Source organism: Nonomuraea diastatica (assembly GCF_004349015.1).
Classification (GTDB): domain Bacteria; phylum Actinomycetota; class Actinomycetes; order Streptosporangiales; family Streptosporangiaceae; genus Nonomuraea; species Nonomuraea diastatica.
On the sequence record NZ_SMKP01000083.1, the window covers coordinates 1 to 42,367 of the forward strand.

Genomic DNA, 42,367 nt, shown 5'->3' on the forward strand with positions numbered 1-42,367 from the left:
GGGCCGGGGCGGGCTGTGCGGCTACCGGCCGGCGGCGGGCGTGCGGCCGCTGGGCAGGGTGCACACGGTGTCGAGCCCGAGGACGTGGTTGAGGCGGCCGAACGCCAGCCAGGAGCCCAGGCACATGGTCAGCTCGACGATCTCCAGCTGGCTGTAGTGCGCGGTCATCCGCGTCCAGAACGCGTCGTCGAGGCCGTGGTGGTCGAGGGCGTAGCGTTCGGCGTACTCGGCGGCCAGGCGGGTGCGGTCGTCGAAGGCGCCGGTGGTGCGCCACTCGCTGACCGCGTCGGCGAACTCCTCCTCCACCCGCTCGCCGTCCCGGACCGTCCGCCAGTCGAGGCAGAAGGCGCACCCGTTGATCTGCGCGATCCGCAGCCGTGCCGCCTCGAACTCGCGCAGCCCTAGCGTCGTGTGGGCGTAGACCGCCAGCGAGAACTTCGTGGCGGCCATCCCGATGCCGGGCACCATCTCGCCCCACACGTACTCGATCGCGTCCTTGCCCTCCGGAATGTCGATCTTCAAGGCCGTCTCCTTCCCAGCTTGCCGGCGGGGGCGGGCCGCAGCGGCACGTCGAGCGCGTCGTAGAGCCCGGGTTCGGCGGTCACGAGCCAGTCGATGGCGCCCACCAGCCGGCCGGCCGCGGTGGCGTTGCCGCCCGCGGAGCGGTTGCCGTCCTCGTCGGTAACCTCGATCGTGACCTCGATGCGCGGGCGCCCCTCGATGATCACGCGGTGCGCCCCGACGCCGTCGGGCGCGACCGGCCAGTCCGGCGCGCAGGAGGGGTGGATGCGGGTGACGTGCTCGACGACGATGCGGGGCACGCCACCGACGACGCCCTGCACCTCGAAGCGGACCGCGCCCTGGGTGCCCGCCTCGAAGTCGCCCATGGTCCTCGTGGTCACCGTGGTGTCGAGGGGGCGGCGGTCCAGGGTCTCGCGGATCTCGTCGAGCTCGACGCCGAGCGCCCTGGCCATGAGCCGTACCTGGCCGCCCCACACCATGGCCGGCACGGTGGGCGCGATCATCGGCGGCTCGTAGTCCAGGGGATGGCCCATGCCGACCAGGTGGCGGACGGCGTCGGGCTGGTCGTAGGTGGAGTAGTCGAAGATCTCCTGGCAGCGGACCACGTCGACGGTGGTGGCGAGCCCGCTGAGGAGCAGCGGCAGCACGTCGTTGCCCCAGCCGGGGTCGACGCCGGAGACGAACAGCGAGCCTCCTCCGCCGGCGATGGCGGCCAGCACGGGCTCGCGCAACTCCGGCGGGGCGTTGCGCTGGTCGTAGAGCGCGTACAGGGACGGAGTGACGACCACGGCGCCGACCCGGACGGCCTTGACGATGTCGGCCAGGGCGTCGCCGGGACGGAGGTCGCCGGAGGCCGCGTACACCACGGCCCTGGGGCGGGCCGCCAGCACGGCGTCGATGTCGCCGGTCGCCGTGACGCCCAGATCGTGACCGAGCCCGGCGAGGTCGCCCGCGTCACGGCCGATCTTGGCGGGGTCGTGGACGAGCACGGCCACGAGCTTGAGCGTCGGGTGGGCCGCGACGGCCCGGATGGCAGCGCGGCCGATGTTGCCGGTGCCCCAGACGATCGTGGACGTCATGGGCGGAGCGTAGCAAGCGCTTGGTTAGGTGTATAGGGCTCACTTCACCCTGCGGCAGAGGTGCTCCGCGTGGGTGGGGCTGGCGGGCCGGAGCATCGTCCCGCACGCCAGGTCTTATGGAGACAGCTGGACGATCCGATGACAACAACGCCTGTTCACGGGCTGGGGGTCACGGGCGGGGTCGCGTCGCCGGGCGTGTGGCGGGCGGGAAGCCGTCGCCATTGTTCGCCGACGACGGGGCGAACGGTATTCTTCACGTCTTTTCTCCCGATTCGCGTAGCGACGGCAATCTTGTCTTCCGTGTCATAGATGGTGCGGATGGTGGAGATCGACATTCCGGCCGCCTCGGCGAGCGCCCGCAGCCGGTACGGCTCTGGCCGTACGAATTCGCGTGCATATGCTGTGATAAGTCGTATTTGTCGTTGTATCTCGCGCTTCTGTGCGGCGAGTTCCCCGAGTCGCGCCAGCACCGGATCCTCGGCCGGCGATGCTCCAGCCGCCATCATGAGCTCCCCGACCAGGGCGTTCCTCGCCTCGCTCGCGCTCTTCGCGCGTGCCGCGTGGTCGTCGGGCTCCTCGTGCTCGTCCTTGACCGGCTCGGGGATCAGCACCTTCGCCAGTTCTTCGGTGATTTCCTTCATGCGTGGCATCCTGCGGCAGGTCGTGCGAAAAATGCAAAAGCGTGGGGAACCTGCGGTATCGCTTGAGTGCCTTGACGTGCTACGTCCCCACATCCACGTAGAAGAATTCTCTACCTGCGACCCGCGCGTATGCCAATTTGAGGAGAAAAAGCGCCACACCTCAGGCGAATCTTGTGTCACTCTCGTGAATGCAAACGAGCGGCCTCTCTGTGCTCCCAGAAAGGCCGCTCTCGCGGTGTCAGTCCACACGTGTCATGAAAGGAAACCGCTGTCCATGAGATTATCCAGAAGGCGCCCTCAGCCGGAAGACCCCGCTCCGGCCCGCGAGCCGGAGCGCATCCCGCAACGCTGGGTGCTGATCCTGATCACCGCCTTCCTGGGCGGGCTGACCGTCGGCGGCCTGTCCGGGTGGGCCGGGGCGGGTGTCGCCACGGCCTTCGGCCTCGTCGGGCTGCTGCACCGGATCATGAACTAGCCGCGTACGCCGCACAGCAGCCGGTTGTTGCCGCGCTGCCAGAGCGTGCCGATCTCCGTGAAGCCCGCCTCTTCGAGGGCCTTGACATGATCTGACAGGAGGCGGGACTCCGAGCCGTGGTGGTCGGCCCCGGCGGTGGTGCGGGCCTCGTTGAGCTCGGCGAGGGCGGGGTCGGCCTCGATCGCGTCCCACCAGGCCCGCCAGCCCTCCGGCCGGTTCCTGCCGAAGGCCCGTTCGGTCTCGCGCTCGTGCACGGCGCGCTCCAGGCGGGACAGCGCCGGCGTGGCGTCGTCGGTGTCCATGTGGTCGCCGTTGAGCAGCAGCCCGCCGGAGCGCAGCACGGTCGCCAGCTCCGTGTAGACGTTCTTCAGCTCGGGGCCGGAGATCCAGTGCAGCGCCGTCGTGCTGACCGCGGCGTCGGCGGGCCGGTCGAGGTCGAGCAACTCCGTCCAGCCGCCCCTGCGCAAGTCCGCGGACACGAACCGCAACCCCGGGTACGCGGCCCGCCCCAGCCCGATCAGCAGCGGATCGGCGTCGACGCAGACGATCCGGGCCTCGGGCAGCCGTTCCAGCAACCGTGCCGACAACGAGCCGGGGCCGCAGCCGAGGTCGATGACCACCGGGTCGGGCCGCCCCAACGCCTCCACGGCGTCGATCAGCACCGTGAACCGCTCCTCCCGGTCGGGAAGGTAGCCCTCCTGCTGGCGGTCCCAGCGCACCATCCACTCCATCGCGGCATCGTGGGTGAGCATGAACATCTCCTTGTAACCGTCGTCTAAGCTTTGAGTAGTCACACGTTAACTCGCGAAGGTGTAACCGGTCAATTGGATTACAACAGTCACACGGATGCGGTGGTCCGGGTCACGGTGGCGCTCGTCAACGCCCTGACCCCCGGCGAGCGACGGGGACGTCCCTGCCCCGCGCCGGCCGACCCCGCGGCCGCCGCGGTCGAGGCCCTGCGTACGGTCTATCCGGCGGCCCATCCGGCCCACCGCGAGGTCACCGCCGCTGACGGCGCCGCGCTGGCCGAGGTCGCGGCCCGCCTGCGCGCGGTCTTCGCCGCCGTCGCTGCGGACGACATCGACAGCGCGGCCACGCGGGTCAACGCGCTGCTGGCGGAGACCGGCGCCCGACCGGTCCTGGACAAGCACGACGGGGAGCCGTGGCACCTGCACTTCCACGGCCACCGTGACACCCTGGCCGACAACTGGGCGGCGAGCTGCGCCACGGGCCTCGCGATCGTGCTGGGCGGTGAGTTCGCCGACCGCCTCGGCGTCTGCACCGCGCCCCACTGTGACCGCGTCTACGTGGACGTGTCGCGCAACGGCACCCGCAGGTTCTGCTCCACGGCCTGCCAGAACCGCGTCAAGACGGCGGCCTTCAGAGCCAGGGGCAGGACGGGTTGAGGCGCCGGCGCTGACCGGCGTACGGGAAAGGTCGTGCAGGAAAGGTGGGGGCGGCCCCCTGCTCCAGCTCCCCGGGGCGGCCGGGGAGCTGGAGCCCGTTCATCCGGAGGCCGGCCGTTCCGCCTCTTCGTGCAGCGCCACGATGCGCCGCGAGACCGCCGAGGACGCGCATGGCGGGCCTCCCTGTTGATGAGACGCCCGGCGCGTCACGATGGTTCACCCCGTTATGTCTCGCTCCTGAAACGTTCCCACGCCGACTGGCGGGTCATGCCGAGCGACGTGCCGATGCGCTCCCAGCTGACGTCCCTGGTGCGCAGGTGGGCCACCCAGTCGCGCAGGTTGTCGTCGACCTGTGCCTGCACGGCGGCGATCTTGGGGAGATGGCCGAGGATCTGCTCGTCGGTCATGGACTCCCACAGGGGGAGCCGCGGCTCGGATGACGGCTCGCGGCGGTCCTGCTCGATGATGTCGTTGCACAGGCTGACGCACTCGTCGCAGATGTGCACGCCAGGGCCGGCGATGACCTTGCGCACGTCCGCGCTCTTCTTGTGGCAGAACGAGCAGCGGACCTTGTCCTTCCAGTCAGGCATGGCCTGACGATAGCTCGTCAGGCAACCCCTGACAAGCCTGACCGGCGATCCAGTTCGACCTGTGCCCGGATGATGGCCTGCCGCTCCTCGGTGATCTTGCCGCAGATCGTCACGTACGCGTCCAGCACCTTGGAGTACGACCGGCGCGCCTGGTCGAGCTGCTCGCGCAGGGCGCGAACGCGGTCGGCGTGGCCGTGCTGCTCGGCCTCGGCGAGCAGTGTGCGGGCCTCGTCCACGATTTCCGCCGCCCGCATCCTCGTGCGGCGGAGCAGGGCCGAGCATTCGTGCAGCTCTCCCAGCCGAGCCGAGGAGACGATGAACTCTGCGGCGTGCACGGCCGAACCGTGGCCCGTGCGCCTGCGGAGATCTGATGCCATGTCACGCCACCTCCCGGTCAAGGATGCCTAACTGTAGACGCGCAACCCCGCTGAGAGGATCACTCGCGCCGGCGGGGGGTGTCTCAATGCTCCCCGCGGAGAGGTTTCTTCCCCTCGGAGGGAAAACCTCGTCCCTGAATGGGATTCGGTGCGGGGTGAATGAGGTATTTGGCGGCCTTTACTGGCACTTATTGGAGAAATGCCGCAAACCTCCGGTGTAAGCAAAAGACGGCGTTGAAGACCTCCGATCGCCCCACGCGGGCATGGCCGTTCGTCACATACTGAAATCGAACGGCGGCGCAACGTGAGGTAGTGGTGATGTCGGTTTCGGAGAACGGCGGCGACGCGGTTGACGTCAGCGTCGTCATCCCGGTGCACAACTGCCGGGCCTACCTCGACCGGTGCCTCACCGCGGCGCTCGTCCAGCGGGTGAAGAAGGAGGTGATCGTCGTCGACGACGGCTCCACCGACGGCAGCGGCGAGCTCCTCGACCTCTACGCCGCCTACCACCCGTCCAGCGTCAAGGTGGTCCACATCGGCGGCAGCGGCGGCGCGGGCCGGCCGCGCAACGTCGGGCTTGAGCACGCCACCGGCCGGTACGTCTTCTTCTGCGACGCCGACGACCACCTCGGCCCCGAGGCGCTGGAACGCATGGTCGCCATGGCCGACAGGAACGACTCCGACGTCGTGCTCGGCAAGATCGTGGGGCACGGCCGGAGGGCGCCCGTGTCGATGTTCCAGCAGAGCGCCGACCGGGTGGAGCTGGGCGACGGGTGCGTCTACAACAGCCTGTGCTGCTTCAAGCTCTTCAGAAGGGACATGCTCGAACGCCACCGGATCAGGTTCGGGGAGGGCATGCGCGTCGGCGAGGACATCCTCTTCACCGTCCACGCCTACTGCCACGCCGAGGTGATCTCCGTGGTGGCCGACTATGACTGCTACCACCTGATGGCCAGGCCCGACGGCACCAGCATCATGCAGCAGGCGGGCAGCAGAGATCCGCTCGCCTGGCTGGCCATGATCAGGGAGCCGATCCGGCTCATGACCGAGCACGTCGAGCCGGGCCCGCTCCGTGACCACCTGCTCCGCAGGCACTTCAGGCTCGACGTGTTCACCCAGCTCGGAGCCGTGTTCCTGGAGAGCGACGACGTGCGGCGCAAGGACATCGCGCGCGAGGTGGCGGCGCTCTGTGACGAGTGGTACACGCCGGGCGTGCACGAGCGGCTCAACAGCATCGACCGGCAGCGGGCGACCGCGCTCGACGACATCGACCGCCTCGTGCGCCTGGCCCGCATCGAGAGCGCCACCGTGCGACGCCGGCTGACCGGGGTGTGCTGGGACGGCGACCATCTGGTGGTGACGGGCTCCGCCGGGCTGCACGGCATCGCGAGGGACCACGGTCTGGCCGTGGTGCTGCGCTCGCGGCACGACCCGGCCGCCGAGGTGGTCATCCCCGCCGAGCGCAAGGGCGGCGAGTTCACCGTGCGGGTGGACGTGTCCGCGCTCGCCTCCGGGATCTGGGACCTGCGGGTGGCGGTCGAGGTCGAGGGCGCGCTGCGGTTCGGCCGGCTGGGCGCCGACCGCGAGACCGGCGTCAACCGGCCGATGCCCCGGATGATCGGCGGCGTCGTGGTCCTGCCCTACTTCACCAGGGACAACGGCAACCTCAGCATCGACGTCGGCGGCCACGTGGTCGCCGTGCCGGGCGGCGCGAGGCTCATCAGGACGCGGTGGGGCCTGCGGCAGCGGCTGCTCATCGACGGTGAGATCAGCGTCGTCGACACCGCGCCCGAGGCCGCGGCGATCCGGCGGATCGTCTGGCGGGAGCGGCGCAGCGGGCGCGAGCGGGCGGAGCCGGTTATAGCGCTGCCCGGGGGCGGGTTCGCGGCCGGGCTGGCGGTGGGCCGGCTTCCGCCGGGCACCTGGGACGCGTACCTGGAGCTCGACCTGGGCGGGCCGGCCGCGCGGTTCAAGATCGAGGCGGGCGCGGGCACGGTCGCGGGGCCGCGCCGATGGTGGTGGGCGGCCCTGCTCAGGAGCGTGCGGCCGTACGCGACGCGGGGGCGGTTGAGCACGGTGGTGCGGCGGCTGACGGCCCGGGCGGTCATCAGAAGGGTCCTTCGCTAATTGCCATCTATGTGCAGGTGCAAGGCAATGTCCTAAAGTGGGAACGTTCGTCGGTCCCACCCGTTAAGGGAGGCAGCGCTGTGCACGTACCCGATGGCTTCTTCAACGCGGTGACATCGATCTCGGCCGGAGTCGTGGCGGCCGCGGGGGTCGCGGTCTGCCTGCGGGGGGCACGGCGCGAGCTCGACGACAGGACCGCGCCCATGGCCGGGCTCGTCGCCGCATTCGTCTTCGCCGTCCAGATGCTCAACTTCCCCGTCGCCGCGGGCATCAGCGGCCACCTGCTGGGCGGTGCGCTGGCAGCGATCCTCGTCGGGCCCTATACGGGCGTGTTGTGCATGACCGTGGTCCTGCTCGTGCAGGGGGTGTTCTTCGCCGACGGAGGACTGACCGCGCTCGGCGCCAACGTCACTCTCATGGGCATCGTCACCGTGCTGGTCGGCTGGGGCGTCTTCAGGCTCGTCACGGGGCTGGCCAGGGGCCAGGTGGTGGTGGCCGCGTTCCTGGCCGCGCTGGTTTCCGTGCCGGTCTCCGCGCTGGCGTTCACGCTGCTGTTCTGGATCGGCGGGACCGCGCCGATCGACGTGGGCACGGTGGCCGTCGCGATGGGCGGCGTGCACCTGCTGATCGGCATCGGCGAGGGCCTGATCACCGCCGCGACCGTCGGCGCTGTGCTCGCCGTGCGGCCCGACCTCGTGTACGGCGCCGGCGGCCTGGCCAAGCCGCTGATCCTGCGCGGAGCCGACGGCGCAGGCACCACCGTGGGCGAGCCCGAGCCGGCCCCTGCGGCCCCTGGCGCGCTCAGGCCGTTCCTGCTCGGCGGCGCCGGCGTGACGCTCGTGCTGGCCGGGCTCGTGTCGTTCTTCGCCTCCTCCTCGCCTGACGGGCTGGAGGCGGTCGCCGAGGACAAGGGCTTCATCGACCAGGCGGCCGACCACCCGTTCGGCTCGTGGGCGCTGGCCGACTACGGTGAGGTGGGCGGCATCCCCGTCGGCGTCGCCGGCATCATCGGCGTCGGCCTGGTGCTGGTTCTCACCGGGGCGGTGGCCTACGCCGCGCGGAGCCGTAACGAGACCAAGGCGTGACACATGGGGGCCGGGCATCATCACCAGCTCTACCTGCCAGGTGGCTCGATGGTGCACCGGCTGCCGCCGCAGTGCAAGCTGCTGGCGCTCCTCGCCTTCGCCCTCGTCGTGGTGGCCACGCCGCGCGAGCGGTTCTGGGCCTTCGCGGCCTACGCGGCGCTGCTCGGCGGTGTCGCGCTGGCCGCGCGGGTGCCGGTGGCGCACATGGCGCGGCGGATGGTGATCGAGGTGCCCTTCGTGCTGTTCGCCCTCCTCATTCCGGTCATCGGGCTGGGCGAGCGGATCACGGTGCTGGGGCTCTCGCTGAGCGTGCCCGGGCTCTGGGCGGCCTGGAACATCCTGGCCAAGGCGACGCTCGGGGTGGCCACCTCGGTCCTGCTGGCGGCCACCACCGAGCCGCGGGAGGTGCTGATCGGGGCGCAGCGGCTCAGGTTGCCGACCCTGATGGTGCAGATCGCCATGTTCATGCTGAGGTACCTGGACGTGATCATGGATGAGATGCGGCGGATGCGGGTGGCGCGGGAGTCTCGCGGGTTCGAGGCGCGAAATCTCCGGCAGATCCCGGTGGTTGCCCGATCTGCCGGGGCGCTGTTCATCCGGTCGTATGAACGGGGGGAGCGGGTGCATCTCGCGATGCTCAGCCGGGGATACTCGGGGCGGATGCCGATGATTCGTGATATTTCGGCATCTGTAGGCCAGTGGGGCACGGCACTCGCCCTGCCCGCCGCGGCCCTCGCAGTGTTGGGACTGACCTGGTGAACTCTCTGGAAGTCAGGCAACTCGCCTATGCCTACCCCGACGGCACGCAGGCGTTGTTCGGCGTCGACCTGTCGATCGCCCGTGGCGAGCGGGTGGCCCTGCTCGGTCCCAACGGCGCCGGCAAGACCACGCTCGTCATGCACCTCAACGGCATTCTCACCGCCGGCCACGGCAGCGTCACCGTGGCGGGCACCCCCGTACGCAAAGACACCCTCTCCGAGGTCAGGCAGCGCGTCGGCCTGGTGTTCCAGGACCCGGACGACCAGCTCTTCATGCCCACGGTCAGGGACGACGTGGCGTTCGGCCCGGCGAACGCGGGCCTGCGGGGCGAAGACCTCGACCGCGTGGTCAAGGACGCGCTGGAACGGGTCGGCATGCTGGACGCCGCCGACCGGCCGCCGCACCACCTGTCGTTCGGGCAGCGGCGCCGGGTGGCGGTCGCGACGGTGCTCGCCATGGAGCCGGAGATCCTCGTTCTCGACGAGCCCTCGTCCAACCTCGACCCGGCCGCCCGCAGGGAGCTGGCGGAGATCCTGCGCTCCCTGGACGTGACGGTGTTCATGGTCACGCACGACCTGCCGTACGCGCTGGAGTTGTGCGAGCGCGCGCTCATCCTCTCCGACGGGGTGATCGCCGCCGACGGCCCCACGCGTACGCTGCTCTCCGACGCCGAACTGCTGGCCAGGCACCGCCTGGAGCTTCCGTACGGCTTCGCCATCCCGGTCTTGTGAGCCGGTTTGACGGACGAAGCCCGCCTGCATCCGGCTCTTCGTAGTTTGTGCATGCCCGCTCTCCGGGGATGTCGAAGTACAGTGGCTCATCGAGGAGGGGCCAAATGAAGCTGCGGCTTGCACGACACGCCCTGGGTGATGCCGTGGTGGTGGCCGTTGAGGGTGAGCTCGACTTGTTCACCGCGCCGTTTCTGCGCGATGAGGTGCGTGACGCCATCAAACAGGACGGCGCCAGGCTCGTGCTCGACCTGCAGCAGCTGTCGTTCATGGATTCGAGCGGCCTGTCGGTGCTGATCGAGGCATGGCGGCTGGCGACGGGGGAGGGCGGCGGCGTGTCCCTTGCGGCGCCGCAGGCGCCGGTGGCGCGCATCCTCCGCACGACCGGCCTAGACCGGCGGATCAAGGTGTACGCCGACGTCGACAGCGCTGTGGGCGAGATTTAGCCGCCCCGAGTAGAACTTCATTCGGTCGGCGCGTTAGGGTCCGGGATATGGACGTGAACGGATCTGCAGCAATCATCTCCGGCGGCGCCAGCGGCCTCGGCGAGGCCACCGCCCGCGAGCTGGCCCGGGCCGGCGCGACCGTGGTCGTCGCCGACCTCAACGAGGAGCGCGGCAAGGCGGTCGCCGACGAGATCGGCGGCGTCTTCGCCAGGACCGACGTGTCGGACGACGCCCAGGTGCAGGCGGCCGTGGACGCCGCCGTGGCGACCGGCAAGCCGCTGCGCGTCATCGTCAACAGCGCCGGCATCGGCTGGGCGGAGCGCACGGTCAACCGCGACGGCAACCCGCACAACCCGGCCTCCTACCGCAAGGTCATCGAGGTCAACCTGATCGGCACGTTCAACCTCATGCGCATCGGCGCCGCCGCCGTCGCCAAGACCGAGCCGGCCGACGCCGACGGGCAGCGCGGCGTGGTGATCAACACGGCCTCCGTGGCGGCGCTCGAGGGGCAGACCGGGCAGCTGGCATACTCGGCCTCCAAGGGCGGCATCGTGGGCATGACGGTGCCCGCCGCACGTGACCTGGCGGCGATCGGCGTCCGCGTCAACACGATCTGCCCCGGCATCATCGACACGCCCATCTACGGCTTCAACGACAACGCCGAGGAGTTCAAGGCCAAGCTGGTGGCGCCGGTGGTGTTCCCCAAGCGTATGGGCCGGGCCGACGAGTTCGCGCACCTCGTGCGGTCGTTGATCGCGAACGACTACATGAACGCCGAGGTCATCCGCTTCGACGGCGGCATCCGCTTCCAGCCCAAGTAACCCGTCGGAAGGGTTGTCATGTCTGACGAAGTGCTCGTCGAGGAGTTCGGGAACGTCGCGATCCTCACGATCAACCGGCCGAAGGCGCGCAACGCCGTCAACGGGACGGTGGCGCGGGGGATCGCGGCCGCCCTGGACGAGCTGGACGCTCGTCCTGAAATTTCGGCGTACGTGTTGACCGGTGCCGGCGGCACCTTCTGCGCGGGGATGGACCTGAAAGGGTTCCTCACCGGCGACCTCCCCGTGGTGGAGGGGCGCGGGTTCGGCGGGCTGACCGAGTCGCCGCCGAAGAAGCCGCTGGTGGCCGCGGTCGAGGGCTACGCGCTCGCGGGCGGGTTCGAGATGGCGCTGGCGTGCGACCTCATCGTGGCGTCCTCGGCGGCCACGTTCGGGCTGCCCGAGCCCAAGCGCGGGCTGGTCGCCGGCGCGGGCGGCATCATGCGCCTGCCTCGCAGGATCCCCTACCACGTGGCCATGGAGATCGCCCTGACCGGCGACCACTACCCGGCCTCCCGCCTGTACGAGCTCGGCCTGGTCAACCGCATCACCGAGCCCGGCGCGGCGCTGGAGGGCGCGCTCGAACTCGCCGGCAAGGTCGCCGGCAACGCCCCGCTGGCACTCGCCGCGACCAAGCAGGTGATCATCGAGTCGCAGGACTGGCCGCGCGAGGAGATGTTCAAGAAGCAGGGCGCGATCATCAACCCGGTGTTCGGCTCGAAGGACGCCATGGAGGGCGCCGCCGCCTTCGCGGAGAAGCGCGCGCCCCAGTGGAAGGGCGAATAGCCGCGCCCCTCCCGCTGCCCAGGGGACGGGAGGGGCATCTTTAACGCGCGCGTAGCTCTTCCTGGTTACGGTAAAGAAAGAGGGCAACGACTCCGGGAGAGGCGCATGAGCGACTATTCGGGTTCACGATTCGATTCGGCCAGACGCGGTGCCGGCGCTCTCCTGTCCGGGGCGCTGAGCATGCTGATCATCATGGTCGCCCTGCTCGCCGCGATGTGGATCCTTGAGGGCGTCGACGTCGTCCTCAACGGCTCGCTCGACCAGTACGGCATCGTCGGCTGGGACCCTGACGGCCTGGTCGGCATCCTGCTCGCGCCGTTCCTGCACGGCGGCTTCGGCCACCTCATGGCCAACTCGCTGCCCTTGCTGATCCTCGGCTTCCTGGCCGGGCTGCGCGACGTCCGCAAGTTTCTCTGGGCCAGCCTGCTGATCATTCTGATCGGCGGCCTGGGCACCTGGGTGACCAGCCCCGGCGTGGTCACGATCGGGGCCAGCGGCCTGGTGTTCGGTTATTTCGGCTTCATCCTGGCGCGCGGTGTGATCGACCGCAGGCTGGTCGATCTCGCCATCGCGATCGGCGTGGGTGTCGCCTACTGGGGCATCCTGGCCGGCCTGCTGCCCAACCAGCCGGGCATCTCCTGGCAGGGCCACCTGTTCGGCCTGGTCGGCGGTGTGGTGGCCGCCTGGGTGCTGCGCCGCAAGCGCGAGATCGCCGCGAGCCCCTACTGACGACGCCTCGGCCCTCCTGGGCGAGCAGGCCAGGAGGGCGGGCGCGGCGGTGTGGGCGCGGCGCGGGCTAGAGGCGCTCGACGACGTGGTCGACGCAGGCCGTCAGCGCCTCGATGTCGGCCGGGTCGATGGCCGGGAACATCGCGATGCGCAGCTGGTTGCGGCCGAGCTTGCGGTAGGGCTCGGTGTCGACGATGCCGTTGGCGCGCAGCACCTTGGCCACGGCGGCGGCGTCGACGTCGTCGGAGAAGTCGATCGTGCCGACCACCTGCGAGCGGAACTCGGGGGCGGCGAACGGCGTGGCGTAGGACGACTTCTCCGCCCACGTGTAAAGACGCGAGCTGGAGTCGGCCGTGCGGGCGGTGGTCCAGGCCAGGCCGCCGTTGCCGTTCATCCAGTCGAGCTGCTCGGCCAGCAGGAACAGCGTGGCCACGGCCGGGGTGTTGTAGGTCTGGTCTTTCGCGGAGTTGTCGATCGCGACCGGCAGGCTGAAGAACTCCGGCACGTAGCGGCCGGAAGCGGCGATCTCCTCGACCCTGGCCAGAGCGCGCGGCGACATGATCGCGATCCACAGGCCGCCGTCGGAGGCGAAGCTCTTCTGCGGCGCGAAGTAGTAGACGTCGGTCTCGGCCAGGTCGACGGGCAGGCCGCCGGCGCCGGAGGTGGCGTCGACGAGCACCAGCGCGTCGCCGGAGTCCACGCGCTTTGTCGACCCCGAGAGCGACATCGCGACGCCGGTCGAGGTCTCGTTGTGGGTGAGCGCGTAGGCGTCGACGCCGTCCTCGGCGACCGCGGCGGGGTGGGTGCCGACCTCGGAGGTGATGACGCTCGCCTCGCTCAGCCAGGGCGCCTTCTTCGTGACGGCGGCGAACTTCGAGGAGAACTCACCGAACGACAGGTGTTGCGACCGGTCGCGGATCAGCCCGAAGGCGGCGATGTCCCAGAACGCGGTGGTGCCGCCGTTGCCGAGCACGACCTGGTAGCCCTCGGGCAGCGAGAACAGGTCGGCGAGCCCGGAGCGTACGCGGCCGACGAGGCCCTTGACCGGCTTCTGGCGGTGTGAGGTGCCCATGAGGCTCGCGCCGGAGGCGGCGAGCGCGGCCAGCTGCTCGGTGCGAACCTTCGAAGGGCCGCAGCCGAAGCGGCCGTCGGCGGGCTTGATGTCAGCGGGAATCACGATGTCAGCCACGTAGTGGAGCCTACCGAGCGCCGGAGAATGCCTGGACCGGGGCCCGGATAGTGAGACATGATGAACCCCTTTCATTGATCATTCGTTAGCTGAGCACGAAGACGGCACCGGCTGGAGGAGCGCCCAGATGGCCGATCTGCGCAGTGTCATCGAAAGGTTGATCCGCCGGCATGCGCTCCTGCGCGCCGATCCGCCCCTGCCGACCGTGCTGGTGGTCGGCGAGCAGGCGCTCGCGGCGGTCGACCGGCTCGCCAAGCCGTTCGAGACCGCCGTGCCCTACGCCCGCGTCACGGACGGCGCGCACGAGTCGGTCCTCGACCTGGTGAGCTCGCTGGCGGGCGACGACGACCACACCGGAAAGACCCACGCGGACCGTGGCCGGCTGGGCAAGCCGGTGGGCGGGTCGCTGCTGCCGCCGCCGCGTTTCCCGCTCGTCCAGTTCGTGTTGTGGACACGGGAGAGGCCGGACGGCCGCGTCCCCGACCCGCAGTCGCACACCGACTACCAGGCCTACAAGAAGCGGCTGAAGGACTGGCGGCGCGGCATGGCCGGTGGTGGCGGCGACGACGTCAAGACGTCGGCCGACTTCCTGGCGCGCGCCGCCACGACCTGGGTGCCGGTGGGCACTCTGGCCGTCTGGTGGGCCGGTGGCGCCGCCGACCTGGTCGGGGTCGTCCCCTGGCTGCTCGGCCTCCTGGTGGCCCTGGGCGGCACCGCGGCACAGGGCGTGTTGTCGATCAGGGGCTCGCTCTTCACCGGCTGGTTCAGCAGCGAGCCCAGCCTGAAGAGGCGGCGGTTCGAGCGGCTGCCCCAATACGCGCTGCGCCTGGCGGCCGCGCCGGACGACGACATCGAGGAGCTGCTGGTCCACGCCCTGATGCAGGACCTGCACGAGGCGTACAAGAAGTGGATCATTCCGTGGCCGAGCTGGGGCAGGGGCCAATACTGCCTCCTGGTCCTCCAGATCACCGATCCCGACGGCACCAACGCGCGGTTCCTGCGGCTGATGGAGGAGATCACCAAGAAGACCGGCCTGTTCGTGCCGATGCTCGTGCTGGCGGCCGTGCCTGGCGGCGTGCCCCCGGCGCAGGCGGCGCCGAAGCCGCTGCGCGACCTGGAAGAGGCGGTCGCGCAGTGGCGCAAGGTGGCCAGGCTGGGCGTTCCCGAGCTGCGGCTGACCGTCGAGGCGGCGGCCCTGCCCGCGGAGCCGCAGGACGATCCGTCGCCGCCGCGCCGCAGGCGGGCCATGGCCTACTGGACGGTGATGGCGCTGCTGGTGATCGTCCCGCTCTCGCTCGTCTACGTGATCCAGCGCGACAGGGCCGGGCATTGCGGCGGCCTGCTGTGGGTCGAGCGGATCGAGGACGAGTGCGTCGGCATCGTCAACGCGAAGAGGGACACGCCCGAGACCCTGTTCGAGGGCGACGTGAAGAAGCTGGTCAAGAAGATCGACGAGAACAACCGCTACGCGATCGAGTCCCGCCGGTACATCAGCGTGGTCCTGTTCGGAGAGTTCACCATCAAGAAGACCGCGCAGGACGACACCCGGCTCGCCGCCGCGGTCTCCGAGCTCGCCGCGGTCGAGGAATATCAGCGTACGGTCACCAGCACCCCCCGGTTACGCGTACTGATCGCGAACGCGGGCGACAACTTCGACCACGGGCGCAGGACGGCCCAGCTCATCATCGACATGGCGGAGCAGAACCGGGACGTGATGGGGGTGGTGGGCCTGCCGCGCAGCGTGGCGGGCATCAGCGAGGCGATCAGGGAGCTGCACCTGGCGAAGATCCCGATGGTGTCGAGCACGGCGACGGCGGACCGGTTCGGCTACATCAGCAACCCCGGGCTGCCCGACCAGCCGGGCGAGCCCTCCCCTTACTACTTCCAGGTGGGGCCGACCAACGTCCGCCAGGCGACGTTGGGGGCCCGGTTCGCCCGGCGGACCCTTGTGCCGGACGTGGGCGAACCGATCGCGGTCATCGTCGAGGACCGATCGCAGGGCGACGTGTACACGCTGAACCTGGCGGACGACTTCGCGAAGGCCCTGACGGACGAGGGCGCCGACGTGGAGCGGATCTCGTACACGGTCCAGCAGGGCGGCATCTCCTCGGCCGCGGGGAAGGCGTGCGGCCTCGATCCCGACGTCCTCGTCTACGCGGGGCGCGCGGCCGAGTTCCGCGCCTTCCTGACGGCCGTCGAGGGCAACGCCTGCGGCGAGGTGAAGGTGATCGCGGGCGACGACGTCGTCAAGGTGGTGTCCGACCACGGTGACGAGATCGCGAACACGAAGCAGGCCGAGGTCTACTACCTGGCGCTGGCGCACCGGGCGTTGTGGCCGCGCTCGTCGGCCACCGCGTTCGTCAGCAAGCTGCAGATGAAGCGCTGCGGCCGGCTGGACACGAACGAACCGCCCACGAAGGATCCCTTGTGCGCGGGCCTGCCCGACAAGTGATCCGACGTACGGCTGCCGCGATCGGTGCGGCAGCCGTACGGACCATGGTCAGTAGTTGCCGACCACCTCGTCGCTGCCCGGGACGTCGCCGAGTGGGCGCGACGAGGGCCCCGTGTAGGTGGCGCTCGGGCGGACGAGCCGGCCCGTCTTCTTCTGCTCCAGGATGTGCGCGGCCCAGCCGGCCGTGCGGGCGCAGGTGAACATCGAGGTGAACATGTGGGAGGGCACCTCGGCGAAGTCCAGCACCACGGCCGCCCAATATTCCACGTTGGTGGCGAGCACCCGGTCGGGTTTGCGCGCGTGCAGCTCGTCGAGCGCGGCCTGCTCCAGCGCCACGGCGACCTCGTAGCGGGGGGCGTCCAGCTCCTGGGCGGTGCGGCGCAGCACGCGGGCGCGCGGGTCCTCGGCGCGGTAGACGCGGTGGCCGAAGCCCATGAGCCGGTTGCCCTTGTCGAGCTCGCTCTGGACGTACTTCTTGGCGTCGCCGAGCTGCTCGACGCCCTCGATCATGTGCAGCACGCGGGCCGGAGCGCCGCCGTGCAGCGGGCCCGACATGGCGCCGACCGCGCCGGAGAGCGCGGCGGCCACGTCCGCGCCGGTGGAGGCGATGACGCGGGCGGTGAACGTGGAAGCGTTCATGCCGTGCTCGGCCGCCGAGGTCCAGTAAGCGTCGATGGCCTTGACGTGCTTGGGATCAGGCTCACCGCGCCAGCGGATCATGAAACGCTCGACGATGGTCTTGGCCTCGTCGACCCGGCTCTGCGGCACCATCGGCAGGCCCAGGCCGCGCGCGGACTGCGCGACGAAGGAGAGTGCCATCACGGAGGCGCGGGCGAGCTGGTCGCGTGCCTCCTGGTCGCTGACGTCGAGCAGAGGCTTGAAGCCGTAGGCGGGAGCCAGCATGGCCAGCGCGCTCTGGACGTCCACGCGGATGTCACCCGAGTGGACGGGAATGGGATAGGGCTCCGCCGGCGGCAGACCCGGCTGGAACTTGTTGTCGACCAGCAGGCCCCAAACGTGCCCGAACGGGACACGGCCAACCAGGTCCTCGATGTCGACGCCCCTGTAACGAAGGGCGCCCCCTTCTTTGTCCGGTTCCGCGATCTCGGTTTCGAAAGCCACGACGCCTTCGAGGCCGGGTTTGAAGTCGGACATGCTCGGCCGCCTCCCTTTCTTGCCATGTCACGGCAATGCTCTGCTTACGGTCGCGGCCGCTTCGGGGCTCGTTGGCTTCGTGGCCTCGCTCTGTCGCCCCGAGCTCTTCCGCTCTGTTGATGTCGAGATACCGGCGGGTCAATTTAACCCCCTCCCAGCTCACAGTCGGTCTCGGGACCCGCCATAAGGCCAAACCCGCTGGTGGGAGGGTCGTGTGGGATCCTCCACACGAGCGCGCAAGAATGTCGTCTTGTGGATGCCACCCCGCGCCCGCCCGTGCTGGCTGGGCTACGCCGCACGTACGAAGGCGAGCCGCTGCTCGAGTCCGATGTCGCGCCCGACCCGATCGCGCAGTTCACCGTCTGGTTCCAGGACGCGCTCGACGCCGGGCTGCCCGAGCCCAACGCGATGATCCTGGCCACCGCCTCCGCGGGCGGCCGCCCGAGCGCCAGGACGGTCCTGCTGAAGGGCTACGACGAACGCGGATTCGTCTTCTACACCAACTACGAGTCCCGCAAGGGCCGCGACCTGGCCGAGAACGCCCGCGCGTCCCTGCTGTTCCCCTGGCATCCCATCCGCCGCCAGGTGCGGGTCGAGGGCGCCGTGACCCGGATCCCGCACGAGGAGTCGGCCGAATACTTCCGATCCCGCCCTTACGGATCGCGCATCGGCGCCTGGGCCTCGCGGCAGTCGGCGGTCGTGCGCACCAGGGAGGACCTGGACGCCCGCTACGAGGAACTGGCGGCACGCTGGCCGGAGGATCCGCCGGTGCCCGACTTCTGGGGAGGTTTCCGGGTGGCCCCGGTGGAGGTGGAGTTCTGGCAGGGGCAGCTCGACCGGATGCACGACCGGCTCCGCTACCGGCGCACGCGACCCGGATGGGTTCTGGAGAGACTGGCCCCTTAAAGTTCCCTGAGTGGCATTCGGGGAGCTGGTCAAACGTCATGTGGTGGACACCCGGCCGCTGGGTGTGCCGGCCTACCGGCGGATCTGGCTCGGCCAGACCGTCTCGCACATCGGCGTCGGCGCGACCGTCGTGGCCGTCGGCCAGCAGGTGTGGGAGCTGACCCACTCCTCGTTCTGGGTGGGGCTGCTCGGCATGGCCAACCTCGTGCCGCTGATCGTCTTCGGCCTGTGGGGCGGGGCGGTGGCCGACGCCGTCGACCGGCGCAAGGTGCTCATCGTCGGCTCGGTCATCGCCTGGGCGGCGACCCTGCTCATCCTCCTGCAGGCGCTGCTCGGCCTGCGCGACATCTGGCTCATCTTCGCCGCGGTCGCGGTCAACGCCACCGGGGTCGCGATCACCGGGCCGACCAGGGGAGCGATCATCCCCCGGATCCTCGACCGCGAGCTGGTGCCGGCGGCCAACGCGCTCAACTCGCTGGTGTACAGCATCGGCGCGGTGGTGGGCCCGATGGTCGGCGCGGTGATGCTGGCGGCGGGAGGGTTCGCCGCGGCGTACGCGGTCGACGCCCTGCTGTTCACAGCTGGCCTCTACGCGGCGCTCAGGCTGCCCTCACTGCCTCCTCTGGGCGAAGTGACCCGTCCAGGTGCCAGGGCCGTCCTGGAGGGCCTCAGCTTCATCGCCAGGAGCCCGGTGCTGCTGATGTCGTTCGTCGTCGACATCATCGCGATGGTGTTCGCCATGCCGCGGGCTCTCTTCCCCGAGCTGACCGCCGACCGGTTCGGCGGCTCCATGATCGCGCTCGGCTGGATGACCTCGGCCATGGCCATCGGGTCCGTCGCAGGCGCGCTGTTCTCCGGCTGGGTGGGCAGGGTCTCGCGGCAGGGGGTGGCCCTCGTCGTCGTCATCGCCGTATGGGGGCTGGCCGTCGCGGCCGCCGGGCTCGTGCACGAGCTCTGGCTCCTGGTCACGTTCATGGCCATCGGAGGGGTGGCCGACGTGATCTCGTCGGTGTGGCGGCAGTCCATCCTGCAGCTGTACGCGCCCGACGAGATGCGGGGGCGGCTGCAGGGCGCGTTCATGGTGGTGGTGGCCGGCGGGCCGCGGCTGGGCGACCTGCGGGCCGGGGCCACCGCGACGGCGTTCGGGCTGGGCGGCGCCTGGGTGGGCGGCGGCATAGCCTGCATGGTGACCGTGCTGGTCGTCGGGCTGTCGGTGGCGGGCTTCAGGAACTTCCGCGCCCATCAGACGGCCCAGGACACCGGTTAGGCGGCGCCGGCCGCGGCCCGCAGGTCCGCCAGGAAACCCTCGTACGCGTCATCCCTGTCGGGCGCGCGCAGCACCGACGACGGATGCACGGTGGCCACCGCGAGCGCGTCGCCGAGCGGCACCGGCTCGCCCCGGTGCCTGGTCACCCGGAACTCCCGCCCCAGCAGCGCCCTGGCCGCCGTCGCGCCGAGCACCACGACCACCCTGGGCCGCACCACGGCCAGCTCGGCGTCGAGCCACGGCCGGCACGCGTCGATCTCGGCGGCCGTCGGCTTCTGGTGGATCCGCCGCTTGCCCCTCGGCGTGAAAGAGAAGTGTTTGACGGCGTTGGTGAGGTATACGGAGTCCCGCGCGATCCCGGCCTCTTGCAGGCCTCTGTCCAGGACGCGGCCCGCCGGGCCCACGAACGGGTGCCCCTGCCGGTCCTCCTGGTCGCCCGGCTGCTCGCCGACCAGCATGAAGGCCGCCTGCCTCGGCCCCTCGCCGAACACGGTCTGGGTGGCGGCGCGGTGGAGGTCGCAGCCCTCGCAGCGGGCCGCGGCCCTACTCAGAGCGTCGAGTTCGAGCCGCTCGGGAAGGAACCGGGCCGCTCCAGTGTTGCCGTCCATAACCATCGTCGGTCGTTCTCCCAATAGGCTTCTCGTGACTCCTGTGCCCGCTGCGGACGGGCCCAGTCCCCGCCACGACCGGCGTAGCATTCAGTTGGGAGGACTGCCTTGACCGCACACGGCCTGATCGACACCACGGAGATGTATCTCCGCACGATTTACGAGCTCGAGGAGGAGGGCATCGTCCCGCTCCGCGCTCGCATCGCGGAGCGCCTCCAGCAGAGCGGCCCCACCGTGAGCCAGACCGTCGCGCGCATGGAGCGTGACGGCCTCGTCCGCGTCGAGGGCGACCGGCACCTGTCCATGACCGAGCTGGGGCGCACGCTGGCCACCCGGGTGATGCGCAAGCACCGCCTCGCGGAGTGCCTGCTCACCCAGGTGATCGGGCTCCCGTGGGAAGAGGTGCACATCGAGGCGTGCCGCTGGGAGCACGTCATGTCGGAGTCCGTGGAGTCGCGTCTGGTGACGTTGCTCGACAATCCCACCGTCTGCCCGCACGGCAACCCCATCCCCGGGCTCGCCGAGCTGGGCGCCAGAGAGGCGGCCGAGTCCGGTGACAGCGCGCTGACCACGATGTGCGATGTGGCGGGGGCCAGGGAGACGCCCGTCGTCATCCGCCGAATTAGCGAACAAGTGCAAAGCGATCCCGCTGTGATGCTTAAACTCAAGCAAGTTGGGATACAACCCGGACGCGAGGTGACGCTCGCGGCGAGCGACGATGGTGTGCGGGTGACAGGTGACGGTGACAGTGACGACACTCCCGCGGAGCTTCCGCGTGATGTCGCCGCGCACGTTTTTGTCTCCAAGCGCTGACGCGCGCGCGGCTGCTTGGTTGAATCCCATCTGGGAGGCCCTCCACTCTCCCCTGGCCAAGACTGTTGCAGGAGCGCCCGTGGTCCGCTTTGCAGACACGCCACCCCGAGGAGTGGTCGCCGGATGAAGCGATGGGGGGATCTGTCACAGGAAACGGCTGATCACCTTGGCGCCGGGTCCGTGCTCGACCATGCTGAGATGGCGGTGGTCGTCACCGACCGTTTCAGCAACTTGCTCTACTGGAACCCGTTCGCCGAAAGACTCTTCGGCCACACGGTCGCGACGTCGGCGCGTGACATCTCCGTCCTGTCCCTCGGGATCATGGAGAAGGACCACCCGCTCGCCATCGAGCTGGCCAAGCACGTGCTCAAGGGCGGCGTGTGGGAGGGCACGTTCGACGTCCGGCGCGGCGACGGCACCATCGTCTACGTCCGCGCCCAGGCCGTGCCGCTGCGCCACGACTCGGGCTCGGTGACGGGCATCGTCATCCTCGCCCGCGAGGCGCTGCGCAGCAACGAGCGCGAGAAGGACCGGTTCGGGCTGCTGGAGCGCATCGGCGAGCGGCTGGCCGGCTCCCTCTACGTCGAAGAGACGCTCAAGCGCGTGGCCGAGATGCTGGTCCCGCAGTTCGCCGACCACTGCTTCATCGAGTTGACAGAGGGCGATCGGCTCGTCCGCCGGGTCTCGCAGCACGTGCAGGGGTGGGCGCCCCCGTTGGGCACATGGAAGCCGGTGGGCGCGGAGATCCGCTACCCCTCCGGCCACTACGCCGACACCGCACTGCGCCGCCAGGAGACCATCCTGGTCGAAGACTTCTCCAACAGCAGTTTCCCCGCCCCCACCGAGAGCAGCGCGCGGCTGTGCGGCGAGATCGGCATGACCTCGGCCATCGTCGCCCCTCTGCTGGTGCGCGGCGAGACGCTGGGGCTGATGTACCTCGGCCTGTCCAACCTGACCGACCGGCGCAGCCCTCACTACGACGCCTTCGACCGTGACTTCGTGGGCGCCATCGCCACCAGGGTCGCGCTCGCGATCGACAACGCGCTGCTGTTCGAGGAGGAGCGCCACACCGCGGAGTCGTTCCAGAAACACCTGCTGCCCAGGGCGCTGCCGCAGCTCGACGGCCTGCAGATCGCGGTGCGCTACTACCCCGCCGCCCCGCTGGCCTCCCACGGGCAGGGCATCCAGACCCAGGTGGGCGGTGACTGGTACGACGTGATCCCGCTGTCGGCCGGCCGCGTCGGCATCGTGATCGGCGACGTCGAGGGCAGGGGCGCCAAGGCGGCGGCCGTCATGGGGCAGCTCAGGGCCGCCCTGCGGGCGTTCGCGCAAGACGACAAGTCGCCCGCCGACATCCTGGCCAGGCTCGACGAGTGGACCCGCATCATCGCCACGCCCGAGCAGGACGACAACGGCGCCGACATCAGCATCCCGCCCATCGTGACCTGCCAATACCTCGTCTACGACGCCTGGTCGCGCCAGCTGTCCTTCGCCAACGCCGGCCACGCGCCGCCGCTGCTGCTCGTGGACGGCCAGTGCGTGGAGCTCGACATCGAGGAGGTCGGCCAGCCGCTCGGGGTGCGCGCCAAGGGCCTGCACGCCGACCTGGTCTACAAGGAGGAGACCCGCACGCTCCCGCCGGGCGCGGCGCTGCTCCTCTACACCGACGGCCTCGTCGACCGCCGGCCCGGCCGCGACGGGCGTCCGCCGAGCGAGGAAGAGACGCTCGGGGTGCTCTGCGAGGCGCTGACCAAGATGTCCGGAGCCGAGGCCGAGCGCATCGCCGACGTCGCCACGGTCGCGGTGCCCGGCGAGATCGACGACGACATGGCGATCCTCGTGGTCCGCTCCAGCGACGTCGATCTCGATGTCGAGGAGCGCACGTTCCCCGCCCAGCCCATCATGGTGGGCGAGGCGCGGCGCATGGCGTCGGAGGCGTTCGCGGGCTGGAACGTACCGGAGGAGCGCGCTGAGCTGGCCTGTCTGCTCGTCTCCGAGGTCGTGACCAACGTCGTGCTGCACGCCGCCACCTCCAGTGTGCCCCGCAGGGAGCTGGTCGTGGAGGGCCCGCCGCTGCCGTTCGAGGAGTCGTGGGACGTGCCGGGCCTCGATGACGAGGTGGTCGGCGACAAGGAGTTCACGCTGCGGCTGCGCAGGGGCGAGGAGTCGGTCTGGGTCGAGGTGTTCGACCAGGACCTCCGCCTGCCCCGCATCCGCAGCGCGGGCGAGAACGACGAGGGCGGGCGCGGCCTTTACCTGGTCGATCAGCTGGCCAGACGCTGGGGGTCGCGACCTACCAGGGAAGGCAAAGCCGTCTGGTTCGAGATTCCCACACGCAGCAGGTGAGTGATTCACTGGGCGGATGGAGCTGGCCTTCGAACGACGGGGCGCCGGCGCGCCGCTGATCCTCATCCACGGCATCGGTCACCACTGGCAGGCGTGGACGCCGGTGATCGACGGGCTGGCCGCCGCCCGCACGGTGATCGCGCTCGACCTGCCGGGCTTCGGCGCCTCGCCGGGGCTGCCCGAGGGCATCCCCTACACCGCCGAGTCGCTGGCCGACGCGGTCGAGTCGTTCTGCGCGCTGCTCGGCGTGCGCGAGCCGCACGTGGCGGGCAATTCGCTCGGCGGCTACATCGCGCTCGAGCTGGCCGCGCGAGGCGTCGTACGCACGGCCACCGCGCTGTCGCCGGCGGGTTTCTGGTCGCGCTCTGAGCTGGTCTACTGCCAGTCGGTGCTGCGTGCGCTGCGAGCCTCGGCCAGGGCGATGCCGCAGGGGCAGGTCGTCAGGACGGCGGAGAACCCGATGTTGCGGGCCGTGTCGGCCGGAGTGCTGGTCGCCCACCCGTCCAGGCTGTCGCCGACGGCGCTGATCGCGGCCACGCAGGCGCTGGGCCGGGCGAGCGGCTTCGACGAGACGCTGGAGTCGTTCTCCGGGCTGATGCCGCCCGCGCCGCCGAAGTCGCCCATCTCGATCGCGTGGGGCGAGCACGACCGGCTCCTGCTGCGCCGCCAGGCGGTGCGCGCGGCACGCTGGTCGGGGCAGCGGGTCAAGCTGCTGAAGGGGTGCGGCCACGTGCCGATGAGCGACGACCCCGACCTCGTAACCCGCGTCATCCTGGAGGGTTAGCGAACTACACCTTGGTCTGGCCCCAGACGAGCAGCATGGCGATGATGAACACGATCATCACACCGGCATAGCCCACCGGCCCCAGACGGAACGCCCGGCGCACGCGGTTGAGGCCCCACGCGACCAGCAGCGCCAGAAAGACCAGGAGGATCAGGCCGCCGTCCATGCGGTCCAGTATGCGGCGTGGACGGGCTTCCCGCGCGGTGACAGGTCAGAATCCGAAGGAGCGGCCGATGATCTCCTTCATGATCTCGGTGGTGCCGCCGTAGATGGTCTGGACCCGGCTGTCCATCCAGGCCTTGGCGACGGGATATTCCGTCATGTAGCCGTAGCCGCCGTGAAGCTGGAGACACCGGTCGATGACCTTGGTCTGCACCTCGGTGGTCCACCACTTGGCCTTGGCGGCGTCGACTGCGGTGAGCTGCCCGGCGTTGAGCGCACGGATGCACTGGTCGACGTAATGGCGGGCGATCTCCGTCTCGGTGGCCAGCTCGGCGAGGACGAACCTGGTGTTCTGGAACGACCCGATGCTCCGCCCGAACGCCTGGCGGGTCCTGCAGTATTCGATGGTCTGCTCCAGTACGCCCTCCGCCGCGGCCACCGCCGCCACGGCGATCGACAGGCGCTCCTGCGGCAGGTTGTTCATGAGCTGGACGAAGCCCTCGCCGTCGTTCGGCCCGAGGCGGTTGGCGACGGGAACGCGTACGTTGTCGAAGAAGAGCTCGGCGGTGTCCTGGGCCTTCATGCCGATCTTGTCGAGGTTGCGGCCGCGCTCGAACCCCTCCATCCCCCGTTCCACGACGACCAGAGTGGTGCCCCTGGCCCCGGCCTCGGGGTCGCTCGTGGCCACCACGACCACGAGGTCGGCGTTGATGCCGTTGGTGATGAACGTCTTCTGCCCGTTGACGACGTAGTGGTCACCCTCGCGGATGGCCGTGGTCCTGATGCCCTGCAGGTCGCTGCCCGCGCCGGGCTCGCTCATCGCGATGGCGGTGATCAGCTCGCCGCTCACGAAGCCGGGCAGCCACCGCCGCCGCTGCTCGTCGTCGGTCAGATCCACCAGGTACGGCGCCACGACGTCGTTGTGCAGCGAGAAGCCGAGCCCGGTGGCGTTGTTCCTCATGAGCTCCTCGACGATCACCGCATTGTAGCGGAAGTCCCTGATCCCGGAGCCGCCGTGCTCCTCCGGCACCGAGAAGCCGAACATGCCGAGCTCGCCGGCCTTCTTCCAGACCTCGCGGGGGACCACGCCGTCCTTCTCCCATTGAGCGTGGTGCGGCACGACCTCGCGAGCCATGAACGCGCGCACGGTCTCACGGAAGAGGAGGTGCTCCTCGTCGAAGAGGTCTCGCTGCATCGGTCGCCTCCGGAATAGGGTTCTGTTACTGGGAGGTATACTCCCTTTCCTGGCGCGGCGGGAGCCGTGGACACGGGTTCATCACAAGTGGTCGGAGAAGGTGGGTTCGGTATGTAGAGCGGGTGTTTTCGACTCTAAGATCTACCGTCGGCGTATTTGTGGCTGATCGGAGAGTCTCCCGTGAGTCGATGGCGCAAGGCGTTGATCGCCGCATCGGTGGGCGCGGCCGCTTCCACCGTGTTCGTCGTGACCTCCTCCATCCCCGGTCAGGCCGAGACCTCGCTGGTGGCCACCTACACGTGCATCGGCGGGATCGCCGGCGCCGGAGTCGACATCGAGGCCACGATCACGCCGCAGATCGAGGCCGGCGGGCTGATGAACGTGCGCTGGGGCATCTCGTACGAGGGCCCGCAGAGGTTCGGCTCGCCCGGGTTCTTCCCTGCGGGCTCCTCCCTCGACCTGGAGGGCGTCGTGGACATCAGCGGTGCCTGGGTCGGCCAGTTACGGCCGAGGGGCGGCCAGGAGCAGGGCGAGCTGGTGCCGGGCGAGTTCCTCGAACTGCCTGAAGGGCTGTCCGACCAGGGATCCATCGGGCGTTCCGGGACCGTCCGCTTCAAGCCCGGCGCCCTGACCGTCAGGTTCACGCCCGCCGAGGGCGAGGTGATGGTCAACAACAACGACACGTCGAACATCACGTACGAGGGCGGCTGGAGGCGGATCACCACCGCGGAGGAGTTCGGCGACCACCTCTACGACCTGCACAGGACTAGAGCGCAAGACGCCAAAGCCAGGCTCGAGTTCACCGGCACGAACGTCGCCTACATCGGCAGGCGCGAGCGCGACCTCGGCAAGATCAGGGTGCTCCTCGACGGCAAGCCCGTCACCGACTCGCTGGTCGAGCCGGGCAAGGACGGCAGCGGGACCCCGATGACGGGCACCGCGTCCAAGGAGGTCCTCTGGGAGTCGCCGCAGCTCGCCTACGGGCCGCACACTCTGGAGATCGTCAACACCGAGGCGAAGGTCGCCTACGTCGACGCGTTCAGGGTGACGGTCAGCGACGTCACCGAGCCGCCGGCCCACGACCAGGCCACGTGCGAGATCCAGGGTGACCCCGGGGCCATCGACGTCACCGTGCCCGGCCCGACGGAGGACCCATCGGACCCGCCCACGGAGGACCCGACGGACGACCCGAGCGACGAGCCGACCGACGAGGACAGCACGCCTCCAGGGGGCGACTCCATCGGCGGGGATCACGTGGCCGTGGTTCCCACGGGTTCCAGTTCGAGCTCGTCCACGCCGAAGAGCAGCTCCAGCCCGACCGCGACCCGGTACTACCGGGCGCAGGTGCCCAAGACGCCCAAGGGTGGTGTGGACAGCGGCGAGGCGCCGGTGACCGGCGAAGGTCCGCCGCTCGGGCTCATGACCAGCGGAGCCGTGCTGATGGCGGGAAGCGTCGGTGGCGGCGTGCTGCTGCGCAGGCGCAGGGCCGTGCACGCGGGAGGGGCGCGCCGATGACCGAGGAGCGGACGCCGATGCAGCGCGCGCTGCCCGGCCTGCTGATCGCCGGCTCACTCGGCGGGGTCGGCATCGTCATGGTGACGCTGCTCTCGCTGGCGCCGCCCGTGGACGACGGATCGGGGCCGCTCGCGGCGCCGGTCGCCGCGCAGGAGACGCCGACGAAGGTCCCGACGAAGGCGCCGATGGGGAACGCGGGCGCGTTCGTGCTGCCTGCCACCGTGGGGCCCGGGGGCAAGGACGTGCCCCTGACGCCGGCCCGCCTGGACGCGCCGCCCCCGCTGGCCGCCGCACCGGTGGTGCCCGCCATCCCGAAGGCCGAGAAGAAGACCACCACCACCAAGGTACGGCCGACCCGCATCAAGATCCCCAAGATCAAGGTCAACGCCTCGATCCGGTCCGTCACCCTGGACAAGAAGGGCAAACTCGGCACGCCGCCGCTGAGCAAGGCGGGCCTGACCGGCTGGTACCGCCACTCACCCCTGCCCGGCGAGCTCGGACCCTCGATCATCAACGGCCACGTGAGCACCCGCAGGGGCCCCGCCGTCTTCGACCGCCTGCGCGAACTGGTCAAGGGCGACCGGATCTACGTGTACCGCTCGGACGGCAAGGTCACCCGTTTCACGGTCAGCGGGATCGAGCAGGCCAGCAAGATCACGTTTCCGACCAAGCGGGTGTACGGGAACACCACCAACTCCCAGATCCGGCTCATCACGTGTGGCGGGGTCTACAACAAGACGACCCACCACTACACGGACAACATCATCGTGTACGCGACGTTGTCGAAGAAGAAGGGATGACCCGGGTGGTTGGAGGACCCGATTTTTCGGTTTACGGGGAAGTTGACAGGGACAGTTCGTAAGATCTCAACCTAACCGTGACCAACGGCTGGAATTCTGGCACAACTGTTGATACTGCGCTGAAATGGAGCTGGAAGTGCTGACGTCCAAGGCGCGGCGCCGCCTCGCCCTCAAGACATCCGCTATGGCCGTTCTAGGCGCAGGGATCTTCGGAGCGATACCCATGGTGGCCGCGATGGCGGCTCCGGTGGAGGTGACCTACACCTGCGGCCCGTCGGGCGCGCCGAACACGAGTGTCCCCTTCCAAATGGAGCTGAAGACCCCGGCCGGCACCATTACCCCCAATGCCACGGTGACGGTCACCTGGGATGTGAAGCAGCCGGCGGCGACGGAGCGTCAGCTGCGGGCAACCGCGACGATCACGCCGAACAGCACGGTTGGTGCTGTGGGTGCCGTCAGTCCCAGCGGATCGCCGCTTCCTTCCACTTCGATCACCGCCTCCGGCGCCATCACGCAGCAGGCGCAGACGACCGTGACGCCCAGCGCCACCATGCCGCTGCCGACCATGACCATGGTGGTCAGACCGACCGCGACAGGAACCGTCGCCCTTCGGGGCGGGGCCTTCAATGTCCAGGTCAACGGCACTACCTGGTATGAATGCCGGCCGCCGACCTCCGGCGGTCCTTCGGTGAACCTGGTCGTCGGCACCGCCACCGGCACTCCGACCAACAGCCCCACGACTACCCCAACGAAATCGCCGACCCCGACTCCTTCCAGCCCCAGGCCCACGAGGACCAGCACCCACACGGTTACCGTCACGCCGTCGTCGGAGTCCGAGCCCACCAGGAAGTCCCAGACTCCCAAGGCCGGGGCTGACACGGGCGCGGGTGGGACGATGGGTCCTGACGGCCGGCTGTTCATCCTCACCGGTGGCGCCCTGATTGTCGCCGCGGCCGGGGGCGGGCTCCTCATGCGTCGCCGTAACGCCGCCCGGGGCTGACGGGGATGTCCGGCTACTACCCGTACGGTGGCGGCGCTCCCGTACCGCCGCCTGAGGACAAAGGGGGCGTGGCGCTCAGGACCGTGCTGATCGTGGCGGCCATCGCCGGTGTGGTGACCGTGGTGGCCGGGCTGCTGATCGTCTTCAGGTCGCCCGACGAGTATGGCCTGGCCAGCAATCGCGACGCCCTGGCCCTGGAGGCGCAGCCCAAGCCGTCGGGGCAACCCGAGCAGGCGTTGTTCCAGGGCGGGCCCGACGTGCCGCCGCCTCTGCCGCAGATCAACCCGGCGCCGCCCATGCTGCCGTCCACCCCCATGCGGCTCGTGATCAAGCGGCTGGGGGTCAACGCGCCGATCAGGTCGGTGGGCCTGGCCAAGAACGGCACGATCCAGGTCCCGCCGGCGAACAACGCCAACCTGGTCGGGTGGTACCGGAACATGTCGACGCCGGGTGAGGCGGGACCGGCCGTCCTGCTGGGGCACAAGGACACCAAGACGAGCCCTGCGGTGTTCAACCGGTTGCCGGAGCTCAAGCACGGCGACACCATCGAGGTCAAGCGTCAGGACAAGACCACGGCGGTGTTCACGGTCGGCGGCGTGGAGCAGGCCAGCAAGAAGACGTTCCCGACTCAGCGCGTCTACGGCAGCCAGGAGAACGCCCAACTGCACCTGATCACGTGCGGCGGCACCTATGATCGTCGCACCGGGCACTACACCGACAACGTCATCGTCTACGCGACGATGACGAGCTCCTATCGAAGCTGAGCGCGGAGGCTGGGCATGGGCTGGATGGCGAAGCGACGACTGCGTACAGGCCCCACGGCGGTGCTGCCGGCGAAGCCGGATCCGGCGGAGCTGCTGCGCATCGTCCAGCTGGCCGATCCCGGCGCGCGGAAGGACGGCGACGACATCGTGGCGACCGACGTGCGGGTGTGCGCGCCGGTCGAGGCGGCGGGCGAGCTGACGGGCGGTGAGCTGGAGAAGGCGTGGGCGGTGCGGGTGGCCGCCGAGGGCCCGTTGCCGCTCGACTTCTTCGACCGCTATCTCGCCGAGGGTCTGGCCTTCCGGCTGAAGGGGCTGGCGGTGTGCCGGGGCGAGGTGAACGATCCGGCCGACGGGGCGGAGGGCGGTCCCGCCGTCATCCTTCCGGTACGCCCGACGCCCGAGGAGCTGGCCCCGTTCCTGGAGCAGGAGGACGAGGAGTTCACGTTCGCGGCGGGCGACATCAAGGCCGTGCTGGTGCCGCAGAAGGGCGGCCCGCCGGCGGCTGCAGAGCTGCTGCCGTTCGCCACCGAGCTGACGGCGATCGAGCTGCGCGGCGGGAAGCCGGAGGAGCTGGGCGCGCTCGCCCTTGAGCTGTCCGAGGCGCTCAACGGGCTGGCCGTCGACCGGTGGCGGTTCAGGATCGACGCAGCGGAGGACCTCGTACCACCCTCGGAATGACCCTAGAACGTCGTTCTGTTGTAGTGTGCACCTAGTAACCGAATATTGCTCGGTTTCCAGGAGGCACTGTGGCAGAGGCGTACATCGTCGGGGCGGTTCGCACCCCGGTCGGCAAGAAGAAGGGCGGCCTGTCCACCGTCCACCCCACTGACCTGGCCGCGCACACACTGAAGGCGCTGATCGAGCGCACCGGCGTCGACCCCGCGGCGGTCGAGGACGTCATCATGGGGTGTGTCATGCAGTTCGGCCCCCAGAGCATGGACATCGCGCGCAACGCCTGGCTGTCGGCGGGCCTGCCGGAGACCACCGCCGGAGTCACGATCGACCGGCAGTGCGGCTCCTCGCAGCAGTCGATCCACTTCGCCGCCCAGGGTGTCCTCTCGGGCACCCAGGACCTGGTCGTGGCGGCCGGTGTCGAGTCGATGAGCATCGTGCCCATGGGCTCCTCGATCACGGCCGCGCTCGAGAAGGGCATGCCGTTCCCGTTCGGCGAGATGTGGGTCGAGCGCTACGGCAAGCAGGAGATCTCGCAGTTCCGCGGCGCGGAGCTGATGTGCGAGAAGTGGGGCTACACGCGCGAGGTCCTGGAGCAGTACGCGTTCGAGTCGCACCAGCGCGCCGCCAAGGCCATCGCCAACGGCCACTTCAAGGACCAGATCGCCCCCGTCAACGGCGTTGAGGACGACGAGGGCCCGCGGGCCGACACCACGCTGGAGAAGATGGCCGGGCTGAAGACGCTGAAGGAGGGCGGCCAGATCACCGCCGCCACCTCCTCGCAGATCTCCGACGGCTCGGGCGCGGTGCTGATCGCCTCCGAGCAGGCGGTCAGGGAGCACGGCCTGACCCCGCGCGCCCGCATCCACCAGCTCGCGCTCATGGGCGACGACCCGGTCTACATGCTGACCGCGCCGATCCCCGCCACGCAGCGGGCACTGAAGAAGGCCGGCATGTCGATGGGCGACATCGACGTCGTTGAGATCAACGAGGCGTTCGCGCCGGTGCCGCTGGCGTGGATGAAAGAACTCGACGCCGACCCGGCCAAGGTCAACCCCAACGGGGGCGCCATCGCGCTCGGCCACCCGCTGGGCGGCACGGGGGCGATCCTCATGACCAAGCTCCTGTACGAGCTGGAGCGCACGGGCGGCCGCTACGGGCTGCAGACGATGTGCGAGGGCGGCGGCCAGGCCAACGTCACCATCATCGAAAGGCTCTGAGCAGGAAGGGTGCGAGCGCCGCCTCCAGGCGTACGGGGGAGGCGGCGCTCGCTTTTCACTACCATCCCTGGTAGTTGTCCTTGGTCAGCGGCCCTTGGGCGGGATGCGTCTCGGCGGCGCGATCGGGCGCTGCGGCATCTTCGGCATCTGCCGGGGCGTGGGCAGCTGGGGTCGCTTCTTCTTGTTGCTTGCGCGAACTCGCATGAGACAGCTCCTTTACGTAACTCTCGACGCGGCTCATAGGCCGGTCGGCAAGCTCAGCTGCCGCGTCTGGACGGACTGGCGGTCTTGGCTGGCTGAGCACGGGCGCTGAGGCCCGGCGAACTACAGGTAAAGGCGCATGGCGAAGACGCTACGAGGTCAGTGAGAGGCCGCGCAACCGAATAATCCGTCCCTCGACAGGGCCGGTGAGTACGTGACGTACTTCTTGCTATGAGGCATCATGAAGACCTGCTCATGGGAGGTGTCGCGCGTGAGCGCCGTTCATTTCGACAGCTATACAGAGGCTCGTGCCCATCTCAAAACGCTCCTGGACGCGGCTGAAGGCGGGCGTGTGGCGACGGTGCGCCGTGAAGCGACCACAACCGCGCTCGTGGACGTCGAGAGACTGCGCCACTATCTCGCTGCGGTCACTCCGTCCGGTGCCCAGACAGTGCCAGAGGCCGGTGGCTGGTCGATCTTCATCCCAGGGCTGCCGGTAGCGGCGGATGGCCGGACCTTCGATGAGGCCGTAACGGAGATGATCGATGCGTTGCGCGAATACGCCGACGACTGGCAGGACCACCTGCTGGATACGCCGAACCATCGTGAGAACTGGGGGCTTGTGCAGTTGATCAGCCTCAGTGATGACGACCAGTTGCGTGAATGGCTGGTGGGGAAGGGCCGGTGACCTGGCCCCAACCCACTCGGGAGCACCACGATCGGTTCTGTCAGATCGAGGGCTGGCGTCTCGTACGAAACGCTCGCGGACGAACGGCGACCCATCACGTCACCTACGAACTAGATCTTGCTGATGGCCGGATCTTGCGCACGCCGATTTCCCATCCGGTGGATGGAAGCTCCTACGGCCAGAGCATCTGGCGTCACATCCTCCGTGACCAGTTGCAGGTGGATGAGCCGACGTTCTGGGCCTGCGTCCAACGTGGTGTCGTTCCTGATCGCGGACAACCCGAGCCGCCCTCGAACGCCTTGCCCGCCGAGGTTGTTCACCTGCTCATTTCCAGGGTGGGTCTGGCCGAGACCGACGTCGCGACTATGACGAAGGAGGACGCCGTCGCCAGATTGCAAAAATACTGGCTTGAAGGTGTCTGAGGTGGGTGACTAGTCCTTCGGGAGGAGGCTGCCGAGGGGGCCCAGGTCGAGGTTCAGGTCCGACGGCGACAGGTCGAACCGCTCGCAGAGCTCCTCCATGGCCTCCTCCAGCCGCATCAGCGTCATGCCGAGTTGCTCGATCTGCTCGTCGGACAGGTCGCCCTGCTCCATCCTCCGTACGGACTGCCGCTCGACGAGCTGGCGCAGCAGCTCGACCAGCGTGAGCACGAGCCGGGACAGGTCACGCTCCACCGCCTCCGCGTCGGTGTCGATCCGCAGCCGCGGCTTCCTGGCCTGGCGCGCGGGCTCGCCGGGGTCACTCGTCATCGCGGATCGAGGTGATCAGTGCGTGGATGGAGATGCGTACGAGGTCGATGTCGGCGATCGACAGGACGAGGTCGCCGCTCACCACGACGCCGCCGGCGAGCAGCCGGTCGAGCAGGTCGACCAGCGCCACCCGCTCGGCGGGCAGCCGGCCCTCCTCGGCGAGCATGGCGCCACGAGGCTCCGGGTACGTCATGGCTCACCGCCTTCGTCCAGCGCGGCGAACGAGTACGGCGCCCACGGGCCGGTCAGCTCCAGCTCCCCGCCCTCGCCGCGCAACTCGTCCACCGTCCGGACGAACTCCGCGTGCCGTTCCTCGTCGACGAGGTAGGCGCCGTTGAGGATCATCCACTCCTTGCGCCCGGAGAGCTGCGGGTCCTGGGCCCGGTGGCGGCGGCCGGCGACCGCGACGGAGGCCAGCCGGTCGTGGACCCGCTCGGCCCGGGCGCTCGCCCGCCGCCACGCCTCCTCCCTGCTGCGCAGCCCCGCCTGGCGTTTGCGCAGGTACGCCGCTCCGGGACCGGACGCGCCGCCACCACCCTCCTGCGCGGCGTCGGGCTCAACCCGTTCCGCCGGGTCGGCGTACACCTTCACGCCCCACTCCTGACGGCCGGTGATGCGGTCGAGCGCCTGGCAGAAGTCGTCGTGCCGGTCCTCCAGCAGGCCGGAGACCTGCTCGTCGCCGCTGTAGACGGTGACCAGCCGCACGGGTACGGCGGGCACCGCCACCGCCACCGCCTCGACCACGCGGTGGTGCGCCCTGGCGGTCGCGTCGAGCCAGTCCAGGTCCTCCATGGACCGCTGGAGCGGCTCCTCCCCGAACTCGGCCAGCGGCACTGTGCTCACGTATGCGACCAGCCCGCTGCGGGCGATCGCCCGCAGCGGCGTGCCCGCCACCCCCGCCAGGCCTTCGGGGGAGGGGGCGCCGGAGTCGCGCGCGACCACGTACAGGTACGTGCCTGCGTCAGCCGTCATCTCGCCTCCTTCCGGCGCGGCGCCGCGGCGCGGGCTCGACGTCTTCGTCCTCCTCGACGTGCCCCTCGATGGCGGGCGGGGCAGAGCGGCCCTTCTCCAGCGCCGCGAGCCTCCTGCGCAGCCGGCGGTTCTCCTCCTCCAGGCCGTGGTCCTTCCCGGTCAGCCAGGGGTCGTGCTCCCACCAGTCGATGCCCATCTCCTTGGCGGTGTCGACCGAGGCGACGACCAGCCGCAGCTTGATCGTCAGCAGTTCGATGTCGAGGAGGTTGACCCGGATGTCGCCCGCGATGATCACACCTCTGTCGAGCACCCGCTCCAGGATGTCGCCCAGGTTGGCCGGCTCCCGCCCGCCGCCGGTCGAGGACGGGTAGGTGCGTCCCGCCGGGCGTGCCGGTTCCATCATGATCCGCTCTCCCCCTGGTCGCCGCTGCCCCGCCGATAGCGGCGCAGCCTCCGGTACGAGCGGAGCTCGCCATCCGCGTCCAGTTCGGTCTGGTAGAGCGCGAGCACGTCGCCCGAGGACGGGATGCGGCGGTCCTCCACGACTTCGACGCCCACCACCCAGCCGTCACCTTCCGGCTTCACCAGCGTGATCCCCTCGGACTCCCGGCCGGTCAGCTCGACGATGTGGCGCAGCCCCGCCGCGCCGGCGCCGGCGGCCGACGGGCCCCTCGCACGAGAGCGGGCCGGCGGCACCTCGTCCTCGGCCTGCTGGTCCTCGGCGGGCTCCTGAGGCTCGGCGTCCTGCTCGGCAGGGCGTCGTGCGCGGACCCTTCGCTGGGCAGGCACACGATCACCTCCCTTCTTCCCCGGGTGGGCCGGTCAGCCTGGCGAGGATCTCCTCCATGGCCTGGGCGGTCTCCTCCTCCGACATGCGGCCCTCGTTCCTGGCCTCCTCGATCGTTTCCAGCTCCCGCCGCACCACCGCCGGATCGTGCAGCTCCCGCTCGACCTGCTCCTGGATCAGCTCACCCAGCCTGATCACCCCGCGCATCGGCGCGAGCGGCCAGGTGAACAACGAGCTGATCAGCCCCATCAGCCGCCACCGGTGCCCCGCGCCACGATGAAGTCGTACGCGGCCAGCGGCCCGAGCACGCGCAGCTCGACCCGGCCCGCCCAGCGCTCCCCGATCTTGTCCACCACCTGCTCCAGCTCGTTCTCCCGCGCCGTCTCGACGAGGACGGCGAGGTGCACGGCGTCCAACTCGTGGCTGGGGTCGCGCAGCGAGGTGAGCGTGGCGACGGGGGTGACCGCGTCGAGCGCCGCCTGCGTGTCGGCCTCCCGCTTGGCGTTGACGGCCTGATCGACGATCTCGCCGATCTGGATCCGCGTGTCCCTGGTCGCCTCCTCGGGCTGGTCCTTGATCTGCTCACGCAGCTCGGCCAGGTCAGGGCGCTCCTCCATGATCTCGGTGAGCACTGCCTGCTCGACGTAGCGGCCCTTGATGACGTACTCGGCCCGGCCCTCCAGCTCGTCGAGCGCCGCGTGGAACTCGTCGTGGTACGGCGCGAGCAGCTCTTCCACGACCGCCTCCGGGTTCGTCACGACCGCGCCGAAACGTACGGGCAGCACCGGCACCTCGGCGGCGGTGGCGTCCAGCAGCCCCTCGTGGGCCATGAGATCGTCGGGCGTGCCCAGTGGCCGATCCAGCCGCAGCTCGCTGACCAGCGCGGCGATGTCGTCATGCCGGACCACCGTCACCTTCGCCGACGGGCCGCCGACGCCACCGCCGGCGTCGTCGGACACCTCCACGTCCGCCGGGACGATGCCGTAGACGTACGTGCCGACGCGCGCCTCGCTCTTCCGCCCCTCTCCTGACGCCTTCCGCCGTTCGGCCGCCTCGGATGCCGCCATGTCAGCCACCATCCTTCCGCCGCCGGGAGGGTTGCCGTTCCTGATCGTCCTCCGGTCCCCCGACCAGGCCTTCGAGCTTGTCTGCCGCGGATTCGAGCACGCCCTCGACCGCGTCCTTGCCCTTGTCGGCGACCATGCCCTGCTTCATGTTCTGCATCAGCTCGGGCAATCCCTGGCCGCCGGACTCCGACAGGTCAAGCCGGTTCACCGCCTCGGCGTAGCGTAGATAGGTGTCGACGCTGGCCACGACGATTCGCGCGTCGATGGTCAACAACTCGATGCCGACAAGCGACACCCTGACGTAGGCGTCGATGACCAGCCCTTTGTCCAGGATGCTGTCGATCACGTCGGCGAGGCCCGTCGCGGTGGGGCGTTGCGCCACCCCGCCGGCCGGCTGCACTGTCATATCGCGGCTCCTTGCGGTTCTCGGATGGGGGACGGCTCAGCCTCCGCTGCGGCTCGCCATCCTGCGCCGTACCGGAGCCCGCCGGGGGCGGGGGCGCTCCTCTTCCTCGGGCTCCTCTTCTTCTTCCTCCTCGTACTCGTCTTCGGGTTCGCCCTTTCCGGGTTTTTCCTCGGGCTCCTCTTCTTCTTCCTCCTCGTACTCGTCCTCGGGCTCGCCCTTCCCGGGCTCTTCCTCCGCCTGCTCGCCGGCGGACTCCTGCTCTTCCTGGACGGCCGTGTCGTGGTCCTTGACCACCTCGCCGTCGCGGATCTCGCCGCGCCAGCCCCCCTCGACGATCTCGTCCGGGTGCAGCATGACCTGCGTCATGACATGCCGGACGAAGTGCTTGAGCTCCAGCCGTACGCGACGGCCCTGCGCCCGCCAGAGGTTGCCGGTGCCCTCGAAGAACCCCTGAGGGTGGTATTCGAGAGTGACCATGATCCGGGTGAGGTCGGGGGTGAGCTCGTGGAAGCTCACGGCGCCGTCGACGTACCCCTTCGCGCCCTCCGAGCGCCAGATGATGCGCTCGTCCGGCACCTGTTCGCGGATCGTGGACTTCCACTCGCGGTGCGACCAGAGGATCTGCGCCTTCCAGGTGAGCTTCTCGTCGGACTCCTGGTTGACCGCCTCGACCTTCTTCATGAAGCTTGGAAAGTCCCCGAATCGCGTCCACTGGTTGTAGACCACCCGGATCGGGGCGCCGACGTCGATGGTCTCGACGATGTTGGTGACCTTGAGCTTGCCGCCCTGGCCCTTGCCGCCCTTGCCCAGCTTGCCGACCATGCCCTTGAGGGCGCCCTTGGCCGCGCCGGCCACGGCCGAACCGCCCACCGACGTGTCGGAGCCGGTGACCGCGCCCAGCAGATTGCCGCCGCCGCCCTCCGCGAAGTCGGAGAGCCGTCCGGTCACGCCCTCGACCTTGTTCGTCACGGACGACAGCGCGTAATGCGTCGCGGCCTGGCCGAGCTTGCGTAGCCCGGACTTGACCGGGTTGCCCCCGCCGGAGGACTGCTTCGCCTTCTGGCCGACCGCCTCCGCCGCCCCGCCAGGACCTTCGCGTACGGCCTTGCCCGCCTGGCCGGCGGCTTTGCGGACCGGCTGTGCCTTCGTCGCCTCCGTCATCGTTCTCACCCCGCCGTTCTCGTCACGGGCGCAGGACGCTTGCGACCGGCGCCCGGCTTACGGGCATGCCGGGCGTGGGGCGGCTCGGGCGCCTCCTCCGGCTCGTAGGCTTCCCGCGCGTCCTCTGAAACCTCTTCGTCGTCCTCGTACTCGTCCCGGGGCTCGTCCTCAAGCTCGTCCTCGGCCTGGTCGCCGCGCTGGAGGGATTCGGTCCGCTCCTGGAGCTTCTCGGTGAGGGAGTTGATCTGCCGGGTGGCGGCGGCTATGACGGCCGCCTTGCCGACGTCCATGACTTGGCCGCGCAGCCGGCTGGTCAACTCATCGATCTCCGGCGAGGACCCAAGGATCTTGCTTCCCTGCGCCAGCAGCCCGCCGTCGCCCTTGCGGTATCTGCCGGCGACGCTCGCCGCGGCGAGCGTGGCGGCCATGCGCAGCTTGTGACGCCGGCCGAGGTAGTAACCCGCGGCGAGAGCCAACGCCACTCTGGCCTTATCACTCATGGCATGCGCTCCTTTGCCCTCTCGGGGTGACCGGCACCCGGCCGGATCGTCCCCCCGTGCCCGAGAGGGGGATAAGGAAACGCACATCCATATAAAACGGGCATTTTTCCTGCATTAGTGCGAGCGTTACGGTGGAGGCAACGGGGTTGGGATGGTCTTCTGCACCTGCTGGTACACCACCGACGTGCGGAACCCGACGATCTCCTTGCGCTTGCTCAGGCTGTCGAGCAAAAACGCGTGCAGGTGGTCGAGGTCCTGCACGGCCACGTGCAGCAGGAAGTCATCGCCCCCGGCCAGCACGAACACGCTGAGCACCTCCGGCATGCCGGCGGCCGACGTCTTGAACGCGTTGATCACCGCCCTGCTCAACGGCCGCACCTGCACCGCCACCATGGCCTGGACGCCGCGGTTGAGCGCCGCCGGGTCGATGTCGGCGTGGTAGCCGCGGATGACGCCGCGGCGGGTGAGCGCCCTGACCCTCTCCAGGCACGTCGAGGGCGCGATGCCCAGCTTGCGCGCCAGCTCCCTGTTGGACTGCCGCGCGTCGGTCTGCAGCAGCCGTACGATCGCCGAATCGAGTTGGTCCATGCCCCGATGGTCGCACGCCGTTCCGGTCAGGCATTCGACAGAAGCCGGAGGCGGCCGAACGATTGCGTGCTCTGAAGCCCTGTTACTAGTGCGAACGGTCGGGCCGGCGTGGCGACGAACGGCCGCGGTTCCGCCGCCGACGGGCGTGTTTGTCCTACGAAAAGGCGCGATAGACGCCGCCAAGCGGGCAGTACTCCTACCACAGGACGGCCCAACGCCGGGAGGTTCCATGACCGAGCACGCCAAGTACGCGGAGTCCAGAGAGGTCGGCGAGCAGGCGCGCGAGACGGAGTGGACGCGGCCCAGCTTCGCCAAGCAGCTCTTCCTCGGAGACTTCCGGCTGGACCTGGTGTATCCCGTGCCCTCCCTGCCCGGCGACGCGGCCAGGCGGGGCGAGGAGTTCGTCCGGGCCATGCGCCGCTTCCTGGACGCGGAGGTCGACCCCGCGCTCATCGAGCGGACCGCGCAGGTGCCCGACGAGGTGGTCAAGGGGCTGGCGGAGCTCGGCGCATTCGGGATGACGATCGGCAAGGAGTACGGCGGGCTGGGGCTGCCGTACGTGTACTACTGCCGCACGCTCATGCTCGTCGGCTCGTACTGCCCCGCGCTGGCCACGCTGCTGTCGGCGCACCAGTCGATCGGGGTGCCGCAGCCCCTGAAGCTGTTCGGGACCGAGGAGCAGAAACGCGAGTTCCTGCCGAGGTGCGCCAGGGGCGAAATCTCGGCGTTCCTGCTGACCGAGCCCGACGTCGGCTCCGACCCGGCCCGCCTGTCGACCACGGCCGTCCGCGACGGCGACGACTACGTGCTCGACGGCGTCAAGCTGTGGACGACGAATGGCGTCGTCGCCGACCTCCTCGTGGTCATGGCGAGGACCGGCAAGAAGATCAGCGCGTTTGTGGTCGAGGCCGACTCGCCGGGCATCACGGTCAGGCGGCGCAACGGCTTCATGGGCCTGCGCGGCATCGAGAACGGTGTCACCGAGTTCTCCCAGGTCAGGGTGCCTGCCAGGAACCTGATCGGCAAAGAGGGTCAGGGCCTCAAGATCGCGCTCACCACGCTGAACACCGGTCGGCTGTCGTTGCCCGCGACGTGCGCGGGGAACACCAAGTGGGCCGTCAAGATCGCCCGTGAGTGGGGCAACGAGCGTGTGCAGTGGGGGCGCAAGGTCGGCAGGCACGAGGCGGTGGCCACGAAGATCGCCTTCATCGCGGCCACCGCGTACGCGCTCGAAGCCGTCTGCGAGCTCACCAGCCGCATGGCCGACGATCAGCGCAACGACATCAGGATCGAGGCGGCGCTGGCCAAACTGTTCTCCTCCGAGCTGTCGTACCAGGCGCTCGACGAGCTGGTCCAGATGAGGGGCGGGCGCGGCTACGAGAGCGCGGAGTCGCTGGCCGCCCGCGGCGAGCGCGGTGTGCCCGCCGAGCAGATGTTGCGCGACTCCCGGATCAACCGCATCTTCGAGGGCTCGTCGGAGATCATGCATTTGATGATCACGCGGGAGGCGGTGGACGCCCACCTGTCGGCCGCCGGCGAGCTGATCAACCCTGACGCGTCCCGCCAGGAGCGTGCCCAGGCCCTGCGCAGGGCCAGCCGCTTCTACGCCAAGTGGCTGCCGACGCTGGTGGCCGGTACCGGCAACCTGCCCACCGCGTACGCCGGCTTCGGCCCGCTCTCCGCGCACCTGCGCTTCGTGGAGCGGACCAGCAGGAAGCTGGCCCGGTCCACCTTCTACGGCATGTCCCGCTGGCAGGGCGGGCTGGAGCACAAGCAGGCCTTCCTCGGCCGGATCGTGGACATCGGGGCCGAGTTGTTCGCCATGACGGCCGCCTGTGTCAAGGCGGAAGAAGACTCCAAGGACCTGGGGCAGCGTCCGTACGAACTTGCCGACACCTTCTGCCACCAGGCGCGACGCCGCGTCGACTCGCTGTTCGCCCGGCTCTGGGACAACAGCGACCACCATGACGTGCGGCTGGCCGGGTACGTGCTCGACGGCCGCTACGACTTCCTGGAGGAGGGCGTGCTCGACCCGTCCATCGAAGGGCCGTGGATCGGCACGCCGGAGGGCGGAGGGAACGTCCGGAGAAGAATCCTCTGACACCTGGTCTAGAACCTGAACGCGCGTACTTCGCCTCGATCCCGCGCGAGCTGGAGGAGGCGGCGTTCATCGACGGCAACCGGGCGGTTCCGTGATCGCCACCATCCCCGTGATCGTCCTCTTCGCGCTGATCGAACGGAAGGTGGTCGGCGGGCTGACCGCCGGCTCCATCAAGTGACGGGCGAGCCCGGCCGCGACCCGCGGCCGGGCTCGCCGTCACTGCTTGGGCTTGGGCACCCGCGCGACGCACAACACCGTCTGGCCGAACGGCGGGCGGACGAAACGCTCGATGAAGCGGGTCAGCGGGACCACCGTGCGGTCGTAGACCTTGACCAGGCGGGGGTCGGGATAGCCGACGCCGCCCCGGCGCACGGCCGCCCACCAGGCGATGCCACCCAGGAAGTTGATCGGCTTGAGCACCTCGACGTCGAGCCCGGCCTTGGCGACCGCGGTGCCCAGCGTCTTGGGCGTGTAACGCTGGACGTGACCCACCTTGCGGTCGAAGTCACCATAAAGCTGCATGTAGCCGGGCACCCAGATGACGATCCGCCCGCCCGGCAGCGTCACGCGGGCCAGCGAGCGCAGCGCCTCGGCGTCGTCCTCGATGTGCTCCAGGACGTTCATCATGACGACGGTGTCGACCTTGTTCTCCAGCGGGATGTCGGTGGGCAGCCCGAACTGCAGGACATCGATCTCGTCACGGCCCGCGAAACGCTTCTCCAGCTGCTCGACGCAGTAGGGGTCGAAGTCGCTCACGACGAGCCGGTCGAGCCGCGGCAGGAACTGCTCGGCGAAGTGGCCGAGCCCGGAGCCGATCTCCAGCATCGAACGCCCGACATGCGGGGCGACCATGTCGAACTCGTACTGCCGATAGTTCTTGGCCTCGTCCCCACCTAGGTGGTTCTCCAGGGCCTCGTCACCGGCCGCCGGTTGTACTACACGGTCATACCCAGAAGACATAATCCCGTTCCTTCTAGGGGCTGATGGATTGCCCGAGTCTAATGCCCCGATCAACGGCCACGGTCACCTGAACAGCGAAACACCCTTCCGCGCGCCGCCCCGGATGCGATGGAATCTGACCCGTCATGGACGACGACGAGGCGATCGCGCGCTCGCTCACCGGTGACCTTGCCGCCTACGAAGCGCTGGTCACGCGCTACAGCGCGCTCGCCTACCGTACCGCCGTCATGCTGGGCGCGGGCGACGAAGCGCAGGATGTCGTGCAGGAGGCGTTCATCAAGGCGTTCCGGCACCTGGGGAGTTTCCGCAGGGACGCGCCGTTCCGGCCGTGGTTGCTGCGCATCGTCGCCAACGAGACGCACACCCTGACCAGGTCGCGGGGACGCAGGTCCAAGCTGGAGCTGCGGCTCGGGGCGACCGCCGAGACGGCGGCGCCCGACGACCCCGAGGGTGCCGCCGTCGCCGCCGACCGGCGCGCTCGGCTCCTCGCGGCGGTGCGCGACCTTCCAGAACGGGAACGCCAGGCCGTCGTCTGCCGGTATTTCTTACAACTGACCGAGGCGGAGACCGCGCAGGTGCTCGGCTGGCCCGTCGGCACCGTCAAGTCCAGCACCCATCGCGGGCTGGCCCGGTTGAGGGAGGGGGTGGGCAATGAACTCGCCTGAGCCGTACGACGACCTCGAGGCCGAACTGCTGGCGCTCGGTGACCTCATCGACGTCCCCGACCTGCCCGCCTCCGACGTCGCCGCCGCCGTACGCGCCGGCCTCGAA

The 42,367-nt window shown here is 69.6% G+C and carries 49 protein-coding genes; 26 read left to right on the forward strand and 23 right to left on the reverse strand.

Annotation, left to right across the window (positions count from 1 at the left end; genetic code table 11):
- Positions 1–21: 21 nt before the first annotated feature.
- The 3 genes from E1294_RS27020 to E1294_RS27030 all read right to left on the reverse strand — a co-directional run bounded on the left by E1294_RS27020 (position 22) and on the right by E1294_RS27030 (position 2,242).
- Positions 22–522: a carboxymuconolactone decarboxylase family protein gene (locus tag E1294_RS27020; protein ID WP_132512841.1), complete on the reverse strand. Its 501-nt coding sequence runs from the start codon at positions 520–522 to the stop codon at positions 22–24.
- A complete protein-coding gene (locus tag E1294_RS27025; protein ID WP_132512843.1) occupies positions 519–1,601 on the reverse strand; it encodes an NAD(P)H-dependent amine dehydrogenase family protein in 1,083 nt (360 codons plus the stop codon). Before E1294_RS27025 ends, E1294_RS27020 begins: the two co-directional genes overlap by 4 nt.
- Before the next feature lie 155 nt (positions 1,602–1,756).
- Entirely contained in the window at positions 1,757–2,242 is a 486-nt protein-coding gene (locus tag E1294_RS27030; RefSeq protein WP_132512845.1) for a hypothetical protein, read from the reverse strand.
- A gap of 274 nt (positions 2,243–2,516) precedes the next feature.
- On the opposite strand from E1294_RS27030, the gene E1294_RS27035 reads away from it, so the two are divergent.
- Positions 2,517–2,717, forward strand: a complete 201-nt coding sequence (locus E1294_RS27035) for a hypothetical protein (RefSeq protein WP_132512847.1) — start codon at positions 2,517–2,519, stop codon at positions 2,715–2,717.
- On the opposite strand, the gene E1294_RS27040 is transcribed toward E1294_RS27035, so the two are convergent.
- Positions 2,714–3,469, reverse strand: coding sequence for a class I SAM-dependent methyltransferase (locus E1294_RS27040; RefSeq protein ID WP_132512849.1), 756 nt, complete (start codon positions 3,467–3,469; stop codon positions 2,714–2,716). The two genes, E1294_RS27035 and E1294_RS27040, sit on opposite strands and share 4 nt — an antisense overlap.
- Before the next feature lie 72 nt (positions 3,470–3,541).
- Between E1294_RS27040 and E1294_RS27045 the strand changes: the two genes are divergently transcribed.
- A complete protein-coding gene (locus E1294_RS27045; protein ID WP_132512851.1) occupies positions 3,542–4,123 on the forward strand; it encodes a CGNR zinc finger domain-containing protein in 582 nt (193 codons plus the stop codon).
- Positions 4,124–4,347: 224 nt separating this feature from the next.
- On the opposite strand, the gene E1294_RS58215 is transcribed toward E1294_RS27045, so the two are convergent.
- Both E1294_RS58215 and E1294_RS27055 read right to left on the reverse strand, forming a co-directional pair.
- Positions 4,348–4,713 carry a ClpX C4-type zinc finger protein gene (locus E1294_RS58215; RefSeq protein WP_132512853.1) on the reverse strand — a complete coding sequence of 122 codons (366 nt, stop codon included), beginning with the start codon at positions 4,711–4,713 and terminating at the stop codon, positions 4,348–4,350.
- 17 nt (positions 4,714–4,730) lie between these two features.
- The gene (locus E1294_RS27055; RefSeq protein WP_132512855.1) at positions 4,731–5,090 is read right to left on the reverse strand and encodes a hypothetical protein; all 360 of its coding nucleotides are present in this window, start codon (positions 5,088–5,090) and stop codon (positions 4,731–4,733) included.
- 318 nt (positions 5,091–5,408) lie between these two features.
- Between E1294_RS27055 and E1294_RS27060 the strand changes: the two genes are divergently transcribed.
- The 8 genes from E1294_RS27060 to E1294_RS27095 all read left to right on the forward strand — a co-directional run bounded on the left by E1294_RS27060 (position 5,409) and on the right by E1294_RS27095 (position 12,568).
- On the forward strand, positions 5,409–7,217 hold the full coding sequence (locus E1294_RS27060; RefSeq protein ID WP_132512857.1) for a glycosyltransferase family 2 protein: 1,809 nt from the start codon (positions 5,409–5,411) through the stop codon (positions 7,215–7,217).
- Positions 7,218–7,297: 80 nt separating this feature from the next.
- The gene (locus E1294_RS27065; RefSeq protein WP_132512859.1) at positions 7,298–8,302 is read left to right on the forward strand and encodes an energy-coupling factor ABC transporter permease; all 1,005 of its coding nucleotides are present in this window, start codon (positions 7,298–7,300) and stop codon (positions 8,300–8,302) included.
- Positions 8,303–8,305: 3 nt separating this feature from the next.
- Entirely contained in the window at positions 8,306–9,061 is a 756-nt protein-coding gene (cbiQ, locus tag E1294_RS27070; RefSeq protein ID WP_132512861.1) for a cobalt ECF transporter T component CbiQ, read from the forward strand.
- Positions 9,055–9,792, forward strand: coding sequence for an energy-coupling factor ABC transporter ATP-binding protein (locus E1294_RS27075; RefSeq protein ID WP_132512930.1), 738 nt, complete (start codon positions 9,055–9,057; stop codon positions 9,790–9,792). Before cbiQ ends, E1294_RS27075 begins: the two co-directional genes overlap by 7 nt.
- A 104-nt stretch (positions 9,793–9,896) precedes the next feature.
- Positions 9,897–10,235: an STAS domain-containing protein gene (locus tag E1294_RS27080; protein WP_132512863.1), complete on the forward strand. Its 339-nt coding sequence runs from the start codon at positions 9,897–9,899 to the stop codon at positions 10,233–10,235.
- Positions 10,236–10,282: 47 nt separating this feature from the next.
- On the forward strand, positions 10,283–11,056 hold the full coding sequence (locus tag E1294_RS27085; protein ID WP_132512865.1) for an SDR family NAD(P)-dependent oxidoreductase: 774 nt from the start codon (positions 10,283–10,285) through the stop codon (positions 11,054–11,056).
- Positions 11,057–11,074: 18 nt separating this feature from the next.
- Positions 11,075–11,839, forward strand: coding sequence for a crotonase/enoyl-CoA hydratase family protein (locus E1294_RS27090; RefSeq protein WP_132512867.1), 765 nt, complete (start codon positions 11,075–11,077; stop codon positions 11,837–11,839).
- Between the two features lie 105 nt (positions 11,840–11,944).
- On the forward strand, positions 11,945–12,568 hold the full coding sequence (locus E1294_RS27095) for a rhomboid family intramembrane serine protease (RefSeq protein WP_132512869.1): 624 nt from the start codon (positions 11,945–11,947) through the stop codon (positions 12,566–12,568).
- 67 nt (positions 12,569–12,635) lie between these two features.
- Here the strand turns inward: E1294_RS27095 and serC are convergent, their stop codons facing one another.
- The gene (serC, locus tag E1294_RS27100) at positions 12,636–13,757 is read right to left on the reverse strand and encodes a phosphoserine transaminase (RefSeq protein WP_132512871.1); all 1,122 of its coding nucleotides are present in this window, start codon (positions 13,755–13,757) and stop codon (positions 12,636–12,638) included.
- A gap of 127 nt (positions 13,758–13,884) precedes the next feature.
- Between serC and E1294_RS27105 the strand changes: the two genes are divergently transcribed.
- Positions 13,885–16,209 (forward strand): type 1 periplasmic-binding domain-containing protein, encoded by a 2,325-nt coding sequence (locus E1294_RS27105; protein ID WP_132512873.1) that lies wholly within the window; start codon positions 13,885–13,887, stop codon positions 16,207–16,209.
- 48 nt (positions 16,210–16,257) lie between these two features.
- Here the strand turns inward: E1294_RS27105 and E1294_RS27110 are convergent, their stop codons facing one another.
- Entirely contained in the window at positions 16,258–17,364 is a 1,107-nt protein-coding gene (locus tag E1294_RS27110; protein ID WP_132512875.1) for a citrate synthase 2, read from the reverse strand.
- 252 nt (positions 17,365–17,616) lie between these two features.
- On the opposite strand from E1294_RS27110, the gene pdxH reads away from it, so the two are divergent.
- Together pdxH and E1294_RS27120 are read left to right on the forward strand one after the other, a co-directional pair.
- Positions 17,617–18,270 carry a pyridoxamine 5'-phosphate oxidase gene (gene pdxH / locus E1294_RS27115; protein ID WP_132512877.1) on the forward strand — a complete coding sequence of 218 codons (654 nt, stop codon included), beginning with the start codon at positions 17,617–17,619 and terminating at the stop codon, positions 18,268–18,270.
- Between the two features lie 10 nt (positions 18,271–18,280).
- Complete coding sequence (locus E1294_RS27120; protein ID WP_246083309.1) at positions 18,281–19,537, forward strand: MFS transporter; 1,257 nt, start codon at positions 18,281–18,283, stop codon at positions 19,535–19,537.
- Here the strand turns inward: E1294_RS27120 and E1294_RS27125 are convergent.
- The gene (locus tag E1294_RS27125; protein WP_132512879.1) at positions 19,534–20,145 is read right to left on the reverse strand and encodes a UdgX family uracil-DNA binding protein; all 612 of its coding nucleotides are present in this window, start codon (positions 20,143–20,145) and stop codon (positions 19,534–19,536) included. The genes E1294_RS27120 and E1294_RS27125 overlap by 4 nt on opposite strands.
- 108 nt (positions 20,146–20,253) lie before the next feature.
- Here E1294_RS27125 and E1294_RS27130 point away from each other — a divergent pair, with 108 nt between their 5' ends.
- The 3 genes from E1294_RS27130 to E1294_RS27140 all read left to right on the forward strand — a co-directional run bounded on the left by E1294_RS27130 (position 20,254) and on the right by E1294_RS27140 (position 24,088).
- Positions 20,254–20,958 carry an iron-dependent transcriptional repressor DtxR gene (locus E1294_RS27130; RefSeq protein ID WP_132512881.1) on the forward strand — a complete coding sequence of 235 codons (705 nt, stop codon included), beginning with the start codon at positions 20,254–20,256 and terminating at the stop codon, positions 20,956–20,958.
- Between the two features lie 123 nt (positions 20,959–21,081).
- Positions 21,082–23,304 (forward strand): ATP-binding SpoIIE family protein phosphatase, encoded by a 2,223-nt coding sequence (locus tag E1294_RS27135; protein WP_132512883.1) that lies wholly within the window; start codon positions 21,082–21,084, stop codon positions 23,302–23,304.
- 16 nt (positions 23,305–23,320) lie between these two features.
- The gene (locus E1294_RS27140) at positions 23,321–24,088 is read left to right on the forward strand and encodes an alpha/beta fold hydrolase (RefSeq protein ID WP_132512886.1); all 768 of its coding nucleotides are present in this window, start codon (positions 23,321–23,323) and stop codon (positions 24,086–24,088) included.
- A gap of 4 nt (positions 24,089–24,092) precedes the next feature.
- On the opposite strand, the gene E1294_RS52970 is transcribed toward E1294_RS27140, so the two are convergent.
- Positions 24,093–24,254 carry a hypothetical protein gene (locus E1294_RS52970; RefSeq protein ID WP_165977497.1) on the reverse strand — a complete coding sequence of 54 codons (162 nt, stop codon included), beginning with the start codon at positions 24,252–24,254 and terminating at the stop codon, positions 24,093–24,095.
- Between the two features lie 45 nt (positions 24,255–24,299).
- A complete protein-coding gene (locus E1294_RS27145) occupies positions 24,300–25,445 on the reverse strand; it encodes an acyl-CoA dehydrogenase family protein (RefSeq protein WP_132512888.1) in 1,146 nt (381 codons plus the stop codon).
- Positions 25,446–25,625: 180 nt separating this feature from the next.
- Between E1294_RS27145 and E1294_RS27150 the strand changes: the two genes are divergently transcribed.
- From E1294_RS27150 to E1294_RS56090, 8 genes are all read left to right on the forward strand, one after another.
- The gene (locus E1294_RS27150) at positions 25,626–26,960 is read left to right on the forward strand and encodes a hypothetical protein (protein ID WP_132512890.1); all 1,335 of its coding nucleotides are present in this window, start codon (positions 25,626–25,628) and stop codon (positions 26,958–26,960) included.
- Positions 26,957–27,760, forward strand: coding sequence for a class F sortase (locus tag E1294_RS27155; RefSeq protein ID WP_132512892.1), 804 nt, complete (start codon positions 26,957–26,959; stop codon positions 27,758–27,760). Before E1294_RS27150 ends, E1294_RS27155 begins: the two co-directional genes overlap by 4 nt.
- Before the next feature lie 124 nt (positions 27,761–27,884).
- Positions 27,885–28,760: a hypothetical protein gene (locus E1294_RS27160; RefSeq protein WP_132512894.1), complete on the forward strand. Its 876-nt coding sequence runs from the start codon at positions 27,885–27,887 to the stop codon at positions 28,758–28,760.
- A 5-nt stretch (positions 28,761–28,765) separates the two neighbouring features.
- Positions 28,766–29,524 carry a class F sortase gene (locus tag E1294_RS27165; RefSeq protein ID WP_132512896.1) on the forward strand — a complete coding sequence of 253 codons (759 nt, stop codon included), beginning with the start codon at positions 28,766–28,768 and terminating at the stop codon, positions 29,522–29,524.
- A gap of 24 nt (positions 29,525–29,548) precedes the next feature.
- Positions 29,549–30,202, forward strand: coding sequence for a hypothetical protein (locus E1294_RS27170; protein ID WP_132512898.1), 654 nt, complete (start codon positions 29,549–29,551; stop codon positions 30,200–30,202).
- Between the two features lie 68 nt (positions 30,203–30,270).
- Positions 30,271–31,416 (forward strand): acetyl-CoA C-acetyltransferase, encoded by a 1,146-nt coding sequence (locus E1294_RS27175; protein ID WP_132512900.1) that lies wholly within the window; start codon positions 30,271–30,273, stop codon positions 31,414–31,416.
- Between the two features lie 472 nt (positions 31,417–31,888).
- Positions 31,889–32,305 carry a prevent-host-death protein gene (locus tag E1294_RS27180; protein WP_132512902.1) on the forward strand — a complete coding sequence of 139 codons (417 nt, stop codon included), beginning with the start codon at positions 31,889–31,891 and terminating at the stop codon, positions 32,303–32,305.
- Positions 32,302–32,727 carry a cytotoxic translational repressor of toxin-antitoxin stability system gene (locus tag E1294_RS56090; protein WP_181958559.1) on the forward strand — a complete coding sequence of 142 codons (426 nt, stop codon included), beginning with the start codon at positions 32,302–32,304 and terminating at the stop codon, positions 32,725–32,727. Before E1294_RS27180 ends, E1294_RS56090 begins: the two co-directional genes overlap by 4 nt.
- Before the next feature lie 9 nt (positions 32,728–32,736).
- Here E1294_RS56090 and E1294_RS27190 read toward each other — a convergent pair whose 3' ends face one another.
- The 11 genes from E1294_RS27190 to E1294_RS27240 form a co-directional block, all read right to left on the reverse strand.
- Positions 32,737–33,054 (reverse strand): gas vesicle protein K, encoded by a 318-nt coding sequence (locus tag E1294_RS27190; protein ID WP_132512906.1) that lies wholly within the window; start codon positions 33,052–33,054, stop codon positions 32,737–32,739.
- A complete protein-coding gene (locus E1294_RS27195) occupies positions 33,044–33,247 on the reverse strand; it encodes a gas vesicle protein (RefSeq protein ID WP_220446751.1) in 204 nt (67 codons plus the stop codon). Before E1294_RS27195 ends, E1294_RS27190 begins: the two co-directional genes overlap by 11 nt.
- Positions 33,244–34,026, reverse strand: a complete 783-nt coding sequence (locus tag E1294_RS27200; RefSeq protein WP_132512908.1) for a GvpL/GvpF family gas vesicle protein — start codon at positions 34,024–34,026, stop codon at positions 33,244–33,246. The genes E1294_RS27195 and E1294_RS27200 overlap by 4 nt, the downstream gene beginning before the upstream one ends.
- Positions 34,016–34,429: a gas vesicle protein GvpJ gene (gvpJ, locus tag E1294_RS27205; RefSeq protein ID WP_132512910.1), complete on the reverse strand. Its 414-nt coding sequence runs from the start codon at positions 34,427–34,429 to the stop codon at positions 34,016–34,018. Before gvpJ (E1294_RS27205) ends, E1294_RS27200 begins: the two co-directional genes overlap by 11 nt.
- A complete protein-coding gene (gvpO, locus tag E1294_RS27210) occupies positions 34,426–34,815 on the reverse strand; it encodes a gas vesicle protein GvpO (protein WP_220447964.1) in 390 nt (129 codons plus the stop codon). The genes gvpJ (E1294_RS27205) and gvpO overlap by 4 nt, the downstream gene beginning before the upstream one ends.
- 4 nt (positions 34,816–34,819) lie before the next feature.
- Positions 34,820–35,062, reverse strand: a complete 243-nt coding sequence (locus E1294_RS27215; RefSeq protein ID WP_132512912.1) for a gas vesicle protein GvpG — start codon at positions 35,060–35,062, stop codon at positions 34,820–34,822.
- Positions 35,062–35,880, reverse strand: coding sequence for a GvpL/GvpF family gas vesicle protein (locus tag E1294_RS27220; protein ID WP_132512914.1), 819 nt, complete (start codon positions 35,878–35,880; stop codon positions 35,062–35,064). Before E1294_RS27220 ends, E1294_RS27215 begins: the two co-directional genes overlap by 1 nt.
- A gap of 1 nt (position 35,881) precedes the next feature.
- Entirely contained in the window at positions 35,882–36,286 is a 405-nt protein-coding gene (gene gvpJ / locus E1294_RS27225; protein ID WP_132512916.1) for a gas vesicle protein GvpJ, read from the reverse strand.
- 36 nt (positions 36,287–36,322) lie between these two features.
- On the reverse strand, positions 36,323–37,447 hold the full coding sequence (locus tag E1294_RS27230) for an SRPBCC family protein (protein ID WP_132512918.1): 1,125 nt from the start codon (positions 37,445–37,447) through the stop codon (positions 36,323–36,325).
- Between the two features lie 5 nt (positions 37,448–37,452).
- Positions 37,453–37,947, reverse strand: coding sequence for a hypothetical protein (locus tag E1294_RS27235; protein WP_132512920.1), 495 nt, complete (start codon positions 37,945–37,947; stop codon positions 37,453–37,455).
- A 126-nt stretch (positions 37,948–38,073) separates the two neighbouring features.
- The gene (locus E1294_RS27240; protein WP_132512922.1) at positions 38,074–38,535 is read right to left on the reverse strand and encodes an Lrp/AsnC family transcriptional regulator; all 462 of its coding nucleotides are present in this window, start codon (positions 38,533–38,535) and stop codon (positions 38,074–38,076) included.
- 229 nt (positions 38,536–38,764) lie between these two features.
- Here E1294_RS27240 and E1294_RS27245 point away from each other — a divergent pair, with 229 nt between their 5' ends.
- Positions 38,765–40,636 carry an acyl-CoA dehydrogenase family protein gene (locus E1294_RS27245; protein ID WP_132512924.1) on the forward strand — a complete coding sequence of 624 codons (1,872 nt, stop codon included), beginning with the start codon at positions 38,765–38,767 and terminating at the stop codon, positions 40,634–40,636.
- 216 nt (positions 40,637–40,852) lie between these two features.
- On the opposite strand, the gene E1294_RS27255 is transcribed toward E1294_RS27245, so the two are convergent.
- On the reverse strand, positions 40,853–41,596 hold the full coding sequence (locus E1294_RS27255; RefSeq protein ID WP_132512926.1) for a class I SAM-dependent methyltransferase: 744 nt from the start codon (positions 41,594–41,596) through the stop codon (positions 40,853–40,855).
- A 125-nt stretch (positions 41,597–41,721) separates the two neighbouring features.
- On the opposite strand from E1294_RS27255, the gene E1294_RS27260 reads away from it, so the two are divergent.
- On the forward strand, positions 41,722–42,261 hold the full coding sequence (locus E1294_RS27260; RefSeq protein WP_132512928.1) for an RNA polymerase sigma factor: 540 nt from the start codon (positions 41,722–41,724) through the stop codon (positions 42,259–42,261).
- Positions 42,262–42,367 lie beyond the last annotated feature (106 nt).

Excerpts from the sequence above, each read along its gene's own strand:
- E1294_RS27025 (WP_132512843.1), bottom strand. The coding sequence starts at position 1,601 with ATGACGTCCACGATCGTCTGGGGCACCGGCAACATCGGCCGCGCTGCC.
- E1294_RS27030 (WP_132512845.1), bottom strand. The coding sequence starts at position 2,242 with ATGAAGGAAATCACCGAAGAACTGGCGAAGGTGCTGATCCCCGAGCCG.
- E1294_RS27035 (WP_132512847.1), top strand. The coding sequence starts at position 2,517 with ATGAGATTATCCAGAAGGCGCCCTCAGCCGGAAGACCCCGCTCCGGCC.
- E1294_RS27040 (WP_132512849.1), bottom strand. The coding sequence starts at position 3,469 with ATGCTCACCCACGATGCCGCGATGGAGTGGATGGTGCGCTGGGACCGC.
- E1294_RS58215 (WP_132512853.1), bottom strand. The coding sequence starts at position 4,713 with ATGCCTGACTGGAAGGACAAGGTCCGCTGCTCGTTCTGCCACAAGAAG.
- E1294_RS27055 (WP_132512855.1), bottom strand. The coding sequence starts at position 5,090 with ATGGCATCAGATCTCCGCAGGCGCACGGGCCACGGTTCGGCCGTGCAC.
- E1294_RS27060 (WP_132512857.1), top strand. The coding sequence starts at position 5,409 with ATGTCGGTTTCGGAGAACGGCGGCGACGCGGTTGACGTCAGCGTCGTC.
- cbiQ (WP_132512861.1), top strand. The coding sequence starts at position 8,306 with ATGGGGGCCGGGCATCATCACCAGCTCTACCTGCCAGGTGGCTCGATG.
- E1294_RS27080 (WP_132512863.1), top strand. The coding sequence starts at position 9,897 with ATGAAGCTGCGGCTTGCACGACACGCCCTGGGTGATGCCGTGGTGGTG.
- E1294_RS27085 (WP_132512865.1), top strand. The coding sequence starts at position 10,283 with ATGGACGTGAACGGATCTGCAGCAATCATCTCCGGCGGCGCCAGCGGC.
- E1294_RS27090 (WP_132512867.1), top strand. The coding sequence starts at position 11,075 with ATGTCTGACGAAGTGCTCGTCGAGGAGTTCGGGAACGTCGCGATCCTC.
- E1294_RS27095 (WP_132512869.1), top strand. The coding sequence starts at position 11,945 with ATGAGCGACTATTCGGGTTCACGATTCGATTCGGCCAGACGCGGTGCC.
- E1294_RS27105 (WP_132512873.1), top strand. The coding sequence starts at position 13,885 with ATGGCCGATCTGCGCAGTGTCATCGAAAGGTTGATCCGCCGGCATGCG.
- E1294_RS27110 (WP_132512875.1), bottom strand. The coding sequence starts at position 17,364 with ATGTCCGACTTCAAACCCGGCCTCGAAGGCGTCGTGGCTTTCGAAACC.
- E1294_RS27125 (WP_132512879.1), bottom strand. The coding sequence starts at position 20,145 with ATGGACGGCAACACTGGAGCGGCCCGGTTCCTTCCCGAGCGGCTCGAA.
- E1294_RS27135 (WP_132512883.1), top strand. The coding sequence starts at position 21,082 with ATGAAGCGATGGGGGGATCTGTCACAGGAAACGGCTGATCACCTTGGC.
- E1294_RS27140 (WP_132512886.1), top strand. The coding sequence starts at position 23,321 with ATGGAGCTGGCCTTCGAACGACGGGGCGCCGGCGCGCCGCTGATCCTC.
- E1294_RS52970 (WP_165977497.1), bottom strand. The coding sequence starts at position 24,254 with ATGGACGGCGGCCTGATCCTCCTGGTCTTTCTGGCGCTGCTGGTCGCG.
- E1294_RS27145 (WP_132512888.1), bottom strand. The coding sequence starts at position 25,445 with ATGCAGCGAGACCTCTTCGACGAGGAGCACCTCCTCTTCCGTGAGACC.
- E1294_RS27155 (WP_132512892.1), top strand. The coding sequence starts at position 26,957 with ATGACCGAGGAGCGGACGCCGATGCAGCGCGCGCTGCCCGGCCTGCTG.
- E1294_RS27160 (WP_132512894.1), top strand. The coding sequence starts at position 27,885 with ATGGAGCTGGAAGTGCTGACGTCCAAGGCGCGGCGCCGCCTCGCCCTC.
- E1294_RS27165 (WP_132512896.1), top strand. The coding sequence starts at position 28,766 with ATGTCCGGCTACTACCCGTACGGTGGCGGCGCTCCCGTACCGCCGCCT.
- E1294_RS27170 (WP_132512898.1), top strand. The coding sequence starts at position 29,549 with ATGGCGAAGCGACGACTGCGTACAGGCCCCACGGCGGTGCTGCCGGCG.
- E1294_RS27190 (WP_132512906.1), bottom strand. The coding sequence starts at position 33,054 with ATGACGAGTGACCCCGGCGAGCCCGCGCGCCAGGCCAGGAAGCCGCGG.
- E1294_RS27195 (WP_220446751.1), bottom strand. The coding sequence starts at position 33,247 with ATGACGTACCCGGAGCCTCGTGGCGCCATGCTCGCCGAGGAGGGCCGG.
- E1294_RS27200 (WP_132512908.1), bottom strand. The coding sequence starts at position 34,026 with ATGACGGCTGACGCAGGCACGTACCTGTACGTGGTCGCGCGCGACTCC.
- gvpJ (WP_132512910.1), bottom strand. The coding sequence starts at position 34,429 with ATGATGGAACCGGCACGCCCGGCGGGACGCACCTACCCGTCCTCGACC.
- E1294_RS27215 (WP_132512912.1), bottom strand. The coding sequence starts at position 35,062 with ATGGGGCTGATCAGCTCGTTGTTCACCTGGCCGCTCGCGCCGATGCGC.
- E1294_RS27220 (WP_132512914.1), bottom strand. The coding sequence starts at position 35,880 with ATGGCGGCATCCGAGGCGGCCGAACGGCGGAAGGCGTCAGGAGAGGGG.
- gvpJ (WP_132512916.1), bottom strand. The coding sequence starts at position 36,286 with ATGACAGTGCAGCCGGCCGGCGGGGTGGCGCAACGCCCCACCGCGACG.
- E1294_RS27230 (WP_132512918.1), bottom strand. The coding sequence starts at position 37,447 with ATGACGGAGGCGACGAAGGCACAGCCGGTCCGCAAAGCCGCCGGCCAG.
- E1294_RS27235 (WP_132512920.1), bottom strand. The coding sequence starts at position 37,947 with ATGAGTGATAAGGCCAGAGTGGCGTTGGCTCTCGCCGCGGGTTACTAC.
- E1294_RS27240 (WP_132512922.1), bottom strand. The coding sequence starts at position 38,535 with ATGGACCAACTCGATTCGGCGATCGTACGGCTGCTGCAGACCGACGCG.
- E1294_RS27245 (WP_132512924.1), top strand. The coding sequence starts at position 38,765 with ATGACCGAGCACGCCAAGTACGCGGAGTCCAGAGAGGTCGGCGAGCAG.
- E1294_RS27255 (WP_132512926.1), bottom strand. The coding sequence starts at position 41,596 with ATGTCTTCTGGGTATGACCGTGTAGTACAACCGGCGGCCGGTGACGAG.
- E1294_RS27260 (WP_132512928.1), top strand. The coding sequence starts at position 41,722 with ATGGACGACGACGAGGCGATCGCGCGCTCGCTCACCGGTGACCTTGCC.